This window comes from Streptomyces sp. NBC_01352 (assembly GCF_036237295.1).
GTDB classification, from domain to species: Bacteria; Actinomycetota; Actinomycetes; order Streptomycetales; family Streptomycetaceae; genus Streptomyces; species Streptomyces plumbiresistens.
The window spans coordinates 1,541,277-1,595,449 of record NZ_CP108354.1 but is presented as its reverse complement, the minus strand read 5'-3'; the positions used below and the strand labels follow the sequence as shown (position 1 = coordinate 1,595,449).

Genomic DNA, 54,173 nt, shown 5'->3' with positions numbered 1-54,173 from the left:
CCTCGCGGTACTCCGCGTGCAGCTCCTTCAGCCGGGCGATCGCCTCGTCGAGCGGAGCCGTCGGCGGCAGGTCCAGGACCAGCGGCCGGACCTTGGTCCGCAGGAAGTGGTCGGGGCAGGAGGTGCCGAGGGCGGCGAGCCGCGGGTGCTCGGCCGCGGCGAGGAAGTCGAGGACGACCCCGGTGTCGGTGAAGTGTCCGACCTGCGGCCTGTCCTGGGACGCGACGGCACGGACGTACGGCGCCAGGGCCGCGGCCCGCTCCCGCCGCTCGCCCTCGGGCAGCGCCTCGTACCCCTCGATCACCGGACCGAACGGCTCCGGCCTGCCCCGCTCGACCAGGAACGCCTCCGCGGTCCGGATGATGTGCAGCGAGTTGCGCTCGCACTCCTCGGACGTGTCACCCCACGCCGTGATCCCGTGCCCGCCGAGGACGCAGCCGATGGCCTGCGGGTTGGCCTCCTTCACCGCCGCGATGTCCAGCCCGAGCTGGAACCCGGGCCGCCGCCACGGCACCCACACCACGGTGTCGCCGAAGCACTCGGCCGTCAGCTTCTCCCCGTCGGCCGCACAGGCCAGCGCGATCCCGGAGTCCGGGTGCAGATGGTCCACGTGCGCGGCCCCGACCAGCCCGTGCATGGCGGTGTCGATGGAGGGAGCGGCACCACCCTTCCCATGCAGGCAGTAGTCGAACGCGGCGACCATCTCGTCCTCGCGCTCGACACCGGGGTAGACATCGACGAGCGCCCGCATCCGGTCCAGCCGCAACACGGCCAGCCCACCCTCGGTGAGCGTCCCGAGGTCACCACCGGACCCCTTGACCCACATCAGCTCGACATCGCCGCCGGTCACGGGATCGGTATCGGTGCCCTTGGCGGACGTGTTGCCGCCGGCGTAGTTGGTGTTACGGGGATCGGCGCCGAGCCGATGGGAACGAGCGATGAGGGCGGCGGCTTGGGGGTGGGGTGCCATGTCTCTTCAGTCCTTCTTGAAACGAGGGTTCGGACAGCGCCCCTCCAGGGGCGCGGGGAACTGCGCGACCAGCCACATACGGCCCGCAGCCTGCAACCGGTCTCACCCGGCAGACGCAATGCAGCCGTTCACGCCCCCCAACCCGCCTGTTGGCCACCAACCCGCTCCGCCACGATCTTCTCGGCCCACCCGGACCGTCGATACGCGGCCATCGGGTCAGGGTCGAGCCCCATGTCCTCGCGAAGAGAACCCAGCAGCGGCCGCACATCCGTGTTGTACGCGTCCATGATCACCGCGTTCGCCTCCAGCACGTCCCCCGACCGCTGCGCCGCATCCAGCGCCTCCCGGTCCACGAGCAGCGCCTTCGCCGTAGCCTCCTGGACGTTCATCACGGACCGGATGATCGCCGGAATCTTGGCCTCGATGTTGTGACACTGGTCGAGCATGAACGCCACGTCTGGGGAGAACCCGCCACCCCGGATCACCTCGTACATGATCCGGAACAACTGGAACGGATCCGCGGCCCCCACCATCAGGTCGTCATCCGCGTAGAACCGCGAGTTGAAGTCGAACGCCCCGAGCTTCCCCTCCCGCAGCAGCGTGGCGACGATGAACTCGATGTTGGTCCCGGGGGCATGGTGCCCGGTGTCGACCACGACCTGGGCCTTCTCACCGAGCTTGAGGCAGTGGGCGTACGCCGTGCCCCAGTCCGGCACATCGGTGTGGTAGAAGGCGGGCTCGAAGAACTTGTACTCGAGCAGCATCCGCTGGTCGTCGCCGAGCCGCCCGTACACCTCGGCCAGCCCTTCGGCCAGCCGGTCCTGCCGCTCCCGGATGTCGTCCTGCCCGGGGTAGTTCGTGCCGTCCGCGAACCACAGCTTCAGATCACGCGAACCCGTGGCGTCCATGATGTCGACGCACTCCAGCAGGTGATCGACCGCCTTGCGCCGCACCGCCGCGTCCGGGTGACAGATGCTGCCCAGCTTGTAGGCGTCGTCCTGGAAGGTGTTCGAGTTGATCGCGCCCAGTTTCACGCCCCGCTCCTCGGCGTACTTCGCCAGCTCTGCGTATGCGTCGGAGCCGTCGACCTTGTCCCACGGGATGTGCAGCGCGACCGTCGGCGCCACGCCCGTGAACTCGTGGACCTTCGCCGCGTCCGCGAGCTTCTCCCACGGATCACGGGGGACACCGGGCTGCGCGAACACCTTGAAACGCGTCCCCGAGTTCCCGTACGCCCACGACGGCGTCTCGACTGCCTGGGTCTTGAGAGCGGCCTTCACCGCAGCCAGATCGGTCACTTGGGGCTCCTCTGTAAGCCGTTCCGTATGAATCGATTCAAAGCGCGAAGCTATGGCTCCCCCGTAGGGGTGTCAAGAGTTCCGGCAAACCCCGTCGGCCGTGCTCTGACCGTGACCTTTGGCTATCGAAACTTTTTCGACCCGGACCCATTGACGTGACATGTCTGGCGCGCCTAACGTCCCGGCAACCAAGTTGAAACCTTTCACGACGCTGTGACGGCTTCCGCCGGCGTTGTCGAGGAGCCCCTCATGACCCACCCGTCCGAAGCGGGTCCGGCCCCGGTGCTGTCGCTCAAGGACGTCTCCAAGTCCTTCGGAGCGGTGCGCGCCCTGCGGGACGTGTCCCTGGAACTGTTCCCCGGTGAGGTGCACGCGCTCGCCGGTGAGAACGGCGCGGGCAAGTCGACCCTCATCAAGACCCTTGCGGGGGTGCACCGACCGGACGCCGGCCAGGTGCTCCTCGACGGCGAGCCCGTCCTCTTCCACGGACCCGGCGACGCCCGCGACGCCGGTATCGCCGTGATCTACCAGGAGCCCACGCTCTTCCCCGACCTGTCGATCGCCGAGAACATCTTCATGGGCCGCCGCCCGCGGCGCGCCCTTGGCCGTATCGACCACAAGGCCACGCACGACGCGACCCTGGCCCTGATGCAGCGCCTCGGCGTCGAACTCGACCCCGACCGTCCCGCCCGCGGCCTTTCGATCGCCGACCAGCAGATCGTCGAGATCGCCAAGGCCCTCTCCTTCGACGCCCGCGTCCTGATCATGGACGAGCCGACCGCGGCCCTCACCGGCAGCGAGGTGGCCCGTCTCTTCGGAGTCGTCCGCACGCTGCGCGAGCAGGGCGCCGCCGTTCTCTTCATCTCGCACCGCCTCGAGGAGATCTTCCGGATCTGCCAGCGGGTGACCACCCTGCGCGACGGCGCCTGGATCGCCAGCGAGCCGATCGAGGGCATGACCGAGGACGACCTCGTACGCCGCATGGTCGGGCGCGACCTCGACGAGCTCTACCCGAAGCAGGACGTGAAGCCGGGTGAAGTCGCCCTGAGCGTACGGCGACTGACCCGGGAGGGCGTCTTCACCGACGTGTCCTTCGACGTACGGCGCGGCGAGATCGTCGGCCTCGCCGGACTCGTCGGCGCCGGCCGCACGGAGGTCGCCCGGGCCGTCTTCGGTATCGACCGCTGGGACGCGGGCGAGGTCAGCGTGGACGGCCGCACGCTGACCAACGGCGCCCCCTCCACCGCGATGGCCGCGGGACTCGCCCTGGTCCCGGAGGACCGGCGCGCCCAGGGCCTGGTGATGGACATGTCCATCGAGCGCAACATCGGGCTCACCGGACTCCGTACGACCGTCAAGGCCGGTCTCGTCGACCGCGGCGCCGAACGCAGCCGCTCCCTCGACTGGGCCGTCAAGCTCCAGGTGAAGTACGCCAGGATCGCCGACACCGTCAACACGCTGTCCGGCGGCAACCAGCAGAAGGTCGTCCTGGCCAAGTGGCTCGCCACCGGCCCCAGGGTGCTGATCGTCGACGAGCCGACACGTGGCATCGACGTCGGCACCAAGGCCGAGGTGCACCGGCTGCTCAGCCAGCTGGCCGCCGACGGCGTCGCCGTTCTGATGATCTCCTCCGACCTGCCCGAGATCCTCGGCATGGCCGACCGCGTGCTCGTGATGCACGAAGGACGCCTCGCCGCCGAGATCCCGCGCTCCGAAGCCACCGAGGAAACCGTGATGGCCGCGGCCACCGGGAGGGCCGCCGCATGATGCCGACAACTTTCTGGAGGGCCGCCGCATGACGGTCACCGCCCCCGACCACGCGCCCGTCACCGAGGTGCCCAAGTCCAGCGGCACCCGGCTGGTCGACCGCGTCTTCAAGATGCGCGAACTCGCCATCCTGGCCGTCTTCCTGGTGATGATCGCCATCACCCAGGCGGGCAACAGCGAGTTCCTGTCCGAGCAGGGCATCAAGGACCTCCTGCTGAACGCGACCATCCTGGTGCTGGTCGCCACCGGCCAGGCCATGGTCGTCATCACCCGCAACGTCGACCTGTCCGTCGGCTCCACCCTGGGCATCAGCGCCTTCGCCACCGGCCTCTATCTCCAGGGCGGCGGCAACTCGGTCGTCGCCGTCGCCCTGGCGGTACTGCTCGGCATCGGCTTCGGCCTGCTGAACGGCCTGCTCGTCAGCCTCGGCCAGGTACCCGCCCTCGTCGTCACCCTCGGCACCCTCTACATCATCCGCGGCATCGACTCCATCTGGGTCGGCTCCCGCCAGATCACCGCGGCCGACCTGCCCGGCGGGTTCGTGGACTTCGGCTCCGGCGGCCTCTCGGCCGTGCCGTGGCTGGCGATGATCGCCCTCGTCGTGCTCGTGGCGACCGCGTACTACCTCAAGCACTACGGCAGCGGCCGCGAGATGTACGCCCTCGGCTCCAACCCCGAGGCCGCCCGCCTCGCCGGCATCCCCGTCCGCAAGCGGATCCTGATCGCGTACACCTTCTGCGGGGGCCTCGCCGGCCTCGCGGGCGCCATGTACCTGGCCCGGTTCGGCAACGTCGACTCCGGGACCGGCAACGGCTACGAACTCACCGTCGTCAGCGCGGTCGTGGTCGGCGGAGTGGTCTTCACCGGCGGCTCCGGCAGCGTCTACGGGGCCGCTCTCGGCGCCCTCCTCCTCACCTCCATCAACAGCGTGCTGCCCGCCCTCGGCGTCAGCTCCGTGTGGGTGCTCGCCATCAACGGCATCCTGCTCATCCTCGCCATCGCGGTCGACCGGATCGTCGCCCTGCGCGTGGCCTCGGCCCTGAAGAAGAAGTCGGCCGCGGCCAGGACCACCGCTGCCCCCGTGAAGAAGGGAGACGCCGGCCATGCCTGAGTCCCTCACCCGCGCCATCCGCTGGGACACCGTGGTCGGCGCCCTGCTGATCGTCCTGCTCCTGCTGTCCTTCTCCACCGTGGACGGCTTCGGCAACGCCCTCAACCTGTCGTTCCTGATCGGCAACACCCTGCCCATCGCGCTGATCGCCCTGCCGATGACACTTCTCGTGGTCTCCGGCGAGATCGACCTCTCGGTGGCCTCCACGGCCGGACTGTCCGGCGCGGTGATGGGTGCCCTGTGGAACCAGGGCATGACGATCGAGGCGATCATCCCGATCTGTCTGCTGCTCGGTGTCGTCTGCGGGCTCATCAACGGCCTGCTCGTCACCCGGCTCGGACTGCCGTCCCTCGCCGTCACCATCGGCACCCTCGCCGCCTACCGGGGCATCGCACAGATCGTCCTCGGCTCCGACGCGGTGACCGACTTCCCCACCCAGTACCTGGACTTCGCGGCCGGGCGCGTCGGGGACACCTTCGTCCCGCAGGCCTTCCTGCCCTTCCTGGTGCTGCTCGCGATCGCCGTGGTCGCCCTGCACGCCACCCCGTTCGGGCGGTCGCTGTTCGCGATCGGCGCGAACGAGGAGGCGGCCCGGTTCGCCGGGATCCGCGTCAAGCGGCAGAAGCTGATCCTGTTCACGGTGACCGGCCTGATGGCCTCCCTCACCGGCATCTTCTGGGCGCTGCACTACGCCAGCGCCCGCTACGACAACGCCACCGGACTCGAACTGTCCGTCGTGGCGGCCGTGTTGCTCGGCGGCATCGACTTCGACGGCGGCAAGGGCACGCTCGGCGGCGCGATCGCGGGAGTCTTCCTGCTCGGCGCGCTGCAGAACGTGATGAGCCTCCAGGACGTCTCCGCCCAGTCGCAGATCGTCGTCACCGGCGTTCTGCTCGTCCTCTCCGTGCTCGGCCCCCGGGTCGCACGGCAGATCGCCGTCGCGAGGGCGGGGCGCCGAGCCGCCTCCGCCCCGACCTCGTCCCTCAGTTCACCCTCGTAAAGGAACCCTCGCCATGCGCAAGTCGACCCTCCGCCGCACCTGTGTGGCCTTCGCCGCCGTCACCTCCCTCGCCCTGGCCGCCACCGCCTGCGGTGGCACCACCAAGGAGGACGTCAAGAGCGAGAGCACCGGCTCCGCCGCCTCCGCCGGCAAGGCCGATCCCAACGCCGAACTGAAGAAGGGCCTGACCGTCGGCTTCCTGCCGAAGCAGGTCAACAACCCGTACTTCACCTCCGCCGACAAGGGCGGCGAGGCGGCCCTGAAGGAGCTGGGCTCCAGCTACAAGGAGGTCGGCCCCTCCAGCGCCACCGACACCTCCGGCCAGGTCTCCTACGTCAACACGCTCACCCAGCAGCAGGTCGACGCGATGGCCGTGTCCGCGCAGGACCCGGGCGCCCTGTGCACCGCGCTCAAGCAGGCCATGAGCAACGACATCAAGGTCGTCACCTACGACTCGGACACCAACCCCGAGTGCCGCAACGCCTTCGTCTCGCAGGCCAGCGCCGAGGACCTCGGCCGCACCGAGGTGCAGCTGCTCGCCGAACAGATCGGCTACAAGGGCGAGATCGCGATCCTGTCCGCCGCGCAGACCGCGACCAACCAGAACACCTGGATCGAGTTCATGAAGGACGAACTCAAGGACCCGAAGTACAAGGACATGAAGCTGGTCAAGGTCGCGTACGGCAACGACGACGCCCAGCAGTCCTTCCAGCAGACCCAGGGCCTGCTCCAGGAGTACCCGAACCTGAAGGGGATCATCTCCCCGACCACCGTCGGCATCAAGGCCGCCGCCCAGTACCTGTCGGGCTCCAAGTACAAGGGCAAGGTCAAGCTGACCGGCCTCGGCACCCCCAACGACATGCGCAAGTACGTCAAGAACGGCACCGTCGAGGGCTTCGAGCTGTGGGACCCCTCGAAGCTCGGCGAGCTGGCCGCCCGCACCGCCGTCGCGCTGGTGTCGGGTCAGATCACCGGCAAGGAGGGCGAGACCTTCAAGGCCGGCGACATGGGCGAGTACACCATCGGCAAGGACGGCGTGATCAGCCTCGGCAAGCCGACCGTGTTCGACGCGAAGAACATCGACCAGTTCAACTTCTAGTCACTGGAGTGGCGTTGACGCAGCGTGTGTGCTTCCTGCTGAAGGTCCGGGCGGACCGTCTCGACGAGTACCGAGAGCGGCACGCCGCCGTGTGGCCGGAGATGCTTCAGGCACTCTCGGCCACCGGCTGGCACAACTACTCGCTCTTCCTTCGGGACGACGGCCTGCTCGTCGGCTACCTGGAGACCGAGGACTTCGCCGCCGCCCAGGCCGGCATGGAAGCCACCGAGGTCAACGCCCGCTGGCAGGCGGAGATGGCGCCGTTCTTCGAGTCGTTGGACGGCGCCCGGCCCGACGAGGCCATGAAACCGCTCACCGAGGTGTTCCACCTCGCCTGATCTCCCTCCCGCTCCACCTCGCCGACAACGGAGTCCCCGAGATGAACAGACGTACGCTGCTGGGCGCCGCCCTCGCCGGAGCCGTGATGACCCCCGTATTCGCCGCCGGTACCGCCCGCGCCGCCGACCCCGGTCCCTCGGTCACCCGGACCGGCACCACCACTCTCGACAGCCAGGCCCTCTTCTTCGTGTCCTACGACGGCCTGGTCAACAACAACTCCTTCCAGAAGAACGGCCTGCTGACCTACAAGGGCTACCAGTACGCCGTCTGGTACACCGCCGACCGCAACGCCGTCGTCGGCCGCCGCGTCCTCGGCGGCAGCACCTGGTCCACCGTCAAGGTCGGCCACACGCTGCGCTACAACGACTCCCACAACGTCATCTCCATGGGCGTCTCCAAGGTCGACGGCCGCCTCCACCTCAACATGGACTCCCACAGCGACGGCTTCACCTACGTCAAGTCGGTGGCCGGCCTCATGGACAACCCGGCGGGGCTGAGCTGGACCGCGAGCCGCTTCGGCGCACCCCAGTCCACGCTGGACGGGCTGGCGCTCACCTCGCAGTTCACGTACCCCCAGTTCGTCTCCACCCCCGACGGCAAGCTCCAGCTCAGCTACCGGGTCGCCATCTCCGGCAACGGCCGCAACGCCCTCGCGGAGTACGACGGCACCAGGTGGACGAACCTCGGCGAGTGGTCCAGCTCCACCGGCACCTACACCAGCGAGCACGGCTCCAGCACGGCCCGCAACATGTACCTGCACGGCATCGACTACGACCGCAACGGCCGGCTGCACTCCTTCTTCACCTGGCGCGAGCAGAACGGCGCCGTGATGTGCAACGGCGGCGGCATCACCAACCACGACACCGGCTACGTCTACTCCGACGACCGCGGCCGCACCTGGCGCAACAACGCCGGCACCCTGGTCGGCACCACCGGCCAATCCGACAAGGTGGCCGTCACCGACGCCGGGCTCGTCGTGGACCCGCTGAACCCGGACCACTCCCTGATGAACCAGGAGAGCCAGTTCACCGACTCGGCGGGCCGGCCGCACGCCCTGATCAGCTACGTACCGGGCCGCTTCGGGCAGTGCACCACCAACTACGTGGCCAACCGCACCGCGAACGGCCGTGTCTTCCACGTCCGCAAGAACGCCTCCGGCACCTGGCAGAAGACCGAGATACCGGTCCCGCTGAACTCCAGCCAGCGCACCAAGCTGGCCCTGGACAAGTACGACAACGCGTACGCGATCTTCCCGTTCGGCCGGATCGCCGGAGCCTCGGCGGCCTCCGGGTACACCGACTGGACGGTGCTCTTCGACGGCAGCGGACTCAACGCCTTCGGCGAGGTCGTCATCGACGAGACGCGCATCGCGCAGGACAACGTCCTGTCCGTCCTCTACCAGGAGAAGTCGAGCGGTACGACCCCCTCGGCGCTCCACGTCGTCGACTTCCGGCTGCCCGCCTGACCCGTCTGGAGTGCGGCGGGATGACGTAATGTGAAGCCCTTCCCGCCGCGCTCGTTCCTCATCGTTCTCCAGGAGGTCCCCGCCAGATGGCCCAGTCGGTGGGTATCAAGGACGTCGCCCGTGCCGCCGGAGTCTCCGTCGGCACCGTTTCGAACGTCATCAACCGTCCGGACACGGTCGCGACCGAGACCCGGGCGCGGGTGCTGTCCGCGATAGACCGGCTCGGCTACGTCCGCAGCGAGTCCGCGCGCCAGCTCCGCGCGGGCCGCAGCCGCATCATGGGCCTGCTCGTCCTCGACATGGGCAACCCCTTCTTCGTCGACGTGGCGCGCGGCGCGGAACGGGCCGCGCGCGAGGCCGGCCTCGGCGTGATGGTCTGCAACAGCGCCCAGAACCCCGGCGAGGAGGCCGACTACCTCTCGCTCTTCGCCGAGCAGCGGGTCCGGGGCGTCCTGCTGACCCCCGCGGACGCGACCGGCCGCAACATCGAGTCCTTCCGGCGCCACGGCATCCCCTTCGTCCTCGTCGACCGGGTCGCCGAGGGCACCACCGAGTGCTCGGTCTCCGTCGACGACGTGGCGGGCGGCGCGCTCGCCGTACGCCACCTCGTCGACGCCGGACACCGCTCCCTCGCGTACGTCAGCGGCCCGCCCGGCCTCAACCAGGTCCGCGACCGCCGTACGGGCGCCCTGAACGCCCTCGCCGAGGCCGGCCTCGGCCCCGAGGCCCTCCGCGAACTGCCCACCGAACGGCTCGACGTGGCCGCCGGCCGGGACGCCGGCGCCCGCCTCCTCGGCCTCGCCGACCGCCCGACCGCCGTGTTCTGCGCCAACGACCTGCTCGCCCTGGGCGTCCTGCAGGCCATGTACGCGGCCGGCGTCGGCGTCCCCGACGAGCTGGCGATCGTCGGCTACGACGACATCGAGTTCGCCGCCGCGGCGGCCGTCCCGCTCACCTCGGTCCGCCAGCCCGCCGTCACCATGGGCGCCCTGGCCGCCGAGCTCCTCCTGGAGGAGACGGAGGAGGAGACCTCGCCGCGCGGTCACACGCACCGCAGGGTCGTGCTCCAGCCGGAACTCGTGGTGCGCCGCTCCAGCCTCTCGGCACGCTGACCCCGCGTTCAGTAGGATTTCATGATCCCGGGGGTCGGTGGCCGGAGGAACATGTGCTGAACTGGGACGCGGTCCGCAATCCGTCCGTCCCGGGAGCCCTGTTGTCCCTCACCTACCGCCAGCCCGGCGTCGTCCTCACCGACCGCCGCTTCACCGTGCCCCTCGACCACGACGACCCGGCGGGGGAGAGCATCGAGCTCTACGCCCGCGAGGTCGTCGCGAGCGACAAGGCGGGCCAGGACCTGCCGTGGCTGGTCTACCTCCAGGGCGGACCCGGCTTCGGGGCGAACCGCTTCGTCGGCAAGCCGGCCTGGCTCGGCCGCGCCCTGAAGGAGTACCGCGTCCTGCTCCTGGACCAGCGCGGCACCGGCCACTCCACCCCCGCCAACCGCCAGACCCTCCCGCTGCGCGGCGGCCCCGCCGAACAGGCCGACTACCTGGCCCGCTTCCGCGCCGACTCCATCGTCCGTGACTGCGAGGCCATCCGCCCGGCCGTCACGGGCGGCACCCCCTGGACCGTCCTCGGCCAGAGCTTCGGCGGCTTCTGCACGGTGACCTACCTGTCCACCGCCCCCGAGGGCCTGCGCGCCGCCGTCGTCACCGGCGGCCTGCCCTCGCTCGACGCCCACGCCGACGACGTCTACCGGGCCGCCTACCCGCGCATCGAGCGCAAGGTCACCGCGCACTACGAGCGCTACCCGCAGGATGTCGACCGCGCCCGGCAGATCGCCGAGTACGTGCTGCAGCACGAGCCGGTCCTGCCGAACGGCTACCGGCTCACCGCCGAGGCCTTCCAGTCCCTCGGTCGCGTCCTCGGCGGCAGCGAGGGCAGCCACCGCCTGCACTTCCTCCTGGAACACGCCTTCGTGCGCACCCCGCAGGGCCCCGCCCTGTCCGACGCGTTCCAGGAAGAGGCCCAGGCACTCCTGTCGTACGCGAGCCACCCCCTGTACGCCCTGGTCCACGAGGCGATCTACGGCCAGGACCGGCGTCCCACCGCCTGGTCGGCCGAACGCGTCCGCGCCGAGTTCCCCCGGTTCGACGCCGCCAAGGCCCTCGCCGGCGACGGACCGCTCCTGTTCACCGGCGAGTCGGTCCACCCCTGGATGTTCGACTGCGACCCGGCGCTGCGCCCCCTGCGCGAGACCGCCGAACTCCTCGCCGCCCGCACCGACTGGACCCCCCTGTACGACCCGGCCCGCCTCGCCGCCAACGAGGTGCCGGTCGCGGCGGCCGTCTATCACGACGACATGTACGTCGACACCTCCCACGCCCTGCAGACGGCCCGCGCCGTCCGCGGCCTGCGCACCTGGGTGACCGACGAGTTCGAACACGACGGCGTACGGGCGGGCGGCCCGCGCGTCCTGGACCGGCTGCTGGCACTCACCCGCGACGAGGCCTGAGGCCACGCCGAGCCGACATGCCGGGCCGGAAATTCCGGCATAAGGTGCGTTTCGTTGGCTCGGCGGCTCAGGAGGCTCGGATGCCCGAACCCATCGTCCCTCTCCTCCGGTCCCGGTCGGCCGCCGTCGCGCTGGTGGTGGCCGCCGGGCTCGCGCTGGTGTCGTGCGGCACGGACGACGACACCGGTACGCCGAACACCGCGCGGCCGACCGCCCCCGACACGGCCTCATTCTCCGGCACACCGCCCACCGCGCTGGAGTCCAAGGCCTCCTCCGCCGTCGAGTCGGCGCGCGCGGCGGCCTCCGCGGCGGCCTCCTCCGCGTCGGCCGCCGCGGCCTCCTTCGAGGCCTCGGTGTCGGCCGAGGTGGAGCGGGCCAACCAGGCCGCCGCGGCCGAGCTCAAGGACGTCGACGGACAGGGCAACGCGATGTCCGACGTCGCCATGACCGGCAAACCGCGCTCCGAGACCGGCGGCCTGCTCGCCGTCGTCGTCACCATCACCAACAAGACCGACCGGACCGCGTCGTACGCCGTCCAGGTCGACTTCCTCGACGACTCCGGCAAGGCCGTCGAGACCCGGTACGTCGGCGCGGAGGACCTCGAACCCGGCGAGAAGGCCCAGCCCCTCGCCGTCAGCCGCAAGCCCGCCGAACCGGTCCTCACACCGAAACTGGCCAAGGCACAGCGCTATTGAGGCGAGACGTTCACAGCCCGGCACGGGCGTGGTTGGATCAACACGCCTTCACACGGCACCGGGATCGTCTTGGGGGGGGACGGCATGAACGAGACGGAACTGCTCGCGGACCGCTTCGAAGAACACCGCGGGCACCTGCGGGCGGTGGCCTACCGCATGCTCGGCTCGCTGGCCGAGGCCGAGGACGCCGTCCAGGAGACCTGGCTGAAGCTGAGCCGCACCGACGCGGGCGACATCCACAACCTCGGCGGCTGGCTGACCACCGTCGTCGGCCGGGTCTGCCTCGACCTGCTGCGCTCGCGCACCGTGCGCCGCGAGGACCCCCTCGACGACACGTTCGTCCCCGATCCGGTGATCCGGCCGCTCACGCGGACCGACCCGGAACAGGAGGTCCTCCAGGCCGACTCGGTCGGTCTCGCCCTCCTGGTGGTCCTGGAGACTCTGGAACCCGCCGAGCGGCTCGCGTTCGTGCTGCACGACATGTTCGCGGTGCCGTTCGACGACATCGCCTCGATCCTGGAGCGCAGTCCGGCCGCGACCCGCCAACTGGCCAGCCGGGCCCGGCGCCGGGTCCAGGGGGCCACGCCCTCGGCCGAACCCGACCTCGGCAGGCAACGCCAGGTCGTCGACGCCTTCCTGGCCGCCAGCCGCGCCGGGGACTTCGAGGCGCTGCTCGCCGTCCTGCATCCCGACATCGTGCTGCGGGTCGACTCCGGGGCGCTGGTCGCCGGCGCGGCCGCCTCGAAGCTGGTGCGCGGCGCGAAGGCGGTGGCCGAACAGGCTTTGATGTTCCGGCAGTTCGCGCCGCTCGCCCAAGTCGCTCTCGTCAACGGCGAGATCGGCCTGCTCAACGCCCCCGACGGACGGCTGCAGTCGGTCATGGGCGTCACCGTCGTCGACGGCCGGATCACCGAGATGTACATCCTGGCCGATCCCGACCGCCTCGCCGGTCTCGAACTGCCCGGCGCGTCGGGCTGAGTCAGGCGGCGAGAGCCGGCGCGCCGAGGCTGCGGTGCGGGCTCACGACCCGTCCGTCGGGCAGGAGTTCACCCGTGTCGTCGGGTATTTGGGTAGGACCCTCTTAGGCGCACACACCGAAGCGCCTACAGGGGGTGGGTCACATGACCGCCAAGCAGCCACGACAAGCGATCATCTACTGCCGGATCTCCGACGACCGCGAAGGCCGCGAGTACGGCGTCGAGCGGCAGGAAGCACACTGCCGCAAGCTCGCCGCCCGGCGCGGCTGGCACGTCGTCGCCGTGCTGGTCGACAACGACATCACCGGCACCGGCCGCAAGCAGCGCCCCGGCTATGACCGGCTGCTCGACATGCTCCGGGACGGCAGCGCGAACGCCATCCTGGCCGTGTCGGACAAGCGGCTGAACCGCAATTACCGCAACGCGTTCGCCCTGCTCGACCTGATCCAGGAACGCGACATCGCCGTCGAGTTCACCAAGGGCGGCCCCATCAACATGAACACCGCCGAGGGGCGCGGCATCGCCCGGCGCAAGGCCATCGACGCACAGGAGGAGTCCGAAGAAATCGGCGAGCGCGTGGCCGACGCCAAGGCCGACAACGTCAAGCGCGGGGAGTTCCGGGGCGGTGGCCGTCCGTTCGGGTTCGAGGCGGACGGCATCACGCCGCGCTCCCTGGTCTGCCCCGAGTGCGACACCACCGAGGGGTTCGTCGTCACGGTCGTCCGCGAGGAGCACGACAAGCACCCGGAGCACGACGACGACACGCCCTGTCCCATCGAGGCCGTCACGGTCACGTGCCCCCAGGGCTGCGCCGCGCAGCCGGTCAACGCCCCCGGCTCCGAAGCCTGGCACCTGGAGGCCGCCGTCCGTGCCGTCGCTGACGGAGCGTCGAACCGCTCCGAGCTGCGCAAGTGGCACGAGGCGGGCGTCCGCACCCCGGCCCGCCGCAAGCGTCTGCCCGACGGCACCCGCACCGAGCCGACCCCCGGCGAGTGGACGCCGACCACCTTCCTCAAGCTGCTGCTGCGGCCCCGGAACGCCGGGCTCATGGAGGTCGGCGGAGAGATCACCGGCAAGGGCGCCTGGCCCGCCCTCGTGGACGAGGACACCTGGCAGATCTGCCGGGCCGTCCTCAAGCACTCCGACCGCCGCACCTCGCCCGGCCCGGCCCGCAAGTACCTGGGCGGCAGCCTGTACGTGTGCGGCATCTGCCAGTCCCCGGTGAAGACCAAGGGCCGTGGCAACACCCGTAACGGCTCCGTCTACACGTGCCGCACCGAAGGGCACGTGTCCCGCAGCGTCGCCGCCGTGGACACGTACGTAGAGGCGCAGCTCATCGAGCACCTGACCCGGGTGGGTGCCGTCGACACCTCGGCCGCTGCGTCGGACGCCCCGGCCGGGGACTCCACCGCACAGCTCACGGCCCGGCTGACGGGCCTGCGCACCCGGCTGGAGGCGCTGCGCCAGGCATTCGCCGTGGACGACGACGCCGACCCGGCGGAGTTCAAGGCCGACAGCCGAGCACTCCGGAACAAAATCGCCGCAGTTGAGCGCGAGATCGCGGAGCAGGCCACAGCCGTGCTCGCGGACAGCGACCCGGTCGACTGGAGCCTGAGCCCGGAGGAGGCATGGCCGGGCTACGACGTCGAGCGGAAGCGGAGGATCATCGCCACCTGGGTCAAGGTGACCATCCTGCCCGCAGAGCAGGGCCGCCCCGCTGGGTGGCGCCCGGGGTCGAAGTACTTCAACCCGGCGTCCGTGGACCTCTACTGGCTCAAGGGGGCCGCAGCATGAGCTACGAGGACCCCGGCGCCCCCACCGCCCTGTACCGGCTGTACGACATGCCCGGCCTGCTGCTGTACGTGGGCATCGCCATCGACCCCGCGAACAGGCTGAGGCAGCATCACGCCGATCAGCCCTGGTCGTTCGCCATCTCCCGTCAGGTGGTGGACTGGCACCCCACCCGGGCCGAGGCCGCCGCAGCAGAGACGGCCGCCATACGGACCGAGGGCCCGGTGTGGAACGTCTCGCAGGCCGACCCCGCCCGCAAGCATGAGGTGCGCATACTCCTGTGGTCCCTGCGCGATGCACCCCGTGAAGCCAAGCACGAGGCGCTGTGCCAGTTCGCCGGGATGGTCCCCTCCCCGGCCCGAGCCGCCTTCGACGTGTTCATGGAGCACCTGGTCACGTGCGACTCGTGCGACTACCCCCGGCGGTGCGGGACGTACCGCGCCCTCCACGACGCGTACTGCTTCACCCGAGACGCCGAGGGATTCACGCCCTTCGACCCCACCTGGGGCTGATCCACGCACACGACGGAGCCCGGCCGGGCTGCTTCACCGGCCGGGCTCCGTGCTGTTGGGGCTACGCGCCGAGGCGCACCGTCCAGATCCTCGTCATGATCCTCAGCAGGTCCGAGTCGATCAGCTCCACGTCGTCCACGTGCTCACGGTGGGCCCACACCGTCCACCCCGGGCCGCTGTTGCCCAGCTCGTGGGCCACGGCCACCGCATCCGCCGGGTCGGTGATCTCCTCGTCGCACGCCCGGCACACGTGCACGCTCGCCGTCACCGGTGCACCCCGTCCAGGTTCACCGCGTGATCGCACAGCGCGTTCACGGACCGTGCCAGCCTCTGTGCGTGGGCGATCCCGGCGGGCAGCGTCCGGCCGGGCTCCAGTCCGAGCCGCATCCGCGCCTCACCCACGCACGCCAGCGCACACGCCCGGGGTACGGCGTCCTCGGGCAGAAGCCGGGCCGCATCCTCCACGGCCGGGATGAGCAGCATCATGTGCCCCCGCAACAGGAGCGTCAGCGTCTCCAGCTCCTCCGGCGTGGGTAGTTCGGCGTCGTCGGCCAGCAGCCGCCGCGCGCTCTCCCGCATGGTCTCCAGGTCCAGCCCATCCGGCTCTGCCACGGCGGCGGATGGGGCGGTAGCTTCCGTCATGTCGTCGCTCCCTCAAGCGTCGGCCACGCCCCGGGGCCGTTCGCTGCGGTCGCCGGGGTCCATTCCTGTCAACCCTTGTGCGCTGTCCCACCCGTCACAATTGGGCCGCCCTATAGCCCGGCCCTATATCGTTGAATTCATGGGGGATTCCGCACCTGACCTCTGGTCTCACCCGCAGCTCATCGCCGCCGTCACCGCCGAGGACTGGGGCACGGTGCTGCGTACGTACCGGCGCCTGACCGGCATCAGCCAGACCAAGCTGGGCGAACGCGTCGGCCTGGTCCAGCCTGACGTCTCCGCCATCGAGCGCGGCCACCGCCGGGTCACCTCGGTCGAGGTGCGGCAGCGCATCGTGACCGGCCTGGACATCCCGGCCGAGCTTGTGCGCGTCCGTGCTGAGGCTCCGGCCCCGCCGGTGGCCGGGCTGGTGCTCCCCGGCCCCGGGCCAGATGACGACCTGCTCACCCGGGTGACTTCCGTGGTCGAGTCCGAACACCGCGTAGACGCCCCCACGTTGGACTGGCTTGACCGGCTGCTGGCTGAGCACCGCCGGGCCGAGGACGAGATCGGCTCACGCCCCCTGGTGGACGTCATGCGGCAGCAGCTCCGCACGGTCGTCAACCTGTACGCCTCCGCCCGGGGCCCGCTGGCTGACCGGGTGGTCCGCCTGGCCGCCGAGCACGCGCAGTTCCTCGCCTGGATGGCGCAGGACCAGGGCCAGACGGCCGCCGCGCTCGCCTGGTACGACCGCTCGCACGAATGGGCCCTGGAGGCCGGGGACGCCAACATGGCCGCCACCACGCTGAGCATGAAGGCGCACATGGCGTGGTCCGGCGGCCGGGGAGACAGGGCCGTCCGGCTGGCTGAGGCGGCCCGGTGGTCGGCCCCCGGGGCGTCCCTCGGAGTGCAGGGCATGGCCGCGCAGATGGCCGCCCGGGGTCACGCCCTCAACCGCGACGGCGACGACGCCGAACGCCTCCTGGACGAGGCGCAGTCGCTCATCGGCCGGGCCTCCGAGCACCCGGAGGACGAGCCGGTCTGGATGTACTTCTACGGCGAGACCTGGTTCACCCTCCAGCGGGGCATGGCGGCGCTGCACCTGCGGGACTGGCGCGCGGCCGTCGATCACCTCACGGTGGGTCTGGCCGCCCTGCCGGACGACTACCGCCGGGACAAGACCTGGTACCGCACCTGCCTGGCGCACGCCTACGCCGGAGCCGGGGAGGCGCCACAGGCTCTCGCTGTGGCGCTGGAGGCCGTGCCCGACGCCGCCGCTATCGGCCGCCCCCACTCCTGGAACGAGCTGCACACCACAGCCGCCGTGCTGCTGCGCCGGGGCGCCTCCGAGGGACAACAACTCATCGCCGCTCTTCGCGAGTTGGACTGACCCGACCCTTTGCCGGCTCACCATGCGTCCCGTGAGTCACACCAGATCATTTAACGAATTCACCCAGGTCAGATTGGGTGCCGTACGCCCTCGTAACCCCTCGTAATCCGCCGTAAGTGGCCGTACTCTGGGAGCAGAGCAAGACGACCAACGACCATGGACCAGTACGCGGTCTGTGGTCGTTTTCGTGTGCTGGTCCGGGTCCTGTCCCGGAGGAGCCCACATGGGCGAACCAGCAACACTCGGCGAGGTGCGCACCTGGCCGCCGCTCGTCTCACTCGCTCAGGCGGCCCGCGCTCTGGGCATCGGCACCACCACCGCCTACGACCTGCGCCGCCGGGGACAGTTCCCCGTGCCGGTGCTGCGGGTCGGCTTCCGCTACCGCGTACGCACCGCCGACCTCATCCGCTACCTGGAGGCGGACGGGGGTGCGTCGTGACCGTCGTTCTCTGCCTGGCCGCTGCCGCCGGGGCCTGGTTCTACCTCCGGTACCGCTACCGGCTGTGGAAGGCCACCCGCGACGCCCGCCGGGCCATCGTCGCCGGACAGGCGGCCAAGGAGCGTGAGGCCGCCCGCCGGACCCTCGCGCAGCGTCTGCACGCCGTCCTGCCGGATGCCACGCTGGCCCGGCTGTTCCGCTGGACGCCGGACAGCCGGATCCGCCCCACGGTCCGTATCGCCCGCCGGGGATTCTTCGGCCGGTACGAGCGGATCCGGCCGGATCAGCACATCATGGTCGTCGGCTTCACGGGGTCGGGGAAGTCGTCGGCGCTGCGGGTGCTCGCGGCCTGGGCCCTGTCCAACTCCTCCTGGTCGCTTGAGGCTTGGGACGGCAAGTGGGGCGCCTCGGTCCGGGCCTACCGGGGCAAGTGCCCGGTGCTCGACACCATGGAGGCGATCGAGGCCCGGCTGCGGGACCTGGTGACCCGGGAGCTGCCCGCCCGCGCGCTGATGGCGGAGCCCCCGCACCTGGCGATCATCATGGACGAGTCCCGGCTCCTCAACGAGCTGTCGGCCGCCGGTATGCGCGACCTCGTGACGGTCATCCAGACCGGCCGGGAACTCGGCGTGCACCTGTGGTTCGGCCTCCAGGACCCCAAGACCGACAGCATCCCGTCCGAGATCCGCGACCAGTTCAGCGCCAAGCTCGTGCACCAGCTCCAGACCGAAGAGGCCGCGCGCGTCGCACTCAAGGAGCTGGTGGCCGCCGGGTGGGCTCCGCACCGCCTGATGCGCTCGGGCCAGATGCTCATCTGGACGCCCGAACGGGCCATGGCTACGCCCCGCGTCGTCTACGGGCTGTGGCTGTCGGCCGGGCGGCTGGCTGCCCTGGAGCGCCGGGGCCCGTACACCGCCCCCGAGTTCGCCCCGCCCGTGGACCTGCACAAGGGCGTTGCCCCCGTTGCGCACGCCTCTGACCTGGGGGGACGCCCGCAACACGCAACAGGCAACACCCGCACGGACGCATTCGCGGAGGAGATCGAACGCGCGCTGCTCGGGGGACCGGCGGGCGTGCGGGAGATCGCCCGCGCTACCGGCCGCAACCCGGGCTCCGTGCACCGCAAGATCACCCAACTCGCCGCCCGGGGCCAGGTCGAAGCGACCCCGGACGGCTTCACCCTCCCCCCTGCTCAGGAAGAAGGGACCTCCCAGTGAAGACCCGCAGTGAGCACCGCACAAGGACGGTGCCCAAGACCATCGACGGCAAGACCCACGACGTCACCGAGACGTACTCGATCGACGTGCCGGTGCCCCCAGCGGACCGTGACGCACAGGCGCTCCAGGCGGTCACGGCGCTCGCCGGACTCATCGTGCTGGGGGCGGTCGTGTGGTCCACCGTGGCCATCGGCGGACTGCTCGCGCTGACCTCCCCCGTGTGGGTCGCGTACCTGATCGCGTTCGTGTTCGACGCCGCATGGATCGGCTGCCTGGTGCTGGAGTGGATCAACCGCTACGACCCGGAGCGCGCCCGTACGCCCCGCCGGGCGGGGTGGGCGGCCCTGGCACTGTCCATGGGCCTGATAGCCGCTCACGGGGCCGTCAGCGGCTCCCTCGGGGTGGGTCTGGCGGGGGCCGCCGTCAGCCTTGTGGCCAAGGGCTTCTGGCACGTCGTCATGCGGGCCACGGGGGCGGAGCTGGACCCGGCGTCCGCGCAGTGGGCCGCCGCCGAGCGCGCCGAGGTGCACGCCGAGCTGGCCACGGTCGCCGTCCGGCGGCAGCTCCACCGCACCCGGGCGCGGATCCGGGAGGAGTCCGCCGCCATCGCCTCCGACGGATCCGTCACCGCGCTGGAGTGGCGCACCCCGGCCACCGACGGCCTGACGGCGGACCGGCTGAGGACCGAGATGGAGGACACGGCGGATCGGATCCGTACCACTCAGTCCGGCGAGACGCTGCCCGAGGACCGCGCGGAGTCTCAGCCGAGTCTCACTGCGTCTCACCTGGGTCTCAGCGAGTCTCAGTCGAGTCTCAGTGAGACCCAGCCCCCGACACAGGCGTTCGGCTTCTCGGCGGGGGCGTCCGCCGAGGACGAGGTTGCCGCCGTCCGTCAGCTCATCGCCGAGCGCGGAGATCCGAAGAAGGTCACAGCGGAAGAGGTCATGACGCTGACGGGCCGGTCGTACGCCACCGCCGCCCGCCGACTGGCCAAGGCCCGGGAGGAATCATGATCCAGTTCGGTGCACTGATCGCTCTGGTGGTCCTCGTGGCCGCAGCCAAGCAGCACCGCGTCCCCGCCCTGATCGCCATCGCGGCGACGGTCGTGCTGATGGGTGGCTTCGGCGAACTCGGGGCCACGGCGACCAACATCCTCGGTTCCCTCTGACGCACAGACACGAGCCCCGCCGGGCGTACCCGGCGGGGCTCCGTCATGACCGGCCGAGCGTCTTGCGCTCCAGCTCGTTGAGGCGGGCGACAGCCGCCTTGATGTGCTCCAGGGCTGTACGGGCCACGTCCGCCTCCTTGCCGAACTGCGCCTGGACGCGAGCCGATTCGGCCCGCTCCTGAGGTGTCGAAGGCTGGTCCATGAACCGGACCCACGGACCCCCAGCGCCAGGGGCGAGGGCGAACGTCTCGTCCCACGCGTCGGCCACCTTGGTCAGCTCCACGCGCAGGGCCTCGTCCTTCCGGCGCTCGGACAGGTCCCGGATCTTGCGGGCGGTCTCGCGCCGCTTCTCGTCCATGAACCAGTCCGCCCGGCGGCCCTGGGCGATGATGTCCTCGAAGCGGGTCCGGGCGGCTTCCAGGGCTTCGCGTAGCTCATCGTCGGCGGCTCCGAGCGCCACCGTGTGACGACGAGTCCACGCCTTGTAGATCCACGTGCCCACGGTCGCGACGAACGCGAGCCACCCGGGCACGAACTTGGGCCAGTCGTCCCAGAAGGACGAGGCAGCGAGAGTCATACGCAGATTGTGCCGCCGCCGAGCCTCATTTAAGGAAATCAGCCGGCAGTGGTCGCCCCAGCTCAGGCGGGCCAGACGCGCCCGTCGCCGTCCACGCGGACCTGGCAGCACTCCCGCAGGCTCCGCAGTGCCCCGCCGAACAGGCTCCGGTCGTACACCGACAGCATCGCCGTCAGCTCGTCGGCGGTGCGGCCGGGGTTGGTCTGGATGTGACGCAGCGCCCTGGCGCGCAGGAACGGACTGATGCTGTCGACCTCGCCGCCCATCAGGAGAGGCCCGCCTGCACCAGGTGATCGGCCACGGCCTCCCGTACGTCCTCCGGCAGGTCGGGCATGAGCTGACCGAGGGTCTGCGCGTCGCCCCAGAACCAGCCCCGGAGGACGATGTCCATCGCGGCCACGGCGGCTCGCGCCCGGCGGTCGGCGCCCATGAGCTGCTGACGGGTTGCGTCCATGATGCTCGGGGGCGGGACAGCGAGCGTTACTCCGGTCTGCTGCGCGACCACCCGCACCACGGCCGCCGTCGCTTCGTCGGATGCCTGCTGGATGTCGGCCAGCGCCGCGCGTCCGGCGGCGACGATTTCGGCCTGCTGTGCGTCGAGTTCACCGGACATGGTCAAAGCCTCCCGGAGTCTCGTCAGTTGGAGCGGGAGCGGCCCGGTAGTTGTCGTCTACGCGGACGACCTTGCCCCGGCGCACCAGCGTCTCCAGGAGGCGCCGGGCCTGAGCGGCGGGCAGCCCCAGCACCACGCCGACCGACGCCGGAGTCATGCCGGTGTCCCCGTTGCCCCGGAGCAGGGTCAACGCGCGAGCAGCGGGGGAGAGTTCGGCCCCCGGCCGGGGCCACCGGTACCGGGCGCTCATACCGTCCTCCGCACCGGCCGGGGGTTGTTGATGCCGAGCCGGGCCAGCACGTGGCGTTTCGTCAGCGGGGGCAGCTCGATGTAGTGGGCCAGACAGGGGCGGAAGTTGCGGCCCTGACCCGTGCAGGCGCACTTGCCCTCGCCGCTCATCGCCGGACCTGCCTGCGGTCGGTGGTGCCGAACATCTGGGTGTGCTCCCGGCAGACGTAGCGGTCGGCCGTGCAGCCGCAGGCCATGTCACCCGACGCCGTGAACCCGGCCCGTCGCCGGGCCTGGACGCCCGCCTGACGGGCGACGGAGGGGTCCAGCGCGGCGTAGGCCCGAGCCGCCGTCCGGACGCGCTGAGCGGCCGTCTCGGATTCCTGCTGGGCTGCGCGGAACTCCGCCCGGACGCGCTCCTGTTCGGCCGCCTGGCGGCTGGCCGCCTCGCGCCGGGTCAGCTCCTCCATGGCCCGTCGCCGGGCGATGGCCTCAGCCGCCCAGCGCTGCCGGTCCGCCGGGCACGGCTCCCCGAGCAGCAGGCGGTACGCCTGATCGTCCTCGGGTGGGCGGGTCTGGTGCACCCGGGCGGACGCGTGCGCCCAGCAGGTGGGACAGGCGCCGTCCTTGCGGAGCCGGTCGCGGCTGGCCGCCGCCTCCAGCACGTCGGCGCCGAAGATCGCCCGAGCGTCGTCGGGCAGCAGCCGGAGCGCGGCCCGGCCGCGCGTCGGCGAGACGGCGAACGGCTGCGGGAAGCCGACGGCGCCCGGCAGGCCGTGCAGCCGCTCGTCCACGTACCGGGCCAGCGAGACGGCGTCGCCGTCGCGACGGCGCAGGGCCTCGCTCCGGCGCTGGGTGGCCATGCGCTGTACCGACTCGGCCGTCACCCGGGCCGGGCTGGAGCCCTGTACCCGGACCAGCCGCCCGGCGCGCAACGCCTCGTACGCGGCCACGTCAGAAATGCTGAGCCGCCGGGCTGCCTCGGCGACGGGTATTTCGCCCATCAAATACGCCCCTTAGCTGCGAGGGCCGGTTAGTTAACCGGCATGCTAGCTTGGAATTGGGCGCACTCCAAAGAATGGGGATCATGACTGGAGTGCGCCCCTTGATTTGTCTAAATCAGAGTCGGCTGCGGGACCTGAATTTGTTAAATCAGGAATGGGCCTCTGAGCTGCACATTAGGCGGCTATGGAATAAGCGGCTACATTTGCAGTAGCCCGGGTGCGGAATGAATCGGCGCCCCGGGAGTTCGGGGCCCCGTGCCGGGGTGACCAAGGAATCCGGTGATCACACCGATCCTTGGAGGCCCGCAGTGGCCAGGCAGTACACCCGGCGCAAGCCGCTGGATCCTGAGTTCACCCGAGCACGCGCCAAGAAGGCGCGCGCCGCTCAGCTCTCCGTCAGGCACTACGTCAACAAGATCGTGGAGAACGCGGGCGAACTCACCGACGCCGATTACGCGAAGCTGCGCACGCTGCTGCGCCCGGTTTCCGGGGGTGCGGCGGAATGAGCACAAACGAAACCCCCCGGGGGCTCAAGCCGGGGGGCTCTGAAGGAGACGCGGGCACCAACCTCGTCTATGACGATGGTACCCCGAACAGCTCCGGAATTACCTCGACCGCCCTTTCCCCGGAGCGCCTGATCGACCTTATGGACGGTCACGCGATCACCATGGACGTACTCCAGGCCGTCAACGCCCGGGAGTACCCCCGGGGCGTGCTGATCGACTGGGCCGACGACTCCGGCACCAACCCCGCCGGGCGCATCGACAAGGACAAGCGCCCGAAGGACGCCAAGGGCAAGGACACCCGGAAGATCGACTGGCGCAAGGGCGTGACGACGAACCTGAGCATGGCCCGCCGTAACGGGGCGCCGGACGTGCTGCTGATCGAGGGCTTCTGCCAGCACCTCGCGGTGGCGAGCTGGGCACCGGAGAAGTACGACGTGTTCGGCCTCAACGGGTGCAACGGCGTGCACGACAAGACCGACCTGGACTGGGCCGAGGGCAAGCGGATCGTCCTCGGGCTGGACGCCGACCACACCACCAACCCGAAGGTGCGCGCGGCGGCCCGGACGGCGGCCCGGCACCTGTACCAGGCTGGGGCCGAAGAGGTGCGCGTCTGGGATCTCCCGGCCGAGGTGATCGTCAAGGAGAACGACGGCCCGGATGACGTCCTGGCCCGTATGCCAGAGGACGAGCGCGAGGCCGCCGTTGCGGCGTGGGTCGCGGACGCTGTGCTCATCCCCAAGATCGAGGAGGGTGACCAGTTCTCCGACATGGCCATGGCCGGTGTCGTGGCGGACGAGGTGTTCCGGGGCAAGATCCTCTGGGCTCACGGTCTCGGCTGGATGCAGTGGACGGGCCGGGTCTGGAAGGCCGTTGACGACACGGTCCCGATGGAGATGATCCGTCAGTTCGTTCTCGGCAGGTACACCGCCGCTGCGGCGGCCGGGCAGCGCAACGAGGTCACCAACTGGGGCCGCCTGCTGTCCCGGGGCCGGGGAACGGCCATCCTCGCGTACGCCAAGGGCGTGGTGCGGGTGGAGGCCACAGAGATGGACGCCGACCCGGACCTGCTCAACTGCGCCAACGGCGTGGTGGACCTGACGACCGGCGAGCTGCGGCCGTCCGACCCGGACCTGCTCATGACCAAGGTGACCCGGGCCGACTTCGTCCGGGGTGCGACGCACCCGGACTGGGACAAGGCCCTGGAGGCGCTGCCGGAGGACGTGCGCGGCTGGTTCCAGCTCCGGCTGGGGCAGGGGATCACCGGGCACATGACGCCGGACGACATCCTGCTCGTGAACCACGGCGGGGGCCGCAACGGCAAGTCGTCCGTCCTTACGGCGACATCGCGAGCGGCGGGCGACTACTACCGGCTGCTGTCGGACCGCGTGCTGATGGCCAACCCGGACGCCCACCCCACGGAGCTGATGGACCTCAAGGGCGTGCGCTACGCGGCCCTGGAGGAGACGCCAGAGGCCCGGCGGCTGGACACCCAGCGGCTCAAGAAGACGGTCGGCACGGAGCAGATCACGGCACGTCACATCCGGCAGGACAGCGTCACATTCGACGCGACGCACAGCCTGTTCGTCAACACGAACCACCGGCCGGAGATCACCGAGACCGATCACGCATCGTGGGAGCGGCTGGCGCTGCTGGTGTGGCCGTACACCTACCGCAAGGGGCCCGAGGACATCGTGGGGCCCAATGACCGCATCGGGGACCCCGGCCTGCGGGACCGCTGCAAGCGGGACCCGGAGGTCCACAAGGCGGCCCTGGCCTGGATGGTCGAGGGGGCCCGGCGCTGGTACCAGCGCAACCGAGAGATGCCGCCTCTGCCGGACCGGGTGGCCATGGCCACGATGGAGTGGCGCAAGGAGTCGGATGTGGTGCTGGCCTACATCGGCGAACACCTGGAGTTCGACCCGGAGCGGCACATCAGGTGCAGTGACCTGCTGGCGAGCCTGAACGACTGGCTCCGGGGCCGGGAGATGCACGTCTGGAACGACAAGACGGTGTCGTCCCGGTTCGGCAATCACGACGAGTTCAGCCAGCACGGCGTGATCAAGAAGCAGCAGCGGCGGAACGACAGGCTGTCCCGGCCGGACGGGAGCGCGGCGGGCGACCCGTTCGGCGGGGACGTCGGACCGGCGTACAAGGCGTGGATCGGGGTGCGGTTCCGCACCGCCACCGAAGGGCCGAAACAAGATCATGTTTCCGGAGTTTCGGGTTCTCCGACAAACGCCAAGACGACTCCTCTCGTGAGGGTTAACCGAGCACCCGAAACTGCGGAAACAGACCAGGTCAACGGCTCGTGCATCGGGGCCCCCTGCTGTGAGCCTGACCCGTTCGGCATCCTGCACTGCGCCGACTGCCCCCTGGCTCCAGCCGCCTAGCCGACACCCCCGAGGGGCCGGACACTCCCGGCCCCTCCGATCCGAACACAGGAGAGCGAACATGACCCGACCCCCGCAGCTCGACCGGGACCGGGATGAGCGCGCCGTCAGGGACGCCGAGATCTACAAGCTCAAGGTCGCCGGGCTGACCGAGCGGGCCATAGCCGACCGGTTCGACCTGGCGGTCTCCACGGTGCACGGGATCATCGACAAGGGCCGCCGGGACCTGCTGACACCCGGGGCCGAGGCCCTGCGCCAGATGGAGGCCGACCGGCTGGACGACGCCCGCCGGGCCGCCTCCGGCGTCCGTGCACGCGTGCACTACGTGGTCCAGGGCGGGAAGGTCGTCAAGGACGACGACGGCAAGCCCCTGCGGGACGACGGCCCCGTGCTCAAGGCGAACGAACAGCTCGTGCGCATCTCGGAGTCATGGCGGAAGCTGTTCGGCCTGGACGCCCCGGAGCAGCTCAACATCGCGCTGGCCAAGCGGGTGGACGACGAGGCCACCGACATCGCCGAGGTGCTCCTCAAGGTGATCCCCGAGGTGCTGGAGGCCGCCGACCTGGACGGCGGCTTCCGGGCCCGGCTCACCACCTTCGCCCTGGAGCTGGCCGGGTGGCACCTGCGCTCCCTGGACGGCGAAGACCCCGGCGCCCCGCGCCCCGAGGCACCCCGGCCGCAACTCGCCCTGCCGCCCGGGGCGTCCGCCGCTCCGGCCCCTCCGCGCTACCGCGAGCCGGACAGCGCGGATGCCGTGCTGTCCGAACTGGCGAAGATCCAGGACGAGTTCGGAGATCTGCTCGACGAGGAGGACGACGATGGACCGGAAGACGATCAAGCGACGGTTGCGTGAGCTGGCGGCCGACCCCGGCCAGCCGGGTGCAGCGGCCGAGGTGCAGCGGCTCAAAGGTGCCCTGCGGCGCCTGTCCCGCCCGGAGCCCCCAGCCCGCCCGGCGCCCGAGCCTGCCCCGGCGGCCGACCCGGACGCGGAGGCCATCGCCACCTGGCCGCCGGAGCTGCGCGTCCGGCTTCAGCAAGGGGCGATGTCCCGCGTCATCGCGCCCTGGCGGGACTGAACTCGATGGAGCCCCGGCGGTGCCGGGGCTCCATGCTCACAACCAGCCGTCCGGGCCGAGGCCGAGGGCCTTCTTGAACTCGTCGGGGTCATCCACCCGGATGCTGAGCCCCAGCGTCTGGAGCACCCGAAGGGCCAGGTCACGGTGCGGCTGTCGTGGCCTCTGATCTTCACGGAGTTCATGCGAGGCCGGGACGCCGAGCTGCGCTTTGTACATGGTCTCGGTGAGCTGGTTGAACTGGTCAACGCTGATGGTGGGCCGGGTTTCTGTCCCGGCCGGGTTGTTCTGTGTCATGCCGACCACCTAACCCGCGAGCGAGTTGACGCCGCAAGTCCTTGCTTCACTGGGCAGTTACGCTCCGGAACCGGTAGGCGTCCCCTGCTCAACCACCCCTCTGACCTGGGCTTCTGTGATCCGTAGGCGAGTCGGGGCGAACGCCAGCGAATCCCTGGTGTGCCGTGCTCGCCGGATCGGGCCGGATTAGCGACCGTAAATCCGCGTCCTCGCTGGTCAGGAGCCCCAGGGAAAGGAAGGCTGCGGTCCTGAAGCTAGAGGCGTTTTAACTGAATCCTTGACTCGTCGAAGACGATGGTGCCGTTGCACAGCAGGCTCCAGCCCTGTTCGGGGTGGGCCGACACGATCACGGCGCAGGGGTGGTCCGGGCTGTCGGCGGTCGGACACGGGGGCTGGTGGCTGCACATGGCGTCTCCTCGATCCGGGTACGGCTCCTGCCTGGTTCGGCTCGTACCTCAGTGGTAGCGGAGGTTGTTTTCGGTTGGATGAGGGGACCCCCACAAGGCCGGAAACTCATCGGTGAGTTTCCGGCCCACGGCCGCGTCCGCCCCACGCCGGAGGGACGCGGACCCGGGGCATGACCTGCGGGAAAGTAGGCTGGAGGTCATGCCAGACCATATGACCGACCGGGCCGAGCTGCGCGGCGACTGCGAGCGCTGCTTCGGCCTGTGCTGCGTCGCCCTGCCCTTCGCCGCCTCGGCGGACTTCGCCATCGACAAGCCGGCCGGCACGCCCTGCCCGAACCTCCGGGGCGACCACCGCTGCGGCATCCACGCCGAGCTGCGGACGAAGGGCTTCAACGGCTGCACGGTGTACGACTGCTTCGGCGCCGGGCAGAAGGTCTCGCAGATCACCTTCGGCGGCCGGGACCGGCGCACGGGCCCGCCCGAGGACGCCCGGCGCATGGTCGAGGTCTTCCCGGTCGTCCGCCAGCTCCACGAACTGCTCTGGTACCTCACCGAGGCACTCACCCTGCCGGCCGCCCGCCCGATCCACGCCGACCTCGGCCGGGCGCTGGAGCGGACCGAGGCGCTCACCCGTCAAACCCCGGAGGAACTCGGCGCGTTGGACGTCGGCGCACACCGACAGGAGGTCAACGTGCTCCTCCTGAAGACCAGCGAGCTGGCCCGGGCGGGCATCCGCGGCAAGAAGAAGAACCGCCGCGGCGCTGACCTGATGGGCGCCCGTCTCAAGGGCGCCGACCTGCGGGGCGCCAATCTGCGCGGCGCCTACCTCATAGCCGCCGACCTCACCGGCGCCGACCTGCGTGGCGCGGATCTGATCGGCGCCGACCTGCGCGACGCCGACCTCACGGACGCGGATCTGACCGACGCCTTCTTCCTCACCCAGCCGCAGCTGAACGCGGCCCGGGGCAGCGCGGGCACCCGGCTGCCGGGGTCAGTCACCCGTCCCGTGCACTGGACAGCGCAGCTCTGAGGGAGCCTCGGCGGCGACGGTGGGGGCAGCCGGGCCCGCGGTGGTGCCCGCCCGCCGCTCCAGGTGCAGCCGCAACCCCTCCGGCATCAGCGTGAGCCGCTCGGTCACCCGCAGCCGGTAGTCCGGGTCGGGCCGCAGCTCGTAGCGGCGCAGCAGCAGGCCGAGGACCAGCGTGGCCTCGTGCAGCGCGAACTGCCGCCCGATGCAGGCCCGCGCCCCGGTCCCGAACGGCTTGAAGGTGTGCGGGGGACGGGACCGTACGGCCTTCGCCTCGAAGCGGTCCGGGTCGAACTCCTCGGCGTCGGCACCCCAGACCGCCCGCTCGCGGTGCAGCATCGGCGTGATCACCAGCGTCCACGCGCCCCGCCGCATCGGATGCGTGCCCGCGAGCACCGTGTCCTGCCGCGCCTCCCGGGCGTACGCGGGCGCCGTCGGCCACAGCCGCAGTGTCTCGTCCAGCACCCGGCGCACGTACCGCAGCTTGGCCACCTGCTCGTAGCCCGGCAGTGCCGTGCCGCCCCAGACCTGGTCCACCTCGGCGCGGGCCCGGGCGGCGACGTCCGGATGCCGGGCGAGGTAGTGGAGGGCGAAGGACAGCGCGCCCGAGGTGGTCTCGTGGCCCGCGACCAGGAAGGTGATGACCTGGCGCCGGACGTTCTCCGCGGTCAGCCGCTCCCCGGTCTTGGGGTGGGCCGTCTCCAGCATCCGGTCCAGCAGGTCTCCGCCCCCGTCCCCGTCCCCGCCCGCCGTACGCCGGGCGCGGACCAGGTCGTCGACCGTGCGGTTGAGGTAGGCGATGTCGGCCTCGTTGCGACGCGCGGCGCGGCGCAGCAGCAGCGGGAACGGCACCGTGTTCAGCCGCTGCGCATAGGTGAGCGTGCCGATCATCGCCGTCACGAAGGGGTGCGGCCGGTCGCGTTCGAAGGAGCCGAAGTCGTGCCCGAAGCCGGTCCGCGCGATCGTCTCCAGGGTCAGCTTGGTCATGTCGCCGGGCACGTCCACCGCCCGGCCCGCCACCAGCTCGCGGTCCCAGTGGTCGGTGAGCCGCCCGGCCACCGCCAGCATGTTCGCGTGGTAGCCCGCCATGGCCTCCCGGCTGAAGCCCGGGGCGAGGACGTCGTGTGCCAGCTGCCAGTTCGGCTCGTGGTTGTACGCCGTGAACAGCCCGTCCCCGGCGACCGGCCGCAGATTCGCGACCCCGAGCCCCACGTGCTTGGCGAACCGCGACTCGTCCGCCAGGTCGGCCACGAGCTCGGCGCCCCACGTGAACACGAACTCCCTGCCGAAGGCCCTGCGCCGGAAGATCGGCCCCAGCTGCCGGGCGTACCGGACGGTGTCCTGGAGAGGGGTGTGCCGGTCGACGCCGATCACGTCACCGAGCAGGGGCAGCCGGTGCGGCGGATGCGGGATGCGGCGCAGCTCCGGCCAGCCCTGCTCGGCACCGCGGAATCCGGTGGGGAGCGTTGTCCCTTTCGTCGTGTCCGCCATGGACCGTCTCCCTTGGTGCGGCGGCAGGTCGAGCGTGTTGTACGTCGGTTCAACAACGCGCTCCAGTCTGGTCCCGCTGTTGAATCGACGTCAAGTAAAGTGCGGCCCATGGCCGCGAACCAGGGCGAACGCGCACGCCGTCGGCTCAGCACCGAGGAGCGCCGGGAGCAGCTGCTGTCGGTGGGGGCGCGGCTGTTCTCCGAGAGCCCGTACGACGAGGTGTGGATCGAGCAGGTCGCCGAGATCGCCGGTGTCTCGCGCGGGTTGCTCTACCACTACTTCCCGACCAAGCGGGACTTCTTCGCGGCGGTCGTCGAGCGGGAGAGCGAGCGGATGCTGCGGATGACGGCGGCCGTGCCCGGTGTGCCGGTGCGCGAGCAGCTCGCCGCCGGCCTGGACACGTATCTCGAGTACGTCCGGGCGCACGCGCACGGCTACCGCGCCTTCCACCGTGCCGACGCGGCGGGCGACCAGTCGGTCCGCAAGGTCTATCGGACGGCGCTGGCCGCGCAGGAGCGGCAGATCCTCGCGGCCCTGGCCGCCGATCCCGAGTTCGGCCCGCTCGCACAGGAGCGGCCCGACCTCCGGCTGGCCGTCCGGGGCTGGCTGGCGTTCACCACCGCCGTCTGCCTGGAGTGGCTGCGCGGCTCGGAGCTGTCCCGGGAGCAGGTGCGGGACCTGTGCGCCAGGGCGCTGCTGGGCGTCATCTGACCGGGACCGCCCTGCCGTTCGAGTCGTCCAGGCGACATTCATGTCCGCTCGTGGTTGGCTTCGGCCCCGATCTTCGATAGGTTAGGCAAGGCTTACCTAAGGAGGTTTTGGGATGGGTGACAGCCAAACCTGGACGGCGGCTCCTTCCGCGGCGGAGTGGGCCCGTTCGGTGCTCGCCGCCGCATGGTCCTGCGCGGTGACCGCGGAGGGCGGACGCGAGGAGTTGGTCGGCGCGCACACCGTCGCCGAGGACGGGCGGGTGCTGCTGCACGTGCCCGAGGACAGCGCCCTGCTCGCGGCCGCGATCTGCGCGCCTCGCGGGGAGCCGTCGGCCGTCCTGGAGTTCGCCGACGTCGCGCCCGTCCCCGTGCGCAACCGGATCCGCGCCCGGCTGTGGATGGCCGGCTGGTTCGTCCCCGAGGACGGCCACCTGGCGTTCCGGCCCACGCGTGTCGTGCTGCGCCGGCCGTCCGGCGCGGTGGTCGTCGACCTCGGCGAGTTCGCGGCCGCCGCACCCGACCCGCTGGCCACCGCCGAGGCCCGGCTGCTCACGCACCTCGCCGACTGCCACGCCGACGCGGTCGAGCGGCTCACCCGCCTCGTCGACTCCGACAGCCTGCACGGCGCGGTCCGCGTCCAGCCCCTCGCGGTGGACCGGCACGGGCTGACGCTGCGCATCGAGCGCGCCCGCGGCAACGGCGACGTACGGCTGGCGTTCCACCGGCCCGCCGACGACGTCTCCCAGCTCACGGAGCGCATGCACGTCCTGCTCACCCAGGCCAGTGCCGCCACCTGCCCGCGGGCGCTACAGCGGCAGCGCACAGACGGCGACGGGTGACGCGAACGGCTCGCCCGCGAGCCGCAGTGCACCGCTGTCCTCGTCCACGTGGAAGACGCTCACCGTGCCGGACTTCTGGTTCGCAGCGAACAGCAGCGTCCCGTCCGGCGAGAAGGCGACCTGCCGCGGGAAGTCGCCGGAGACCGGAACCGTGTCGAGCAGCCTGAGCCGGGCGCCGTCCGCCTCCACGGCGTAACGCGTGAGGCTGTTGTGGCCCCGGTTGGCGAGATAGGCGTACGCGCCGTTCGACGTCACCAGGATCTGTGCCGGGTAGTTGGTCCCATTGGTCCCCGAGCCGGTCCCCGTCGACTGGGCGTCACCTACGGTCAGTCGGCCGCTGTCCGGATCGTAGGCGCAGACCGCGACCGTGTTGTCGACCTCGTTGGCCAGATACGCGTACCGGCCCCCGGGGTGGAAGGTCAGGTGCCGCGGCCCGGCGCCCGGCCGGGTGTGCGCCTGCGCGACCTCGCCGAGCCGGCCGGTCCGCTCGTCCAGGCGGTAGGTGTACACGGTGTCCGTGCCCAGGTCGACGGCGAGCACATGGCCGCCGTCCGGACTCGTCACGAACTGGTGGGCGTGCGGCCCCTCCTGACCCGGCCCGGGCGCCGGGCTGGAGTGCGTGACCAGATCGGCGCGTTCACCGAGCGCGCCCGAGGCGTCGATCGGGTGCACGGCCACACTGCCCGAGCCGTAGTTGGCACTGAGCAGCCAGCGCCCGCCCGGATGCACGGACAGATGACAGGGGCTTCCGCCGCCGGTGCTGTGGCTCCCCAGAACCTTGCGGTCGGACAGCCGCACGGCGGTCACGGCACCCGCCTCGCGCTCGTTCACCGCGTACAGCGTGCGCCCGTTCGGATGCACCGCGAGGTACGACGGGTCGCCGACGCCGGTGAGCGTGCCGGTCTTGGTGATACGGCCGCTCGTGGCGTCGTAGGTGGCCAGACCGATGCCGGTGCCGCCGCCCTCCACAGAGGTGTAGGTGCCGAGGTAGAGCGGACGGGGGCCGGAGGGCGCACGGCTCCGCGCAGGAGCGCTCGCACTCGCCTCAGGAGCGCTCGCGCTCGCCTCCGCCGCCGTCGGGTCGGTCGGCGGCGGCGCGTCGCCGCACCCGGGCAGTACGGCCGCGGCACCCGCCCCTGTCAGGGCGCCGACGAATCGGCGCCTGCTCCAGCCCTCACTGCCCATGTGCACACCTCAGGTCGTCGCTCGTCCCGTCACGACTGCCACCCTGACGTGGATCAGCGCTCAGGTGCAACAAGGGCATCCCGCGTTGCGCACAGCGCAACAGGCCCGTCGGCCTGTCGCCTACCAGTCACCGTCCTCGACCGGCTTCCCCGGCGCGTCCTTCAGCGATTGCACCTGCTGCGGCGAGGGCTCCTGCCAGGGTTCGTGGTCGTCCCCGAGCCAGTCGCCGACCGGCTTGACGTCCTGGAGGGTGTCCGTGGCCGTGAGGTCCTCGGCGTCCTGGTCGTAGTAGTCGAACCAGGGCAGCCCGGCGCGGGTGTACGCGGCGCGGTCCACGGGCGACGGCGGAGGAGCCTCGCCGGTGATGCGGCGCCACTCAGGAGGCGTCACCAGGTGCACGAACACCCGGCCCGCGGGCTGCTCGGCCCAGTCCGCCGGCGGCCGGTCGTCCCGGTAGACCTCCTGACGCATCGAGCCGCCCACGCCGAGGCCCATGGCGGCCGCGGCCCGCGGCCGGCCTCCCGCGGGCGCCGCGGCAGGGGCTGCCGGTGCGGCCATGGGCATCGCCGCTCCGTAGCCCTTGCCCGGGGAAGGCATCGCCCTGGCCCGCTCGGCCCGAAGCCGCTCCTCCTCGCGCCACCGGGCCAGCGGCCCGTCCTTCAGCGAGAACGCCTGCAGTTGTACGCCGCCCCAGACCTCCTCGCCCGTGACCTGGCCCTCGACGGTCGCGCCCAGCCCCAGCGGCACCGCCACGAACTGGCGGACCGTGCCCTTCCCGGAGTTGATGCCGTCCAGCCACGGCTGACGCGGCAGGACGACGTAGTTCTGCGGGTCACGGGAGAGCCTCTCGCTCCAGGGCCGGCCCGAGACCGCGCACACCTTGCCTACTCCGACCTGCAACGCGGCCGGCTCCCTGGTGCCCGAGAAGCTCAGCCACATCGCCTCGCGCAGATACACCGGCAGCATCACCCCGCCGCGCGCCCGCCATCCCTCCGGGACGGTGTCCGGGTAGTCGCTGACCCGGCGGACGGGGAACTCGCCGAGCCCCGGCGGCAGCGGATGGGTGCCTGTCTCGGGCAGCCGCAGCGTACGGACGAACCGCACCGCCGCACCGCCCGGCAGCCGCAGTGTGTTTCCGTCGATCCGCACGGTGGTGTCGGTCATCGGCCCGCCCCCTTCGCCCCGGCCCCCCAGGCTTGCCGCCTCAAGGTGACCTCGTCACCTTGAACGTCTCTCGGCGGTCGCGCGGTTCCGGCGCAGCTGCGCGGGCACGCGCAGATTCTCCCGCAGCCGGGTGAGCCGGGGCATGCGTTCGCGCTGCTCGCGGGAGACACGGTCCAGTTCCTCCAGGAGGCGGCGCGAGCGGTGCTCGGTGTCGAGCTCGTCGAGGATCCGGTTCACCTCGGTGAGGACGGCACCGAGCAGTTGCCACTGGCGGGCGTCGCGCTGGACCTCTTCCAGCAGCAGCTGGGCCAGCTTGTCGCGGGTGGCCGCGGCCTGTCGCAACTCGGCGGTCAGCCGGGACTCAGCCGCATCGGCGTTCAGGCTCACCGGGGTGGTGACCAGGACCGCGAAGCTGACCACGGCATCCGCGATCTCCGACAGCAGCCGCTCCACGGTGGCGCCCGTCTCCGACGCGAACGAGCGTGGCAGGGGCTCGGACTCGCGCTCCTTCGCGAGATCGGTGAAGGTGCGCGCGAGCACGCGCAGCACGACGGTGCAGATCTCCAGCGTGTCCAGGCCGGTGCGCAGCACCACTCGGTGCAGCAGGCCCTCCTTCACGCGGGGATTGAACCGCAGGCTGTCCTCGGCCTGCCGCAGGGCCGCGTCCACCTCGACGATGTCGTGGTCGAGCCGCCGGGCCTCGTGCAGCCGGGCCGTCGCATGCTCGACGGGCGTCCGGCCCGCCGCTTCCTCACCCATGCTCAGCATCAACTGCCGCACCCGGCGGGCCAGCCCTTCGATCGACTCCCCGGCCTCGCCCACCCACACCGGCGGGGCGAACAGCAGATTGCAGCCGAGGCCGACGACCGCGCCGATCAGCGTCTCCAGCACCCGCGCCCAGGCGGTGTCCCCGACGGTCGTGACCCCGAGCACCAGCATCGCGCTGATCGCCACTTCGGGCACGAACTCGTCGACCCGGACCAGGTGCCCGACGGCCAGCGCGGCCATGATCAGCAGCCCGAGGCTCCACCAGGTCAGACCCACCAGCAGACTGAAGGCGATGGCGACGAGGACCCCTGCCACCACGGAGTTCACCCGGCGGATACCGGTGGTGAGCGTGGAGTAGAGGGTGACCTGGACGACCAGCAGCGCGGTCAGCGGCGCGGTGAGCGGGGCCGCCTCGGGGCTGAGGCGCAGCGCGATGACATACGCGATCGTCGCCGCGGCCGACGACCGCAGCGCCTGTACGACGACCGGGTCCCGGCGCCACTTCACAAAGCGCACCAGGGACGCCGTCCACTCACGTACGTCTCGCATCCTTGGGCAGTCCCCTTCCACAGATGTACCGAAGGTACTCATCGAGGACCGTAACTGTCCGCAAGGAAACGTACTCCCTGATTCCGCTACCCGTCAGACGTACAGCTTGTCGAGGAACGCCGTCAGGTTCCCCGTCGTCCTGGCGATCTGCTCCTCCAGGGTGAGACTCTCCTCGAAGCGGAACCCGGATTTCACGGCCTTCTTGCCACGCAGGTACAGGGAACAGGCCAGGTCGGTGCACATGTAGATGCCCACCGAGTTGCCTTCGCGGCCCGCCGTGCCCGCCTTTCGGGCGGTCATCAGACAGACGCCGCCGCCCGGGTGGGTGGTCAGGCACAGCGAACACATGCTGCGGTGCAGGAAGCCGCGCTGAGAGGACGGGAAACGCAGGGTGACGCCGACCGCCCGGCCCTCCCGCTCGGTGACGAGATAGCTGCGATCGGGTGCTCCGGGATCGCGCCAGCCCAGGAAGTCCAGGTCGTCCCACGGGCGTTGGTCGAGGTCGCGGGGAATGGCCAGGCGTTTGGCCTCGCCCTTCGAGCAGTTGACGAACGAGCTGCGGATGTCGTGCTCGGAGAGTGCTCTCATGGGGGCCTCCTGGGGGATCGCGCACTGAAACCTAGGGGTATTAGGTTGCGGTCAGGGTAGGCAGGCGGTTGCGGGAGGGGCCAGTGGATTTCCGGGACGTCGGGTCAGTGCGCGGGTGAGGGCCGCGCTGCTCCATGGGCACCGTGTGCGCCGGAGGCGTTCCGTACGCTGTACCGGGAGCACACGGCGAACGGTGGCTCAGTGCTCAGTGGCTCAACGGGGAAGGGGCGGGTGCGGGTGGGGGAGTCGACGCAGAGCTGGGAGCGGGCCCGGCAGGTCCTGGAAGAGGCGGGCCTGCCCGCCGACCTTCTCACCCGCGTCCGCCCGCTGACCGGGGGCACCTACAACACCGTCGAGGAGCTCCTGCTCGCCGACGGCAGCCGTTACGTGCTGAAGGTCGCCCCCGCGCCGACCGTGCCGGGGCTGCGGTACGAGAGCCGCCTTCTGGTCTCCGAGGTGGAGTTCTACCGGGCGGCCGCCGAGGCCGGCGTAACGGCCCCGCACGTCGTGGCGTTCGGCGGCGACACCGCCGCACCGCGGCTGCTGATGACGGCCTGCCCCGGCGACCCCTGGAACGGATCCCTCACCGAGCTCGAACGGGCGCCCCTGCGCACGGAGTTGGGCCGCCAGGTGGCTCGCCTGCACCGCGTGACCGGGCCGGGCTTCGGCTATCCGTCGGGCGCCCTCGGACCGCTCGTCCCCGACTGGCGGACCGCCTTCGCCGCCATGATCGAGGCTGTCCTGGACGACGCCCGCCGCTACCGGGCCCGACTGCCCCGCCCCGCCGACGAGGTGGCCCGGACCATACAGGCCGCCCTCCCCGCGCTCGACGAGGTCACCACCCCCTGCCTGGTCCACTTCGACCTCTGGGACGGGAACATCCTCCTGGAACGCCCGGTGGGGGAACAGCCGCGCATCGGCGGGCTCATCGACGGCGAGCGCATGTTCTGGGGCGACCCTCTCGCCGACTTCGTCTCCCTGGCGCTGCTGGGCGACATCAAGAAGGACGAGGCGTTCCTCGCGGGCTACCGGGAAGCCGGCGGGCGGCTTGAGTTCGACGCCCCGGCCCGACTCCGCCTCGCCCTCTACCGCGCCTACCTCTACCTGATCATGCTGGCCGAGACGGTTCCGCGAGCGGTCGACGCCGACAAGGAGCGATGGGTCCAGGAGGTGGTCGCTCCGGAACTCGTCGCGGCGCTGGAGGAGATCGAGGAGCCGGCCCCCGTCTAGGCCCTACCGGGTCGGCGTAGACGCGCCCGGACGGCGCCGGACGGCTGCTGCTGCACGGCCTACCGGTCCTGGGACGCGTGGTCGAGCTGCCCAACTTCCATTTCGCCGTCTCGCGCAGCGGTGCCACCCTGAGCGTGCACGCCGGCGACCTGGTCGCGGCCGAGGTGCTCGGCGAAGCCCTGGCCGCGTTCCGGCTCGAACGGTTCTGACCGGCGGCGGCTGGGCCGGGCTCCGGCCGGGCGCGGTTCCTGCCCGCCGTACGCCGGTCCGGCGCACGGCGCTGGAGGAGCGGGCGCCGCACTGACGTTTCGCTGGTCATGGCGGAGGTACTCGCGTGGCGCCCGAACCACGCGAAGGGAGTACGCCGTGGCCGCGCACCGCGACGAAGGACCCGGAGAGAACGGGGTCCCCGTACCCCGGGACCTGCCGGACCAGCAGGCCCACGACGGCGAGGACCCCTGGGAGGTCGGCGCCGGTGGCGGGCAGGGGGACACCGTCGACACCAACGAGGCCGCGGAGTCCGCCGGGAGGCCCGACGAAGCCGATGAGGCCAGGGAGACCGACGAGACGAAGGAGTCCGACGAGCCCGCCGCCGACGTCCCCGACACGGACGAGTCGGGAACCGGCAGGCGGGGCGCGCCGCAATCGGGCGCCGTGCACCCGGAGCACCCGGTTCCGGACGAACCCTCCGCCTGACCGAACCGATCGGCCTGACCCAGGGGCGCGCCCCTGGGTCAGCCGACCTTCCGGCCCTGCAAGGGTTCCGTTTTCGCCCCGGCCCCCTGCTGCAGGCCCAGCAGGAACTCCTCCAGCACCTCTGGGGCCGTGTGCTCCGGGTGCCAGCCGAGTTCCGTGTGAGCGCGCGTGCAGTCCATCAGGGGGAGCCTGAGGACCGCGTCGAAGAGGTGCGGGGAGGCGGGCAGCAGGTGCAGGCCCCACGCGGCGGCGATCGCCGAGCGGGCCGCGGTGCGCGGCAGCCGTACGGGGCGGGCGCCGAGCATCTCGCCCAGCAGCTCGGCGTCGACGGGCGGTTCGCCCGCCAGGTTGAAGGCGCCGTCGACATTGGTGCGCAGGGCGAGGTGGTACGCCTTGGCCGCGTCGTCGGTGTGCAGCGCCTGGACGCGCAGGCCCGGGATGTCCGGGAGGAAGGGCAGCACGTCGGGCCGCGCCAGCGGGCCCGGCAGGAAGCGGCCGCCGAAGATGCGGCGCTGCTCGCTCGCCGACTCCCGCTTGAACAGGAAGGCGGGCCGCATCCGCACCACCCTGACGTCGGAGTGGACCCGCTCGAACGTGTCCAGGGCACGCTCCAGATACGCCTTCTCCCGGCAGTACGCGGCGTCCGGCCAGCCGTGTGTCGGCCAGCTCTCGTCCACCGTGTGATCCTTCGGCCCCGGCGAGTACGCGCCGACGGACGACGCGTGCACCAGGGTCGGCACGGCCGCCGTGGCCACCGCGTCGAACACCCTCATGGAGCCGAGCACGTTGGTGCGCCAGGTCGCCGCCGGGTCGTGCGTCGGCTGGAACGCCCACGCGAGATGGACCACCGCGTGGGCGCCCTCGAATTCCCTGACCAGATCGGACTGGTCGGACGCCAGGTCGACCGCCGACCATTCCGTCTTCGAGACCTCCCAGTCGGGGAGCCGGCGGGCCAGCCCCCGCACCGACCCGACCTTCGAGTCCTCGGAGAGGAGGCGCACCAGGCTGGTGCCCACGTTCCCGGTGGCTCCTGTGACCACGATCCTGCTGCCCGCTGCACTGCTCACCTTCGGCTCCTCTCGACCGCGGGTCCGACGGGGTTGCCCGAGTACCCGGCCACCGGTGATGCACGCGGCGCACGGCCCGGATTCCGGACGGGAGAGGATCACGTCATGAGCGAGATCATCCTGATGTCCGACCCCAGGGTCGCCGCCGTTCGGATCGACGAGTGCGGTGACGCTCTCGTGGACGTGAGGGGGTCCCTTCTCGTCGACGACCGCAAGCACCAGGACTCCCGGGGCGCCGAGGTCCACCTGCGGCGCGGCGTCCTCGACCGGGTCCTGCGGGCGCAGACCCTGCTGCCCGAGGGCCTGCGCCTGCTCTTCGTCGAGGGATACCGGCCGCCGGCCCTCCAGCGGTCCTACTTCGAGCAGTACGCGGACGAACTGCGCGCCGGGCACCCGGACTGGCCCGCCGACCGGATCCGCTCGGCGGCCAGCCGCTACGTGTCTCCGCCGGAGATCGCCCCGCACACCGCGGGCGCGGCCGTCGACCTCACGCTCGCCGACACCGACGGCCGCGAACTCGACCTCGGCACCCCCATGAACGCCAGCCCCGAAGAGAGCGCCGGCGCCTGCTACACCGCGGCCGACGGCATCACCGACGAGGCCAGCGCCAACCGCGCCGTGCTCGGCGCGGCCCTGAGCGCGGCCGGGCTCGTCAACTACCCGACCGAGTGGTGGCACTGGTCGTACGGGGACCGCTGCTGGGCCCTGGCGACCGGTGCTCCGGCCGCGCTCTACGGGCCCGGGGAACTCGACGCGTCCCAGGCCGGCCTGGCCGGAGCAGACGGCGGTGACGAAGGCGGGTCCACTGAGCATCCCGACCGGGCCCGCTGAGCATCCCGACCGGGCTCGCTGAGAAAAAGGGGAAGCCCCGACCGGACGGGGGAATCACGGTCGGGGCTGGCTCAGGTGTGGGCGCGGATGGCGGTCGCCTCTCGGCGAAAGGCTCCACAGGGCTTCAGCCGAACGATCGTCCCTGTGGGCAAAAGGTGAGGCCCGGGGACACTGTCCCATCCACACCCACGGTCTGTTCAACGGGCAACCACCCATGGATGTTCCGTCGTTCGCCGCGTGGCGGGGTGATCCGTGTCACGAGCGCCCGGCGCCCGGAACGGCCTCGTCCCAGAGGTTCTCCGCCTGAAGCAGCAGGGTGCCCAGGACGACCGTACGAGTGAGGTCCTGCTCGGCGTGCTCGCGCAGCCCTTTGCGCAGCCGCTCGTGCAGCTCCCACATCGCCTCCTCGTTCTCGTCGGCCGAACGTGCTTGCTCGCCGGTGCCCACCAGACGGTCCCGCTCCGCGTGGCACGCGTCCCCGATGAGCTCCAGGAGACGGGCGTACGAGCGCAGGACGGAGCCGTCGGGCGGGGCGGGCGTCCGGTCGCCGTCGGCCGCCACCGCCAGCGCCCGGGTCAGTGCTCCGAGGTGCCCGGTGATACGGCTCCAGCGCTCGTCCTCCTCGAGGGGCGGGACGCTCGGCGGGACCCGGTGAAGGGCCCGGAGCGGGCCGTAGGTGAAGCGCAGGCTCTCCCGGCTCCAGCCGCGGGCCGACCGCAGCGCGTCCAGGCGCCGCTCCAGCCGTGCGGCGCCACTCGACCAGTCGGCGGCGGACTGCGCGTCCCACTCGTTCTCCCGCAGATCGGCGGCGACGGTGTGCAGCAGGTCGCCCGTCTCCCCGGCGAGCGCCGCCAGGTTCTCCCGTACGTCCCGCAGATGGATCGGCGGCAGCACGAGCGCGTTGACCGCGACCCCGATGACCGCGCCCAGCGCCGCCTGTCCCACCCGGTGACCGACCGCCGACGCGGTGACCGTGCCGGTGGCGAGGGTGAACACCGCGGTGGTCGCCCCGTAGATGCCCTGGTCGCCGAAGCGGTGCCAGTTCGACAGGAGCATCAGCACGGGTACGGACAGTGCCAGCGCGCCCAGTGTGTCGCCGGTGAGCCACTGGGCCGCCGACGCCAGCAGCGTCCCGGCACAGATCGCCGTGAACTGCTGCGCGGCCTGCCTGAGCGAGCTGTAGACCGTGGCCTGCACCAGCACCAGGGCCACCCAGGGCGCCATCAGGGCCATCGGGTCGCTCAGCCAGTCGCTCGCCACGTACCAGGCGAGCAGCGCCGCCGCGGCGGCCTTCAGTGACTGCACGACCAGGTCGCGTTCCCGGCCGGGGCCGCGCCAGGCCGCCAGGACGGCCCCGCTCACGGCGTGCGCCTCCCGCCGCAGGGCGTCGGCCGGGCGGGCGGAGCGCACGCGGACCCCATCTCTCACACGGATCATGCCGGGTGGGTATCCCCGCGGCGTGGCCCCTCACATGCCGGCAGCTCAGCCCAGGGGACTCTCGGCCAACGACGCCAGCAGGTCGGCCGGATCGGCGTAGATCGCCGCGGCGCCCGCCTCCTCCAGGTCCGCGCGCGGAATGCCGCCGCACAGGACGCCGACGCAGCGCACCCCGGCCCGGGAGCCCGCGCGCATGTCCCAGACCGTGTCACCGACGAACACGGCCCGCTCGGCGGGTACTTCGGCCAGGTCCAGGGCATGCTGGACGGGTTCGGGGGCGGGCTTGCCCTCCTCGACGTCGTCGGCGCTCGCGGTGGCGGCGATCGCGTCGTCCGCGTCGATCGCCCGCCGCAGGGCGTCGAGTTCCGCGCCGCTCGCGGACGTCGCCAGCACCACCCGCCAGCCGCGCTGATCCAGGCGCCGCAGCAGGCGCCCGGCGTCCTGGAGGGCGGGCAGCCGGTCGAAGTACTGGCCGTACAGGGCCTTGTGGGCGGCGCTCAGCTGCGCGTCCTGGTCCTTGTCCCGGTCGTCGCCGAGCAGATGGGCGACGAGGTCGGTGGAGCCGAGGCCCACGGCCCGGTGGACGGCGTGCATCGGCACCCGGTGGCCCGCCTGCCGGAAGGCCTCCCACCAGGTCGTCACATGGAGGTGATTGGTGTCGACGAGGGTCCCGTCGACGTCGAACACGGCCGCCCGTTCCATCCGCCAGTCCTTCCTGTATTCGCGGTATTCGCGGTATTCGCTCGGCGCACGAGGAGCGCACGAGTACCACCTCAGGTGTTCGCCACTCGGTCCGGCACCCGGCCCTGCCGGCTCCACGCCAGCAGCTCCTCCACGGACCAGGTGGTGACGACCCGTTCAGGGGGCACGCCGCACTCCTCGGCGCGCGCACATCCGTGGATCTGCCAGTCCAGCTGGCCGGGTGCGTGCGCGTCGGTGTCGACCGAGAACAGCACCCCCGCCTCCAGGGCCCGGCCGAGCAGCCGCCGCGGCGGGTCGAGGCGTTCGGGCCGGCTGTTGATCTCCACGGCCGTACCGGACTCGGCACACGCGGCGAACACCTCGTCCGCGTCGAACTCCGACTCGGGCCGCCCCCGCCCCGTCACCAGCCGTCCCGTGCAGTGTCCGAGGATGTCGGCGTGCGGATCGCGTACGGCGGCCACCATGCGGCGGGTCATCGAGCGGGCGTCCATCCGCAGCTTGGAGTGCACGGACACCACCACGACGTCGAGCCGATCCAGCAGCTCCGGTTCCTGGTCGAGCGAGCCGTCGTCGAGGATGTCGCACTCGATGCCGGTGAGGAGGCGGAACGGCGCCCAGGTCTCGTTGAGTTCCGCGACCACCTCCACCTGTTCGCGCAGTCGTTCGGGCGACAGCCCGCGCGCCACGGTCAGCCGCGGCGAGTGGTCGGTGAGCACCGCCCACTCGTGGCCCAGTTCGGCCGCCGCCCGGCCCATCTCCTCGATCGGGCTGCCGCCGTCCGACCAGTCGGAGTGCAGATGGCAGTCCCCGCGCAGCAGCGCCCGCAGGCGTTCGCCGCCCATGGCCAGCGGCGCCGCGGCCTCGCTCTCCAGCTGCTCCAGGTAGCCGGGCAGCCGGCCGTCCAGCGCCTCGCGCACCACTTGTGCCGTCCTGGGGCCGACGCCCTTGAGGGTCTCCAGCGTCCCCGCGTCCGCCCGCTCGCGCATCTCGCCCTCGGGCAGCGCGGCCAGCACCCGGGCCGCGGTGCGGAAGGCGCGCACCCGGTACGTCGGGGCCCGGCCCCGCTCCAGCAGGAAGCCGATCCGCTCCAGGGCCGCCACGGGATCCATCGCCACCTCCTGCATCAGATCGGCCATCGGCTCCTCCAGAGTTCCCCAGGGCGAGGTGGGCCGCACACCGAAAGCCACGGCCGTCCGACCTGCGGGCGGTTTGTCCGGTACGTGGCCGGGTACTGCGATGCCTCATCGCCCTCGCCGCGTCCACGAGGAGGCCTGTCATGTCCGCCCCCATCGCACCCCGCAGCAAGGTGGCCGTGATCACCGGGTCCGACTCCGGCATCGGCAAGGCCACCGCCGTCCGCCTGGCCCGGGCGGGGATGGATGTCGGCATCACCTGGCACAGCGACCTCAAGGGCGCCGAGGAGACCGCCGAGGAGGTCCGCGCCCACGGGCAGCGGGCGGCCGTGGCCCAGATGGACCTCACCCGGCTGCCCACCGCCGCCGGCACCGTCGACGAGCTGTGCGACCGGCTCGGCCGCCTCGACGTCCTGGTGAACAACGCCGGTACGGGCACCATGACACCGTTCCTCGACCTGGAGCTCGACGCCGTCCGCGAGGTCATCGACGTCGACCTGATCGGCCCGTTCCTGTGCGGTCAGAAGGCGGCCCGGCACATGATCCAGCAGGGCGGCGGAGGCCGGATCGTCAACGTGACCTCCGTCCACGAACACCAGCCGCGGGTCGGCGCCGCCCCCTACTGCGCGGCCAAGGGCGGCCTCGGCCTGCTCACCCAGGTGATGGCCCTGGAACTCGCCGAGTACGGCATCACGGTCAACGCGGTCGCCCCCGGCGAGATCGCCACGCCCATGACCGGCCAGGAGGACACCGACCCGCACACCGAGGAACGCCCCGGCGTCCCGCTCGGCCGACCAGGCGACGCCCGTGAGGTCGCGGCGGTGATCGCCTTCCTCGCCGGCCCCGACGCCTCGTACGTCACCGGCGCCTCCTGGAGCGTCGACGGCGGCATGCTCCGCATGGGCCCCCAGGCCGGCTCGCACCTGGGCAGCGACGACTGGCGGCGTCCTTGAGAGCGCGCCCGTGAGGCTGCGCACCAGCTCCTGCGACCGTCCCGGCTTCACCCTCCCCCTCTCGGCTTCGCTCGAGCGGGGGGACCCCCATCGCCGCGGCCGCGGCTTCCGCTACCGGGACACGACCGGCGAGCCGCTCACCGACCCCGAGCAGCTCGCCCGGATCCGCGCCCAGCAGGAGCAGGCCAAGCACGAACCGTCCGCGAGGTCGCCCGCGCCCTGCCACAGCTGCGGGAGCGGGTCGCCACCGACCTCGGCGGGCGCGGGCTGAGCCGCGAGCGGGTCACGGCCTGCGCGGTGCGCCTGCTCGACCTCGGCTTCTTCCGGATCGGCAGCGACCGGCACACCCGCTACAGCGAGACCTACGGCCTGACCACGATGCTGCGCGAGCACGTCACCTGCCACCGCGACGAGATCACCTTCAGCTATCCGGCCGAGGGCGGCACCGACATCGTCCGGGCGCTCGTGGACGACCAGGCACTGGCCGTCGTACGAGCACTGTTGCGGCGGACGCGCGGCGGGGACCGGCTGCTCGCGTACTGGGAGCGTGGCGCCTGGCGCGACCTGCACGGCGGGGATCTGAACGAGGCGCTGCGCCGACTGGCCGGCACCGACGTCACGGCCAAGGACTTCCGCACCTGGCACGCCACCGTCCTGGCCGCCGTCGCGCTCTCCGTCACCGCCGAGGCCGCCCGCGCCACACCGGCGGCCCGGCGGCGGCAGACGAGCCGGGCGGTGCGCGAGGTCAGCCACTACCTGGGCAACACCCCCGCGGTGTGCCGGGCCTCCTCCATCGACCCGCGGGTCTTCGAGCTGTTCGAGGAGGGGAGGACGATCGCGCCCGTGCTCACCCGGCTGGGCGAGCACGGGAACTTCGGGCGGCCGGCCACCCAAGGAGCGGTCGAGGCGGCGGTGCTCGACCTGCTGGGCGGGTGACACGCACACAGCCCTTCCGCGGGTTGCGTTCTACGCTCGATACATGACCGAAAGCGCGACACCTCACATGGCTCATCCGCGGATCCTGGTGCTCGGGGTCCAGCCGACCACGCCGCCCTTCCGGATCGTGGAGATCGACGGCCAGGTGGTCGGTGAGGCGAGGGCCGTCACCGACGTCCTGGAGGCCGCCGCCGCGTTCGGCATCACCGTCCACGACCTGGACGACCCGGAGGTGGTCCGCTGGGTGGGCGGCGACAAGTTCACCTGGACCCGGCACTGACCGGCGGGGCCTCTCTCGGCTCTCAGCTGTGCACGGCCCGGCTCAGCCGCCGGCCCAGCAGGAGGTAGCCCACCAGGGCACCGGTCGTGTTGAGGATGACGTCGTCGATGTCGAAGGCCCGGCCGGTGATGAGCGCGCCCTGGGCGAACTCCACCAGGAGCATCACGGTCGCCGTCAGCAGGAGCACCCGCAGCATCCCGCGGGTCCGCGGGGCGACGACGGGGACCAGGACGCCGAACGGCACGCCCAGCAGCAGGTTCCCCCCGATCTGCTTGACGGCGTCCCGCAGCGCGGGCTGGTCCAGATAGGCGCGCAGGGAGCGCCCCGGCCGCATGTTGGTGTGCGTCAGTGCCTCCGAGGCCGGGGAGGGCTCCAGGGTCAGCCGGGCCAGCACGACGGCGAACGCCACCATCACCGCGAACGCGCACAGCATCGCCAGCAGGCGGAGGGGAAAGGGCACGGAATGCCGCTCGCGCCGGGCCGACCCGCGCTCGGCCTTGGCGCCCTTGCCGGGCTTGGCAGGCTTGCCGTCCTTGGCGGCTTTGGCCTCGGCCGTCTTGTCGGGTTTGGCGACCTTCTCCGGCTTCGTGTCCTTGCCGGACTTGGTGATACGCAGGCGTCGGGCGGTACGTGGACGTGAGGCTGTACGGGCCATGCGGTCCTCCAGTCTTCAACTTCCCTGCGTCCTAAGGCGATTACCCGCGAACCGGCCGAGAATGCCGCCGAGCGGCCTCGGGCCGGTCCGCCCGCCGTTTTCCTTCGTGCGGCCGGGGCACCCCGGCTGAGACCCGCGCGCGTCGCCATCGCCGCCCTCCGGCCGGCCTCGCGGCCACGGCCGTCACCCGGCCGTGGCCGCTCCGCGCACCGGACTGGGCGCTGCCGCTCAGGCGCCTGCAGTCCGGGCACGTCGGCGACTACATCCTCGGCGCCTGATCAGGTGCCGTAGCTGACCTCCACCTTCTTGAAGCCGAGGGAACCCAGCAGGCCCTTCAGCATGGTCGTGGTGTTCGTTTCGGCGCGCTTGGTCAGCTCGCTGTCCTTCGCCGCCTCGCTGATGTGCCGTACGGCGAGTTTCTGCACGGCCTGTTCGCTGTTGGGGTTGTCGGCGAAGAGGTCGCCGAGTCGGTCGAGGAGACCGCGCTGCTTGGAGACGGCGTAGGAGCGGTCGGCGTCGAGGGCCGCCTTGCCGAGTTGTGCGTGCGGCAGCCGGAGGGTGGCGGACGTACGGTCGTCGTTGACCGTCACGTCGTTCTTGCCGACCTTGCCGAGGTCGACGTAGGCGTCGACGGTGCCCGCCCCGACGTACAGGGTGCGGGAGCCGCGGATCGCGTCGGGCAGGTACTTGGTGTCCTTCTCCAGGTCGACGACGATCTGGAAGTTGCCGGAGGCGGCGTCGTAACGGCTGATGTCCTGGATGGACTCGAGGAGTGCGGGGCCCGAACGGTCGTGCGTCTCCGTGCCGAACAGGTCCTTGAGACCTGGCAGCACGCTCAGCCGGATCCCTGCGAAGAACACGACGAGCACCAGCACTACGGCGCTCACCACCTTCGCCCAGCCCGGCATGCGTGTGGACACGCGCCTGATGGGAGCAGTCATGGCGACGGCCCTCCTTCCTACTGTGCGAATGCCCCTCAAAGCCCTTGGCAGACCGTCTTGTTGGCCGATTGAGACCGTTGACGGAGGCACGGAGGGCGCACTGGTGCCTAATGCGGCTTCAGTTCACGGTCGCCCGACGGCCGCGACCACCACACGCCCTCGCCCTGGGTCAGCCCGGGCAGCCGCAGCTCGATCTCGCGCACTCGCCGGGCCGGCAGCTCCCCGGTGATCAGCCAGGCCGTGGACCCGCCCGTGGTCCCCGTGAACTCCGTCCCGACAGATGCCAGTTGAGCCGTGACCGGCGCCAGCGCGTCCAGTGGGACCTCCGCCTCGAAGGCGTGGTACGGCTCGTACAGCCGGGTCCCCGCCTGCTCGAGCGCCCGGCGCAGCACGATCGGGGTGAGACCGCGGAAGTCGGCGGCGGTGCTGACCGGCGCGCAGAAACCGGACCGGGTCAGCGTGACCAGGTAGTCCGTGACCGGTGCCCCGCACAGGCCGGTGGCCATGGTCGCGTGGACCGTCTCCTCGATGGCCTGGTGGAAGGCGCGGGGGAGCGCGCCGAGTTCCGTCTCGTAGGTGAAGACCCCGCCCGAGCCGCGCGGCCCCGGCGCCACGCGCAGCCCGATCGTCGCCCAGTAGCGGGTGCGGTCGTGCCACGGCAGTTCCTCCGTGGCCTCGCCGACGCCGGCCGGCCGCTCCAGGAACCGGACCCGGCCCGGCTCGAAGTCGGCCTCGACACCGAAGTCCTCGGCGAGCGTCGCCGCGAGGACCTCCATCTGGACCTCGCCGTAGAGGAGCAGTGCCGTGGCGCCCAAGGCCGCGGGGCGGGCGTGGATCAGGGGGTCCTGGTCGGCGAGGGCGAGCAGGGCCTTGCGGAGGGGGGCCGCGTGGTGGGGGTGGCGGGACCTGACGAGGGTCTCCAGGGTCGGCGGCGCGAACTGCGGGGCGCGGTCGCCTCGGGTATCGCCGAGGCGGTCGCCCACCCGGATGCCGGCGACACCGGTGAGGGCCGCGATGTTCCCGGCGGTGAGCCGCTCCGACCCGCCGACGACGTCCAGGCGCGTCACCCGGCCGGGGACCTCGGTGGTGCGGCCGTCCGCCTCGCGCCGCAGGAACGTGAGGCGCTGGTGCCGGGTCACCTCACCGTCGTAGAGACGCAGGTACGCGGTCCGCTCGCCGCCGGGACCGGGCCGTACGGCGAAGACCGTGCCGCGCGGTGCGCGGTCCCGTGGCGTGGGGGCCGGCGGGATCAGCCGGGTCACGCCCTCGACCAGCTCGGCGACGCCCTGGCCGCCGAGGGCCGAGCCGAAGAAGACGGGGTGGAAGGAGCCGTCGGCGGTGCGCGCGGCCAGGGCCTCGCGCAGGTCGTCCGGCGTCGGCTCCGGGCCGTCCACGACCGCGGCCAGGACGCCCGGGTCGACCTCGGCGAGGGCCTCGGCCAGCCGCCGGTCGGCCGGGAGGGGCACCGCACGGGCCCGGGCCGTGCCGAGGCCCGTCACGTCCGTGAGCGGCGCGACGTACGGGGTCAGCCGGCGCCGGACGTCGGCGAGCAGGGCGTCGGAGCGGGCGCCCGCCCGGTCGATCTTGTTGACGAAGACCAGCGTGGGCAGCCGCAGCCGCCGCAGGGTCCGCATCAGCACCCGGGTCTGCGCCTGCACGCCCTCCACGGCGGACAGCAGCAGCACCGCGCCGTCGAGGACCTCGAGGGCACGCTCCACCTCGGCGATGAAGTCCGAGTGCCCGGGGGTGTCGATGAGGTTGACCTGGGTGTCGCCGACGGTGAAGGCGGCGACGGCGGAGCGGATGGTGATGCCGCGCTGCCGCTCGAGCGTCCCGTCGTCCGTGCGGGTGTCGCCGGCGTCCACGCTGCCGAGCCGCTCGATCACGCCGTGGTCGAACAGCAGCCGCTCGGTCAGACTGGTCTTACCGGCGTCGACGTGGGCCAGAATTCCGATGTTCAGGGTGTGCATGCGGGGTCGTGTCCTCGAGAACCGTCGTCCAGTAGGGGCGCTGGGGGTTGTCGAGGAGTCGGCGCATGCGAGGGGTCCTGACGTGAGGGAACACGGGCGAGCCCATCATGACCCGCCCCTGTGGACGGTCCGCAACCGGTTTTCGCTTCGTGCGTAGCATGAGCCCCGCCAGCCGGAATGATCATGCGAGGAGCGGGATCGTGCGAGACATCGCCGTGTTCAGCGGGAGTGCCCATCCCGAGCTGGCCCAGGAGGTCTGTGCGCATCTCGGAGTGCCGCTCAGCCCCACCCGGGTCAGCCGGTTCGCGAACGACTGTCTGGAGGTACAGCTCCAGGCCAACTGCCGGGAACGGGACGTCTTCCTCATCCAGCCGCTGGTCAAGCCGGTCCAGGAGCACCTGGTCGAGCTGTTGCTGATGTGCGATGCGGCACGCGGGGCGTCGGCCGGCCGGATCACCGTCGTCATGCCGCACTACTCCTACGCCCGCTCCGACAAGAAGGACGCGCCCCGCATCTCGCTGGGCGGGCGGCTGGTCGCGGACCTGATGGTGGCGGCCGGTGCCAGCCGCGTCCTCGCGGTGACGCTGCACTCGCCGCAGGTCCACGGGTTCTTCTCGGTCCCGGTCGACCACCTGCACGCGCTGCGCGAGCTCGCCGCGCACTTCCGGCGCTACGACCTGTCCCGCACCACCGTCGTCTCGCCGGACCTCGGCAACGCCAAGGAGGCCGCCGCGTTCGCCCGGATGCTCGGCGCCCAGGTGGCCGCCGGCGCCAAGCAGCGGTTCGCGGACGACCGGGTCAGCATCAACTCGGTCATCGGCGACGTCACCGACCGGGACGTCATCGTGCTGGACGACGAGATCGCCAAGGGCAGTACGGTTCTCGAACTCCTCGACCGGCTGCGTGAGTTGGGGCCGCGCTCGATCCGGGTCGCCTGCACGCACGGACTGTTCGCGGACGGTGCGCTGAAGCGGATCGGCGAGCAGCCCGACGTACTGGAGATCGTGTGCACCAACACGGTGCCGGTCGCCGCGCAGGAGCGCACGGACAAGCTGCGGATCCTGACCGTCGCCCCGGCGCTCGCCGAGGCCGTGCGCCGCATTCACAACGGTGAGTCCGTCAGCGCCCTGTTCGACGCGCCGCGAACCGAATAGACAGGAAGGAGCACGGCACGGCTCGCAGCACGGCGCGGCAAGGCTCGGCATCACCCGGATGCTCAGGAGGGCTCGCAGTGGCGAAGGCGAAGTTCGAGCGGACGAAACCGCACGTGAACATCGGCACCATCGGTCATATCGACCACGGCAAGACCACGCTGACGGCGGCCATCACGAAGGTGCTGCACGACCGGTTCCCCGACCTGAACCCGTACACGCCGTTCGATCAGATCGACAAGGCGCCCGAGGAACGGCAGCGCGGGATCACGATCTCGATCGCCCACGTCGAGTACCAGACGGAACGCCGGCACTACGCGCACGTCGACTGTCCCGGGCACGCGGACTACATCAAGAACATGATCACCGGCGCCGCCCAGATGGACGGCGCGATCCTGGTCGTCGCGGCCACCGACGGGCCGATGCCGCAGACCAAGGAGCATGTGCTGCTGGCGCGGCAGGTGGGCGTCCCGTACATCGTGGTGGCCCTCAACAAGACGGACATGGTGGACGACGAGGAGATCCTGGAGCTCGTCGAGCTGGAGGTCCGCGAGCTGCTGACCGAGTACGAGTTCCCGGGCGACGACGTGCCGGTGGTGAAGGTCTCCGCGCTCAGGGCCCTCGAAGGCGACCCCGAGTGGAGTGCCTCGCTGCTCGAACTCCTCGCCGCCGTCGACGAGTTCGTGCCGGAGCCGGTGCGGGACATCGACCGGCCCTTCCTGATGCCGATCGAGGACGTCTTCACCATCACCGGCCGCGGCACCGTCGTCACCGGCCGGATCGAGCGCGGCGTCCTGCACGTCAACAAGGAGGTCGAGATCATCGGCATCCACGAGCAGAAGACGAGGACGACGGTCACCGGCATCGAGATGTTCCGCAAGCTCCTCGACGAGGGCCGGGCGGGCGAGAACGTCGGTCTGCTGCTGCGCGGAGTGAAGCGGGAGGAGGTCGAGCGCGGCCAGGTCGTCATCCAGCCGGGCTCCGTGACCCCGCACAAGGTCTTCGAGGCGCGGGCGTACATCCTGTCGAAGCACGAGGGTGGCCGGCACACGCCGTTCTTCGAGAACTACCGCCCGCAGTTCTACTTCCGCACGACCGACGTGACCGGGGTGGTCACCCTGCCCAGGGGCACCGAGATGGTCATGCCGGGCGACAACACGACCATGCACGTCGAGCTGATCCAGCCCATCGCCATGGAAGAAGGGCTGAAGTTCGCCATCCGCGAGGGCGGTCGCACGGTCGGCGCGGGGCAGGTCACGAAGATCATCACCTAGCCGCGGTCACTTAGCCCCGGTCACCTGGCCGCCGTCACCCAGGTGCGGTCACACGGAGCCGGACGTGGCCTCGGGCTGGTCCAGGGCCGCGTCCAGCGTCGGCATCGGCGGCAGCAGCCTGGCCAGGCCGGTGACCCGCAGGACGCGCAGAGTGAGCGGATGCGTGCAGACCAGGAGCAGCCGGCCGTCGTTGTCCAGCACCCGGCTGCGGGCGCGGTACAGCAGCCGCAGCCCCGAGCAGTCGAAGAACTCGACCCGGCTGAGGTCGATCACCACGCGGGCGTCGGACCGCCCGGTCACCCGGTCGAGATAGGGGATGATCTCCATCGCCGAGGCGATGTCGATCTCCCCGCGGAACTCCAGCACCGTGTGTCCCCGGTCCTGATGGACGCGCAGATGCCGGGTGAGCGGTGTGGGTACCTGCTCCACGACGACCTCGCCTCCAACCGGCTCCTGAAGGGGCAGGGGTGCGCCCAAATCCGTTCCCCGCCCTGCAAGTTACCCTCGATGGAGTGAATTTGAGCATGTTCGATTGACATATGTCTTCGAAATGCGACGGAGCCTTTACGACAAGGCGTGCCAGGCCTTGGAGAGCGCCTGGCGGAACTGCTCGCTCTGGTGGGCCGTGAGCTCCCGGACCATCCGCTCCTCCAGCTCCCGCACGGGCCCCGCGTGCTGTGCGAGCAGCTCCCGGCCCGCGTCGGTCAGCAGGATCAGCAGCTCGCGGCGGTTGCGGGGATTGCGCTCCCGGCGCACCAGTCCGCGGTTCTCCAGGGACCGTACGAGATCGGCGATGGACTGGGCGGTGACGAACGAGTCCCGTGCCAGCTGAGCCGCCGACAGCCCGTCGTGTCGCTCCAGCACGGTGAGCGCGGTGTACTGCAGTGCGGTGATCCCGGAGGGTTTGACCAGGTCGTCCAGGTGCGATCGCACGACCAGCTCCAGCTGCTTCACCATGTAGAGGAGAGACGGAGGTGCTTTGACTGCCTGGGTGTCGAGCATGACTTCAGGTTAGAGCATTGACAGGAAACCTGTCTGTAATGAGACTGCGAACAGACAGGAATCCTGTTGGTTGAAATCTTGGCGATGAGGCTGAGGAGTGGCGATGACCACCATCGAGATCGAACCCGGACGGCTCTTCATAGGCGGGCAGTGGCGGGAAGCCGCCGACGGCGCCCGCACCGAGGTGGTCGACCCGTCCCGGGGCGCGGTCGTCACCACCGTCGCGGAGGCCGGCGCGGTCGACGTGGACGCGGCCGTACGCGCCGCCCGCGAGGCCTTCGACGACGGCCGGTGGTCGGGGCTGAGCGGCCGTGAGCGGGGCCGGATCCTGTACCGGGTCGCCCAGCTGATCCGGGAGAACGCCGACGAGCTCGCCGCGCTGGAGAGCCTGGACGTGGGCAAGCCGATCACGCTGTGTCACGCCGTCGACGTGACGAACGCGGCCAACGACTACGAGCACTTCGCCGCCCTCGCCCACTCCCTGGACGGCGCGACCCGCGACACACCCCTGAACGCCCTCGCGTACACCAAGCGGGAGCCCCTCGGTGTGGTCGCCGCGATCACGCCCTTCAACTTCCCGCTCATCCTGGCCGGCTCCAAGATCGCCCCGGCGCTCGCCGCCGGGAACACCGTGGTCCACAAGCCCGCCGACGAGACCCCGCTCAGCGCCCTCTACATGGCCGGGCTGCTGCGGGACGCCGGCGTCCCGGACGGCGTGGTCAACGTCGTCACCGGCTCCGGCCCGGTGGCGGGCGAGGCCCTGCTCAGGCACAGCGGCGTCGACAAGATCGCCTTCACCGGCTCCACCGCCGTCGGCCGGCACGCCGCGAGCGTCGCCGGCGAGAACCTCAAGCCGGTCACCATGGAGCTGGGCGGCAACGCGGCCCACATCGTCTTCGAGGACGCCGACCTGGAGAAGGCGGTCGGCGCCGTCATCAAGGGCTTCGTCTTCAACACCGGACAGTTCTGCATGGGCGGACCGCGGCTGCTGGTCTCCCGCCCGGTGTACAGCACCATGCTCGGCATCCTCGCCGAGGCCGTCCCCGGCGTACCGCTCGGCGACCCCCGGCAGCCCGAGACCGTCGTCGGCCCGATGGCGGGGGAGCGGCACCTCAAGAAGGTCGAGGAGTACGTCGAGCTCGCCCGCAAGGAGGGCGGCCGCATCGTCTGCGGCGGCGAACGCCTCGACCTCGACGGCGGCTACTACTACAAGCCCACCGTGATCGCGGACCTGCCGAACGACTCCCGGGTCGTCCAGGAGGAGGTCTTCGGACCCGTCCTGACCGTGCAGCCCTTCGACTCCGAGGAGGAGGCGGTCCAGCTCGCCAACTCCACACCGTACGGCCTGGCTTCGGGCGTCCAGACCTCGAACCTCGCCCGCGCCCACCGCATCGCCGACCGGCTCCAGGCGGGCATCGTCTGGGTCAACGACTGGGCGATGCTCGACCCGGCCGTCCCGTTCGGCGGGGTCAAGGACTCCGGCTTCGGCCGCGAGTACGGGACCGAGGCGCTCGCCTCGTACACCAGGGTCAAGTCCGTCGTCGTCTCGCTCGACTGAGCGCGCACTCCAGGGAGTTCCCACGATGTCCATCACCACCCGCGCCGCCGTCGTCGAGTCCGGCGGAGCGCCCTTCACCCTCAGTGACGTCCAGCTCGACGAGCCCGGCCCGCACGAGGCGGTCGTCCGCATGGTGGCGGCCGGTCTGTGTCACACCGACCTCGGCGTGGCGAGCGGCGGACTGCCCTTCCCGCTGCCCGGCGTACTGGGCCACGAGGGCGCCGGGGTCGTCGAGGCCGTCGGCTCCGACGTCACCGGGGTCGCGCCCGGCGACCACGTCGTGCTGTCCTTCACCTCCTGCGGCGACTGCCGCAACTGCCGGGACGGCCACCCCGCGTACTGCGCCACCTGGCTGCCGATGAACCTCATCGGGGGCCGCCGGGCCGACGGCAGCAGCACCATCAGCCGTGCCGGGGAGCCGCTCGGCGGGCACTTCTTCGGTCAGTCCTCGTTCGCCGAGCGGGCCCTGGTCGACGAGCGCAGCCTGGTCAAGGTCGACGCGGACGTACCGCTGGAGTCGATCGCCCCGCTGGGCTGCGGCGTACAGAC

Annotated in this window: 60 protein-coding genes and 2 pseudogenes (2 of these 62 cut by a window edge); 35 read left to right on the top strand and 27 right to left on the bottom strand. The window is 71.3% G+C overall.

Annotated features, from left to right (window positions below):
• Both OG252_RS07680 and rhaI read right to left on the bottom strand, forming a co-directional pair.
• On the bottom strand, positions 1-970 hold the 5' end (the start) of the coding sequence (locus OG252_RS07680) for a bifunctional aldolase/short-chain dehydrogenase (protein WP_329334694.1). The gene continues 1,070 nt to the left of window position 1, outside the view; the window shows 970 of its 2,040 coding nt (coding positions 1-970); it begins with the start codon at positions 968-970; the stop codon falls past the left edge of the window.
• 128 nt (positions 971-1,098) lie between these two features.
• Positions 1,099-2,268, bottom strand: a complete 1,170-nt coding sequence (rhaI, locus tag OG252_RS07675; protein ID WP_329334692.1) for an L-rhamnose isomerase — start codon at positions 2,266-2,268, stop codon at positions 1,099-1,101.
• A gap of 249 nt (positions 2,269-2,517) precedes the next feature.
• Here rhaI and OG252_RS07670 point away from each other — a divergent pair, with 249 nt between their 5' ends.
• The 10 genes from OG252_RS07670 (at position 2,518) to sigJ (ending at position 13,237) form a co-directional block, all read left to right on the top strand.
• Positions 2,518-4,035 carry a sugar ABC transporter ATP-binding protein gene (locus OG252_RS07670; protein WP_266451102.1) on the top strand — a complete coding sequence of 506 codons (1,518 nt, stop codon included), beginning with the start codon at positions 2,518-2,520 and terminating at the stop codon, positions 4,033-4,035.
• 28 nt (positions 4,036-4,063) lie between these two features.
• A complete protein-coding gene (locus OG252_RS07665) occupies positions 4,064-5,146 on the top strand; it encodes an ABC transporter permease (RefSeq protein WP_329334689.1) in 1,083 nt (360 codons plus the stop codon).
• A complete protein-coding gene (locus tag OG252_RS07660; RefSeq protein WP_266451104.1) occupies positions 5,139-6,146 on the top strand; it encodes an ABC transporter permease in 1,008 nt (335 codons plus the stop codon). Before OG252_RS07665 ends, OG252_RS07660 begins: the two co-directional genes overlap by 8 nt.
• A gap of 13 nt (positions 6,147-6,159) precedes the next feature.
• On the top strand, positions 6,160-7,245 hold the full coding sequence (gene rhaS, locus OG252_RS07655) for a rhamnose ABC transporter substrate-binding protein (protein ID WP_266451105.1): 1,086 nt from the start codon (positions 6,160-6,162) through the stop codon (positions 7,243-7,245).
• A gap of 14 nt (positions 7,246-7,259) precedes the next feature.
• Positions 7,260-7,583 (top strand): L-rhamnose mutarotase, encoded by a 324-nt coding sequence (locus tag OG252_RS07650; RefSeq protein WP_266451106.1) that lies wholly within the window; start codon positions 7,260-7,262, stop codon positions 7,581-7,583.
• A gap of 41 nt (positions 7,584-7,624) precedes the next feature.
• Entirely contained in the window at positions 7,625-9,049 is a 1,425-nt protein-coding gene (locus OG252_RS07645) for a BNR repeat-containing protein (RefSeq protein ID WP_329334687.1), read from the top strand.
• 86 nt (positions 9,050-9,135) lie between these two features.
• Positions 9,136-10,161, top strand: a complete 1,026-nt coding sequence (locus OG252_RS07640) for a LacI family DNA-binding transcriptional regulator (protein WP_266451108.1) — start codon at positions 9,136-9,138, stop codon at positions 10,159-10,161.
• A 101-nt stretch (positions 10,162-10,262) separates the two neighbouring features.
• On the top strand, positions 10,263-11,564 hold the full coding sequence (locus OG252_RS07635; RefSeq protein ID WP_329345100.1) for an alpha/beta fold hydrolase: 1,302 nt from the start codon (positions 10,263-10,265) through the stop codon (positions 11,562-11,564).
• A gap of 80 nt (positions 11,565-11,644) precedes the next feature.
• The gene (locus OG252_RS07630) at positions 11,645-12,259 is read left to right on the top strand and encodes an FxLYD domain-containing protein (RefSeq protein ID WP_266451109.1); all 615 of its coding nucleotides are present in this window, start codon (positions 11,645-11,647) and stop codon (positions 12,257-12,259) included.
• Between the two features lie 84 nt (positions 12,260-12,343).
• Positions 12,344-13,237 (top strand): RNA polymerase sigma factor SigJ, encoded by an 894-nt coding sequence (gene sigJ / locus OG252_RS07625; RefSeq protein ID WP_329334686.1) that lies wholly within the window; start codon positions 12,344-12,346, stop codon positions 13,235-13,237.
• A 1-nt stretch (position 13,238) separates the two neighbouring features.
• Here sigJ and OG252_RS07620 read toward each other — a convergent pair whose 3' ends face one another.
• Positions 13,239-13,325, bottom strand: a complete 87-nt coding sequence (locus OG252_RS07620) for a DUF5999 family protein (RefSeq protein ID WP_329345099.1) — start codon at positions 13,323-13,325, stop codon at positions 13,239-13,241.
• A gap of 55 nt (positions 13,326-13,380) precedes the next feature.
• Between OG252_RS07620 and OG252_RS07615 the strand changes: the two genes are divergently transcribed.
• Both OG252_RS07615 and OG252_RS07610 read left to right on the top strand, forming a co-directional pair.
• Positions 13,381-15,030 (top strand): recombinase family protein, encoded by a 1,650-nt coding sequence (locus tag OG252_RS07615; RefSeq protein WP_329334685.1) that lies wholly within the window; start codon positions 13,381-13,383, stop codon positions 15,028-15,030.
• Positions 15,027-15,539: a GIY-YIG nuclease family protein gene (locus OG252_RS07610; protein WP_329334683.1), complete on the top strand. Its 513-nt coding sequence runs from the start codon at positions 15,027-15,029 to the stop codon at positions 15,537-15,539. Before OG252_RS07615 ends, OG252_RS07610 begins: the two co-directional genes overlap by 4 nt.
• 61 nt (positions 15,540-15,600) lie before the next feature.
• On the opposite strand, the gene OG252_RS07605 is transcribed toward OG252_RS07610, so the two are convergent.
• Both OG252_RS07605 and OG252_RS07600 read right to left on the bottom strand, forming a co-directional pair.
• Complete coding sequence (locus tag OG252_RS07605; RefSeq protein WP_329334681.1) at positions 15,601-15,807, bottom strand: hypothetical protein; 207 nt, start codon at positions 15,805-15,807, stop codon at positions 15,601-15,603.
• Entirely contained in the window at positions 15,804-16,181 is a 378-nt protein-coding gene (locus OG252_RS07600) for a DUF6415 family natural product biosynthesis protein (RefSeq protein ID WP_329334679.1), read from the bottom strand. The genes OG252_RS07605 and OG252_RS07600 overlap by 4 nt, the downstream gene beginning before the upstream one ends.
• 139 nt (positions 16,182-16,320) lie before the next feature.
• Between OG252_RS07600 and OG252_RS07595 the strand changes: the two genes are divergently transcribed.
• The 5 genes from OG252_RS07595 (at position 16,321) to OG252_RS07575 (ending at position 20,392) form a co-directional block, all read left to right on the top strand.
• Positions 16,321-17,568 carry an XRE family transcriptional regulator gene (locus OG252_RS07595; protein ID WP_329334677.1) on the top strand — a complete coding sequence of 416 codons (1,248 nt, stop codon included), beginning with the start codon at positions 16,321-16,323 and terminating at the stop codon, positions 17,566-17,568.
• 223 nt (positions 17,569-17,791) lie between these two features.
• Positions 17,792-18,007 carry a helix-turn-helix domain-containing protein gene (locus tag OG252_RS07590; RefSeq protein WP_329334675.1) on the top strand — a complete coding sequence of 72 codons (216 nt, stop codon included), beginning with the start codon at positions 17,792-17,794 and terminating at the stop codon, positions 18,005-18,007.
• Positions 18,004-19,224, top strand: a complete 1,221-nt coding sequence (locus tag OG252_RS07585; protein ID WP_329334673.1) for a helix-turn-helix domain-containing protein — start codon at positions 18,004-18,006, stop codon at positions 19,222-19,224. The genes OG252_RS07590 and OG252_RS07585 overlap by 4 nt, the downstream gene beginning before the upstream one ends.
• Complete coding sequence (locus OG252_RS07580) at positions 19,221-20,237, top strand: protein transporter Sec31 (RefSeq protein ID WP_329334671.1); 1,017 nt, start codon at positions 19,221-19,223, stop codon at positions 20,235-20,237. Before OG252_RS07585 ends, OG252_RS07580 begins: the two co-directional genes overlap by 4 nt.
• The gene (locus OG252_RS07575; RefSeq protein WP_329334669.1) at positions 20,234-20,392 is read left to right on the top strand and encodes a hypothetical protein; all 159 of its coding nucleotides are present in this window, start codon (positions 20,234-20,236) and stop codon (positions 20,390-20,392) included. Before OG252_RS07580 ends, OG252_RS07575 begins: the two co-directional genes overlap by 4 nt.
• Before the next feature lie 43 nt (positions 20,393-20,435).
• Here OG252_RS07575 and OG252_RS07570 read toward each other — a convergent pair whose 3' ends face one another.
• The 6 genes from OG252_RS07570 to OG252_RS07545 all read right to left on the bottom strand — a co-directional run bounded on the left by OG252_RS07570 (position 20,436) and on the right by OG252_RS07545 (position 22,814).
• Positions 20,436-20,969: a hypothetical protein gene (locus OG252_RS07570; protein ID WP_329334668.1), complete on the bottom strand. Its 534-nt coding sequence runs from the start codon at positions 20,967-20,969 to the stop codon at positions 20,436-20,438.
• A 62-nt stretch (positions 20,970-21,031) separates the two neighbouring features.
• Positions 21,032-21,235, bottom strand: coding sequence for a hypothetical protein (locus tag OG252_RS07565; protein WP_329334666.1), 204 nt, complete (start codon positions 21,233-21,235; stop codon positions 21,032-21,034).
• The gene (locus OG252_RS07560) at positions 21,235-21,582 is read right to left on the bottom strand and encodes a hypothetical protein (RefSeq protein WP_329334664.1); all 348 of its coding nucleotides are present in this window, start codon (positions 21,580-21,582) and stop codon (positions 21,235-21,237) included. The genes OG252_RS07565 and OG252_RS07560 overlap by 1 nt, the downstream gene beginning before the upstream one ends.
• Complete coding sequence (locus OG252_RS07555) at positions 21,572-21,832, bottom strand: helix-turn-helix domain-containing protein (RefSeq protein ID WP_329334662.1); 261 nt, start codon at positions 21,830-21,832, stop codon at positions 21,572-21,574. The genes OG252_RS07560 and OG252_RS07555 overlap by 11 nt, the downstream gene beginning before the upstream one ends.
• The gene (locus tag OG252_RS07550; protein WP_329334660.1) at positions 21,829-21,981 is read right to left on the bottom strand and encodes a hypothetical protein; all 153 of its coding nucleotides are present in this window, start codon (positions 21,979-21,981) and stop codon (positions 21,829-21,831) included. The genes OG252_RS07555 and OG252_RS07550 overlap by 4 nt, the downstream gene beginning before the upstream one ends.
• Positions 21,978-22,814, bottom strand: coding sequence for a hypothetical protein (locus tag OG252_RS07545; protein ID WP_329334659.1), 837 nt, complete (start codon positions 22,812-22,814; stop codon positions 21,978-21,980). Before OG252_RS07545 ends, OG252_RS07550 begins: the two co-directional genes overlap by 4 nt.
• Positions 22,815-23,122: 308 nt before the next feature.
• Here OG252_RS07545 and OG252_RS07540 point away from each other — a divergent pair, with 308 nt between their 5' ends.
• From OG252_RS07540 to OG252_RS07525, 4 genes are all read left to right on the top strand, one after another.
• Positions 23,123-23,320: a hypothetical protein gene (locus OG252_RS07540; protein ID WP_329334658.1), complete on the top strand. Its 198-nt coding sequence runs from the start codon at positions 23,123-23,125 to the stop codon at positions 23,318-23,320.
• Between the two features lie 140 nt (positions 23,321-23,460).
• A complete protein-coding gene (locus OG252_RS07535) occupies positions 23,461-25,710 on the top strand; it encodes a DNA primase family protein (RefSeq protein ID WP_329334656.1) in 2,250 nt (749 codons plus the stop codon).
• Between the two features lie 61 nt (positions 25,711-25,771).
• On the top strand, positions 25,772-26,563 hold the full coding sequence (locus OG252_RS07530) for a hypothetical protein (RefSeq protein WP_329334654.1): 792 nt from the start codon (positions 25,772-25,774) through the stop codon (positions 26,561-26,563).
• Positions 26,529-26,786: a hypothetical protein gene (locus OG252_RS07525; protein WP_329334652.1), complete on the top strand. Its 258-nt coding sequence runs from the start codon at positions 26,529-26,531 to the stop codon at positions 26,784-26,786. Before OG252_RS07530 ends, OG252_RS07525 begins: the two co-directional genes overlap by 35 nt.
• A 36-nt stretch (positions 26,787-26,822) precedes the next feature.
• Here OG252_RS07525 and OG252_RS07520 read toward each other — a convergent pair whose 3' ends face one another.
• Entirely contained in the window at positions 26,823-27,080 is a 258-nt protein-coding gene (locus tag OG252_RS07520) for a hypothetical protein (protein ID WP_329334650.1), read from the bottom strand.
• A gap of 278 nt (positions 27,081-27,358) precedes the next feature.
• A pseudogene (locus OG252_RS07515) lies at positions 27,359-27,487 on the bottom strand (DUF5999 family protein); the annotation flags it as partial.
• Between the two features lie 199 nt (positions 27,488-27,686).
• Here OG252_RS07515 and OG252_RS07510 point away from each other — a divergent pair.
• Entirely contained in the window at positions 27,687-28,517 is an 831-nt protein-coding gene (locus OG252_RS07510; protein WP_329334646.1) for a pentapeptide repeat-containing protein, read from the top strand.
• On the opposite strand, the gene OG252_RS07505 is transcribed toward OG252_RS07510, so the two are convergent.
• Positions 28,479-30,005, bottom strand: a complete 1,527-nt coding sequence (locus tag OG252_RS07505) for a cytochrome P450 (RefSeq protein ID WP_329334644.1) — start codon at positions 30,003-30,005, stop codon at positions 28,479-28,481. The genes OG252_RS07510 and OG252_RS07505 overlap by 39 nt on opposite strands.
• A 108-nt stretch (positions 30,006-30,113) precedes the next feature.
• Between OG252_RS07505 and OG252_RS07500 the strand changes: the two genes are divergently transcribed.
• Together OG252_RS07500 and OG252_RS07495 are read left to right on the top strand one after the other, a co-directional pair.
• The gene (locus OG252_RS07500) at positions 30,114-30,716 is read left to right on the top strand and encodes a TetR/AcrR family transcriptional regulator (protein ID WP_266451115.1); all 603 of its coding nucleotides are present in this window, start codon (positions 30,114-30,116) and stop codon (positions 30,714-30,716) included.
• A gap of 112 nt (positions 30,717-30,828) precedes the next feature.
• A complete protein-coding gene (locus OG252_RS07495; protein ID WP_329334642.1) occupies positions 30,829-31,554 on the top strand; it encodes a DUF2470 domain-containing protein in 726 nt (241 codons plus the stop codon).
• On the opposite strand, the gene OG252_RS07490 is transcribed toward OG252_RS07495, so the two are convergent.
• The 4 genes from OG252_RS07490 to OG252_RS07475 form a co-directional block, all read right to left on the bottom strand.
• Positions 31,522-32,739: a lactonase family protein gene (locus tag OG252_RS07490; RefSeq protein ID WP_329334640.1), complete on the bottom strand. Its 1,218-nt coding sequence runs from the start codon at positions 32,737-32,739 to the stop codon at positions 31,522-31,524. The genes OG252_RS07495 and OG252_RS07490 overlap by 33 nt on opposite strands.
• Before the next feature lie 120 nt (positions 32,740-32,859).
• The gene (locus OG252_RS07485; protein WP_329334638.1) at positions 32,860-33,903 is read right to left on the bottom strand and encodes a hypothetical protein; all 1,044 of its coding nucleotides are present in this window, start codon (positions 33,901-33,903) and stop codon (positions 32,860-32,862) included.
• Positions 33,904-33,957: 54 nt separating this feature from the next.
• The gene (locus OG252_RS07480; RefSeq protein ID WP_266451119.1) at positions 33,958-35,220 is read right to left on the bottom strand and encodes an FUSC family protein; all 1,263 of its coding nucleotides are present in this window, start codon (positions 35,218-35,220) and stop codon (positions 33,958-33,960) included.
• Positions 35,221-35,313: 93 nt separating this feature from the next.
• On the bottom strand, positions 35,314-35,808 hold the full coding sequence (locus tag OG252_RS07475; RefSeq protein WP_266451120.1) for an FBP domain-containing protein: 495 nt from the start codon (positions 35,806-35,808) through the stop codon (positions 35,314-35,316).
• A gap of 237 nt (positions 35,809-36,045) precedes the next feature.
• Here OG252_RS07475 and OG252_RS07470 point away from each other — a divergent pair, with 237 nt between their 5' ends.
• The 3 genes from OG252_RS07470 to OG252_RS07460 all read left to right on the top strand — a co-directional run bounded on the left by OG252_RS07470 (position 36,046) and on the right by OG252_RS07460 (position 37,734).
• Complete coding sequence (locus tag OG252_RS07470; RefSeq protein ID WP_329334637.1) at positions 36,046-37,038, top strand: phosphotransferase family protein; 993 nt, start codon at positions 36,046-36,048, stop codon at positions 37,036-37,038.
• Between the two features lie 77 nt (positions 37,039-37,115).
• Positions 37,116-37,247 (top strand): hypothetical protein, encoded by a 132-nt coding sequence (locus OG252_RS07465; RefSeq protein ID WP_266451122.1) that lies wholly within the window; start codon positions 37,116-37,118, stop codon positions 37,245-37,247.
• A gap of 157 nt (positions 37,248-37,404) precedes the next feature.
• The gene (locus OG252_RS07460) at positions 37,405-37,734 is read left to right on the top strand and encodes a hypothetical protein (protein WP_329334635.1); all 330 of its coding nucleotides are present in this window, start codon (positions 37,405-37,407) and stop codon (positions 37,732-37,734) included.
• 38 nt (positions 37,735-37,772) lie between these two features.
• Here the strand turns inward: OG252_RS07460 and OG252_RS07455 are convergent, their stop codons facing one another.
• Entirely contained in the window at positions 37,773-38,801 is a 1,029-nt protein-coding gene (locus OG252_RS07455) for an SDR family oxidoreductase (RefSeq protein WP_329334633.1), read from the bottom strand.
• A gap of 105 nt (positions 38,802-38,906) precedes the next feature.
• On the opposite strand from OG252_RS07455, the gene OG252_RS07450 reads away from it, so the two are divergent.
• Entirely contained in the window at positions 38,907-39,632 is a 726-nt protein-coding gene (locus tag OG252_RS07450) for a M15 family metallopeptidase (protein WP_329334631.1), read from the top strand.
• Positions 39,633-39,887: 255 nt separating this feature from the next.
• Here OG252_RS07450 and OG252_RS07445 read toward each other — a convergent pair whose 3' ends face one another.
• From OG252_RS07445 to OG252_RS07435, 3 genes are all read right to left on the bottom strand, one after another.
• Positions 39,888-41,069 (bottom strand): FUSC family protein, encoded by a 1,182-nt coding sequence (locus OG252_RS07445; RefSeq protein WP_329334629.1) that lies wholly within the window; start codon positions 41,067-41,069, stop codon positions 39,888-39,890.
• A gap of 45 nt (positions 41,070-41,114) precedes the next feature.
• On the bottom strand, positions 41,115-41,771 hold the full coding sequence (locus OG252_RS07440; protein ID WP_329334627.1) for an HAD family hydrolase: 657 nt from the start codon (positions 41,769-41,771) through the stop codon (positions 41,115-41,117).
• A 71-nt stretch (positions 41,772-41,842) separates the two neighbouring features.
• On the bottom strand, positions 41,843-42,880 hold the full coding sequence (locus tag OG252_RS07435) for a PHP domain-containing protein (RefSeq protein WP_266453099.1): 1,038 nt from the start codon (positions 42,878-42,880) through the stop codon (positions 41,843-41,845).
• A gap of 167 nt (positions 42,881-43,047) precedes the next feature.
• Here OG252_RS07435 and OG252_RS07430 point away from each other — a divergent pair, with 167 nt between their 5' ends.
• The 3 genes and pseudogenes from OG252_RS07430 (at position 43,048) to OG252_RS07420 (ending at position 45,073) form a co-directional block, all read left to right on the top strand.
• Positions 43,048-43,857: an SDR family oxidoreductase gene (locus tag OG252_RS07430; RefSeq protein ID WP_266451128.1), complete on the top strand. Its 810-nt coding sequence runs from the start codon at positions 43,048-43,050 to the stop codon at positions 43,855-43,857.
• A 10-nt stretch (positions 43,858-43,867) separates the two neighbouring features.
• Positions 43,868-44,793: pseudogene (locus OG252_RS07425) on the top strand (DNA topoisomerase IB).
• A 43-nt stretch (positions 44,794-44,836) separates the two neighbouring features.
• On the top strand, positions 44,837-45,073 hold the full coding sequence (locus tag OG252_RS07420) for a hypothetical protein (protein ID WP_266451129.1): 237 nt from the start codon (positions 44,837-44,839) through the stop codon (positions 45,071-45,073).
• 22 nt (positions 45,074-45,095) lie between these two features.
• On the opposite strand, the gene OG252_RS07415 is transcribed toward OG252_RS07420, so the two are convergent.
• From OG252_RS07415 to otr(A), 3 genes are all read right to left on the bottom strand, one after another.
• Positions 45,096-45,728: a VanZ family protein gene (locus OG252_RS07415; RefSeq protein WP_266451130.1), complete on the bottom strand. Its 633-nt coding sequence runs from the start codon at positions 45,726-45,728 to the stop codon at positions 45,096-45,098.
• A 278-nt stretch (positions 45,729-46,006) separates the two neighbouring features.
• On the bottom strand, positions 46,007-46,669 hold the full coding sequence (locus tag OG252_RS07410) for a DUF4230 domain-containing protein (RefSeq protein ID WP_266451131.1): 663 nt from the start codon (positions 46,667-46,669) through the stop codon (positions 46,007-46,009).
• 107 nt (positions 46,670-46,776) lie between these two features.
• Positions 46,777-48,639, bottom strand: coding sequence for a tetracycline resistance ribosomal protection protein Otr(A) (otr(A), locus tag OG252_RS07405; RefSeq protein ID WP_329334623.1), 1,863 nt, complete (start codon positions 48,637-48,639; stop codon positions 46,777-46,779).
• A gap of 200 nt (positions 48,640-48,839) precedes the next feature.
• On the opposite strand from otr(A), the gene OG252_RS07400 reads away from it, so the two are divergent.
• Together OG252_RS07400 and tuf are read left to right on the top strand one after the other, a co-directional pair.
• On the top strand, positions 48,840-49,793 hold the full coding sequence (locus OG252_RS07400) for a ribose-phosphate diphosphokinase (RefSeq protein ID WP_266451133.1): 954 nt from the start codon (positions 48,840-48,842) through the stop codon (positions 49,791-49,793).
• Between the two features lie 77 nt (positions 49,794-49,870).
• Positions 49,871-51,064, top strand: a complete 1,194-nt coding sequence (gene tuf / locus OG252_RS07395; protein WP_329334621.1) for an elongation factor Tu — start codon at positions 49,871-49,873, stop codon at positions 51,062-51,064.
• Between the two features lie 48 nt (positions 51,065-51,112).
• Here the strand turns inward: tuf and OG252_RS07390 are convergent, their stop codons facing one another.
• Both OG252_RS07390 and OG252_RS07385 read right to left on the bottom strand, forming a co-directional pair.
• Positions 51,113-51,493, bottom strand: coding sequence for an anti-sigma factor antagonist (locus OG252_RS07390; protein WP_266451135.1), 381 nt, complete (start codon positions 51,491-51,493; stop codon positions 51,113-51,115).
• Between the two features lie 135 nt (positions 51,494-51,628).
• Positions 51,629-52,066 (bottom strand): MarR family winged helix-turn-helix transcriptional regulator, encoded by a 438-nt coding sequence (locus OG252_RS07385; protein WP_266451136.1) that lies wholly within the window; start codon positions 52,064-52,066, stop codon positions 51,629-51,631.
• A 103-nt stretch (positions 52,067-52,169) separates the two neighbouring features.
• Here OG252_RS07385 and OG252_RS07380 point away from each other — a divergent pair, with 103 nt between their 5' ends.
• Positions 52,170-53,624 carry an aldehyde dehydrogenase family protein gene (locus tag OG252_RS07380; protein WP_266451137.1) on the top strand — a complete coding sequence of 485 codons (1,455 nt, stop codon included), beginning with the start codon at positions 52,170-52,172 and terminating at the stop codon, positions 53,622-53,624.
• A gap of 25 nt (positions 53,625-53,649) precedes the next feature.
• Positions 53,650-54,173: the 5' end (the start) of an NAD(P)-dependent alcohol dehydrogenase gene (locus OG252_RS07375; protein ID WP_329334617.1), read on the top strand. 583 nt of this gene lie beyond the right edge of the window; the window shows 524 of its 1,107 coding nt (coding positions 1-524); it begins with the start codon at positions 53,650-53,652; its stop codon lies beyond the right edge, outside the window.

Bases quoted from the DNA above. Each gene is read 5' to 3' on its own strand.
- OG252_RS07600 (WP_329334679.1), bottom strand. From the start codon at position 16,181: ATGACGGAAGCTACCGCCCCATCCGCCGCCGTGGCAGAGCCGGATGGG.
- OG252_RS07520 (WP_329334650.1), bottom strand. From the start codon at position 27,080: ATGACACAGAACAACCCGGCCGGGACAGAAACCCGGCCCACCATCAGC.
- OG252_RS07505 (WP_329334644.1), bottom strand. From the start codon at position 30,005: ATGGCGGACACGACGAAAGGGACAACGCTCCCCACCGGATTCCGCGGT.
- OG252_RS07630 (WP_266451109.1), top strand. From the start codon at position 11,645: ATGCCCGAACCCATCGTCCCTCTCCTCCGGTCCCGGTCGGCCGCCGTC.
- OG252_RS07590 (WP_329334675.1), top strand. From the start codon at position 17,792: ATGGGCGAACCAGCAACACTCGGCGAGGTGCGCACCTGGCCGCCGCTC.
- OG252_RS07495 (WP_329334642.1), top strand. From the start codon at position 30,829: ATGGGTGACAGCCAAACCTGGACGGCGGCTCCTTCCGCGGCGGAGTGG.
- OG252_RS07500 (WP_266451115.1), top strand. From the start codon at position 30,114: ATGGCCGCGAACCAGGGCGAACGCGCACGCCGTCGGCTCAGCACCGAG.
- OG252_RS07415 (WP_266451130.1), bottom strand. From the start codon at position 45,728: ATGGCCCGTACAGCCTCACGTCCACGTACCGCCCGACGCCTGCGTATC.
- OG252_RS07645 (WP_329334687.1), top strand. From the start codon at position 7,625: ATGAACAGACGTACGCTGCTGGGCGCCGCCCTCGCCGGAGCCGTGATG.
- OG252_RS07560 (WP_329334664.1), bottom strand. From the start codon at position 21,582: ATGTCCGGTGAACTCGACGCACAGCAGGCCGAAATCGTCGCCGCCGGA.
- OG252_RS07570 (WP_329334668.1), bottom strand. From the start codon at position 20,969: ATGACTCTCGCTGCCTCGTCCTTCTGGGACGACTGGCCCAAGTTCGTG.
- OG252_RS07420 (WP_266451129.1), top strand. From the start codon at position 44,837: ATGACCGAAAGCGCGACACCTCACATGGCTCATCCGCGGATCCTGGTG.
- OG252_RS07380 (WP_266451137.1), top strand. From the start codon at position 52,170: ATGACCACCATCGAGATCGAACCCGGACGGCTCTTCATAGGCGGGCAG.
- OG252_RS07545 (WP_329334659.1), bottom strand. From the start codon at position 22,814: ATGGGCGAAATACCCGTCGCCGAGGCAGCCCGGCGGCTCAGCATTTCT.
- OG252_RS07670 (WP_266451102.1), top strand. From the start codon at position 2,518: ATGACCCACCCGTCCGAAGCGGGTCCGGCCCCGGTGCTGTCGCTCAAG.
- OG252_RS07445 (WP_329334629.1), bottom strand. From the start codon at position 41,069: ATGATCCGTGTGAGAGATGGGGTCCGCGTGCGCTCCGCCCGCCCGGCC.
- OG252_RS07640 (WP_266451108.1), top strand. From the start codon at position 9,136: ATGGCCCAGTCGGTGGGTATCAAGGACGTCGCCCGTGCCGCCGGAGTC.
- OG252_RS07530 (WP_329334654.1), top strand. From the start codon at position 25,772: ATGACCCGACCCCCGCAGCTCGACCGGGACCGGGATGAGCGCGCCGTC.
- OG252_RS07475 (WP_266451120.1), bottom strand. From the start codon at position 35,808: ATGAGAGCACTCTCCGAGCACGACATCCGCAGCTCGTTCGTCAACTGC.
- OG252_RS07435 (WP_266453099.1), bottom strand. From the start codon at position 42,880: ATGGATCCCGTGGCGGCCCTGGAGCGGATCGGCTTCCTGCTGGAGCGG.
- OG252_RS07410 (WP_266451131.1), bottom strand. From the start codon at position 46,669: ATGACTGCTCCCATCAGGCGCGTGTCCACACGCATGCCGGGCTGGGCG.
- OG252_RS07575 (WP_329334669.1), top strand. From the start codon at position 20,234: ATGATCCAGTTCGGTGCACTGATCGCTCTGGTGGTCCTCGTGGCCGCA.
- OG252_RS07660 (WP_266451104.1), top strand. From the start codon at position 5,139: ATGCCTGAGTCCCTCACCCGCGCCATCCGCTGGGACACCGTGGTCGGC.
- OG252_RS07615 (WP_329334685.1), top strand. From the start codon at position 13,381: ATGACCGCCAAGCAGCCACGACAAGCGATCATCTACTGCCGGATCTCC.
- OG252_RS07665 (WP_329334689.1), top strand. From the start codon at position 4,064: ATGACGGTCACCGCCCCCGACCACGCGCCCGTCACCGAGGTGCCCAAG.
- OG252_RS07525 (WP_329334652.1), top strand. From the start codon at position 26,529: ATGGACCGGAAGACGATCAAGCGACGGTTGCGTGAGCTGGCGGCCGAC.
- OG252_RS07430 (WP_266451128.1), top strand. From the start codon at position 43,048: ATGTCCGCCCCCATCGCACCCCGCAGCAAGGTGGCCGTGATCACCGGG.
- rhaS (WP_266451105.1), top strand. From the start codon at position 6,160: ATGCGCAAGTCGACCCTCCGCCGCACCTGTGTGGCCTTCGCCGCCGTC.
- OG252_RS07385 (WP_266451136.1), bottom strand. From the start codon at position 52,066: ATGCTCGACACCCAGGCAGTCAAAGCACCTCCGTCTCTCCTCTACATG.
- OG252_RS07610 (WP_329334683.1), top strand. From the start codon at position 15,027: ATGAGCTACGAGGACCCCGGCGCCCCCACCGCCCTGTACCGGCTGTAC.
- OG252_RS07480 (WP_266451119.1), bottom strand. From the start codon at position 35,220: ATGCGAGACGTACGTGAGTGGACGGCGTCCCTGGTGCGCTTTGTGAAG.
- OG252_RS07490 (WP_329334640.1), bottom strand. From the start codon at position 32,739: ATGGGCAGTGAGGGCTGGAGCAGGCGCCGATTCGTCGGCGCCCTGACA.
- OG252_RS07510 (WP_329334646.1), top strand. From the start codon at position 27,687: ATGCCAGACCATATGACCGACCGGGCCGAGCTGCGCGGCGACTGCGAG.
- OG252_RS07450 (WP_329334631.1), top strand. From the start codon at position 38,907: ATGAGCGAGATCATCCTGATGTCCGACCCCAGGGTCGCCGCCGTTCGG.
- OG252_RS07440 (WP_329334627.1), bottom strand. From the start codon at position 41,771: ATGGAACGGGCGGCCGTGTTCGACGTCGACGGGACCCTCGTCGACACC.
- OG252_RS07555 (WP_329334662.1), bottom strand. From the start codon at position 21,832: ATGAGCGCCCGGTACCGGTGGCCCCGGCCGGGGGCCGAACTCTCCCCC.
- OG252_RS07535 (WP_329334656.1), top strand. From the start codon at position 23,461: ATGGACGGTCACGCGATCACCATGGACGTACTCCAGGCCGTCAACGCC.
- sigJ (WP_329334686.1), top strand. From the start codon at position 12,344: ATGAACGAGACGGAACTGCTCGCGGACCGCTTCGAAGAACACCGCGGG.
- OG252_RS07565 (WP_329334666.1), bottom strand. From the start codon at position 21,235: ATGGGCGGCGAGGTCGACAGCATCAGTCCGTTCCTGCGCGCCAGGGCG.
- OG252_RS07550 (WP_329334660.1), bottom strand. From the start codon at position 21,981: ATGAGCGGCGAGGGCAAGTGCGCCTGCACGGGTCAGGGCCGCAACTTC.
- OG252_RS07595 (WP_329334677.1), top strand. From the start codon at position 16,321: ATGGGGGATTCCGCACCTGACCTCTGGTCTCACCCGCAGCTCATCGCC.
- OG252_RS07485 (WP_329334638.1), bottom strand. From the start codon at position 33,903: ATGACCGACACCACCGTGCGGATCGACGGAAACACACTGCGGCTGCCG.